57 protein-coding genes and 1 pseudogene (2 of these 58 only partly in view) are annotated in these 56,376 nt (G+C 58.5%); 24 read left to right on the forward strand and 34 right to left on the reverse strand.

Annotated elements, in window-relative coordinates:
• On the forward strand, positions 1-2,268 hold the 3' portion of the coding sequence (mutS, locus tag BN1137_RS05560) for a DNA mismatch repair protein MutS (protein WP_050717633.1). 309 nt of this gene lie to the left of the window's left edge; only the last 2,268 of its 2,577 coding nucleotides appear in the window; its start codon lies off the left edge, out of view; its stop codon occupies positions 2,266-2,268.
• A 75-nt stretch (positions 2,269-2,343) separates the two neighbouring features.
• On the opposite strand, the gene BN1137_RS05565 is transcribed toward mutS, so the two are convergent.
• On the reverse strand, positions 2,344-3,942 hold the full coding sequence (locus BN1137_RS05565) for a BCCT family transporter (protein ID WP_050717634.1): 1,599 nt from the start codon (positions 3,940-3,942) through the stop codon (positions 2,344-2,346).
• A 9-nt stretch (positions 3,943-3,951) separates the two neighbouring features.
• Entirely contained in the window at positions 3,952-4,479 is a 528-nt protein-coding gene (locus tag BN1137_RS05570) for a hypothetical protein (RefSeq protein WP_050717635.1), read from the reverse strand.
• Between the two features lie 163 nt (positions 4,480-4,642).
• On the opposite strand from BN1137_RS05570, the gene BN1137_RS05575 reads away from it, so the two are divergent.
• On the forward strand, positions 4,643-5,122 hold the full coding sequence (locus BN1137_RS05575; protein ID WP_050717636.1) for a MarR family winged helix-turn-helix transcriptional regulator: 480 nt from the start codon (positions 4,643-4,645) through the stop codon (positions 5,120-5,122).
• Between the two features lie 47 nt (positions 5,123-5,169).
• Here BN1137_RS05575 and BN1137_RS05580 read toward each other — a convergent pair whose 3' ends face one another.
• On the reverse strand, positions 5,170-5,751 hold the full coding sequence (locus BN1137_RS05580) for a YjaG family protein (RefSeq protein ID WP_050717637.1): 582 nt from the start codon (positions 5,749-5,751) through the stop codon (positions 5,170-5,172).
• Positions 5,752-5,912: 161 nt separating this feature from the next.
• Here BN1137_RS05580 and BN1137_RS05585 point away from each other — a divergent pair, with 161 nt between their 5' ends.
• Entirely contained in the window at positions 5,913-6,857 is a 945-nt protein-coding gene (locus BN1137_RS05585; protein WP_050717638.1) for a D-2-hydroxyacid dehydrogenase, read from the forward strand.
• A gap of 70 nt (positions 6,858-6,927) precedes the next feature.
• Here the strand turns inward: BN1137_RS05585 and mepM are convergent, their stop codons facing one another.
• The gene (gene mepM / locus BN1137_RS05590) at positions 6,928-8,265 is read right to left on the reverse strand and encodes a murein DD-endopeptidase MepM (RefSeq protein WP_050717639.1); all 1,338 of its coding nucleotides are present in this window, start codon (positions 8,263-8,265) and stop codon (positions 6,928-6,930) included.
• Positions 8,266-8,535: 270 nt separating this feature from the next.
• Here mepM and BN1137_RS05595 point away from each other — a divergent pair, with 270 nt between their 5' ends.
• Both BN1137_RS05595 and BN1137_RS05600 read left to right on the forward strand, forming a co-directional pair.
• Entirely contained in the window at positions 8,536-9,834 is a 1,299-nt protein-coding gene (locus BN1137_RS05595) for a LapD/MoxY N-terminal periplasmic domain-containing protein (RefSeq protein WP_050717640.1), read from the forward strand.
• Positions 9,831-10,772 carry a TAXI family TRAP transporter solute-binding subunit gene (locus tag BN1137_RS05600; protein ID WP_050717641.1) on the forward strand — a complete coding sequence of 314 codons (942 nt, stop codon included), beginning with the start codon at positions 9,831-9,833 and terminating at the stop codon, positions 10,770-10,772. Before BN1137_RS05595 ends, BN1137_RS05600 begins: the two co-directional genes overlap by 4 nt.
• On the opposite strand, the gene BN1137_RS05605 is transcribed toward BN1137_RS05600, so the two are convergent.
• Positions 10,767-11,438, reverse strand: a complete 672-nt coding sequence (locus BN1137_RS05605; protein ID WP_050717642.1) for a transglutaminase-like cysteine peptidase — start codon at positions 11,436-11,438, stop codon at positions 10,767-10,769. The two genes, BN1137_RS05600 and BN1137_RS05605, sit on opposite strands and share 6 nt — an antisense overlap.
• Before the next feature lie 74 nt (positions 11,439-11,512).
• Positions 11,513-12,427 carry a zinc ABC transporter substrate-binding protein ZnuA gene (znuA, locus tag BN1137_RS05610; protein WP_050717643.1) on the reverse strand — a complete coding sequence of 305 codons (915 nt, stop codon included), beginning with the start codon at positions 12,425-12,427 and terminating at the stop codon, positions 11,513-11,515.
• A gap of 94 nt (positions 12,428-12,521) precedes the next feature.
• Between znuA and znuC the strand changes: the two genes are divergently transcribed.
• Positions 12,522-13,286: a zinc ABC transporter ATP-binding protein ZnuC gene (gene znuC / locus BN1137_RS05615; protein WP_050717644.1), complete on the forward strand. Its 765-nt coding sequence runs from the start codon at positions 12,522-12,524 to the stop codon at positions 13,284-13,286.
• A 9-nt stretch (positions 13,287-13,295) separates the two neighbouring features.
• Positions 13,296-14,075: a zinc ABC transporter permease subunit ZnuB gene (znuB, locus tag BN1137_RS05620; protein WP_050717645.1), complete on the forward strand. Its 780-nt coding sequence runs from the start codon at positions 13,296-13,298 to the stop codon at positions 14,073-14,075.
• 133 nt (positions 14,076-14,208) lie between these two features.
• Here the strand turns inward: znuB and BN1137_RS05625 are convergent, their stop codons facing one another.
• On the reverse strand, positions 14,209-15,096 hold the full coding sequence (locus tag BN1137_RS05625; RefSeq protein ID WP_050717646.1) for a LysR substrate-binding domain-containing protein: 888 nt from the start codon (positions 15,094-15,096) through the stop codon (positions 14,209-14,211).
• 91 nt (positions 15,097-15,187) lie between these two features.
• Between BN1137_RS05625 and BN1137_RS05630 the strand changes: the two genes are divergently transcribed.
• Positions 15,188-16,045, forward strand: coding sequence for a DMT family transporter (locus tag BN1137_RS05630; RefSeq protein WP_050717647.1), 858 nt, complete (start codon positions 15,188-15,190; stop codon positions 16,043-16,045).
• Between the two features lie 10 nt (positions 16,046-16,055).
• Here BN1137_RS05630 and BN1137_RS05635 read toward each other — a convergent pair whose 3' ends face one another.
• Positions 16,056-16,643 (reverse strand): uracil-DNA glycosylase family protein, encoded by a 588-nt coding sequence (locus BN1137_RS05635; protein WP_050717648.1) that lies wholly within the window; start codon positions 16,641-16,643, stop codon positions 16,056-16,058.
• 101 nt (positions 16,644-16,744) lie between these two features.
• On the opposite strand from BN1137_RS05635, the gene rarD reads away from it, so the two are divergent.
• Positions 16,745-17,650, forward strand: coding sequence for an EamA family transporter RarD (gene rarD, locus BN1137_RS05640; RefSeq protein ID WP_050717649.1), 906 nt, complete (start codon positions 16,745-16,747; stop codon positions 17,648-17,650).
• A complete protein-coding gene (locus BN1137_RS05645) occupies positions 17,647-17,997 on the forward strand; it encodes a GIY-YIG nuclease family protein (protein WP_050717650.1) in 351 nt (116 codons plus the stop codon). Before rarD ends, BN1137_RS05645 begins: the two co-directional genes overlap by 4 nt.
• Before the next feature lie 42 nt (positions 17,998-18,039).
• Here BN1137_RS05645 and pspG read toward each other — a convergent pair whose 3' ends face one another.
• The 4 genes from pspG to BN1137_RS05665 all read right to left on the reverse strand — a co-directional run bounded on the left by pspG (position 18,040) and on the right by BN1137_RS05665 (position 20,113).
• Positions 18,040-18,258: an envelope stress response protein PspG gene (gene pspG / locus BN1137_RS05650; RefSeq protein WP_050717651.1), complete on the reverse strand. Its 219-nt coding sequence runs from the start codon at positions 18,256-18,258 to the stop codon at positions 18,040-18,042.
• Between the two features lie 45 nt (positions 18,259-18,303).
• Positions 18,304-18,510 (reverse strand): PspC domain-containing protein, encoded by a 207-nt coding sequence (locus tag BN1137_RS05655; RefSeq protein WP_050717652.1) that lies wholly within the window; start codon positions 18,508-18,510, stop codon positions 18,304-18,306.
• Between the two features lie 2 nt (positions 18,511-18,512).
• Entirely contained in the window at positions 18,513-19,175 is a 663-nt protein-coding gene (gene pspA, locus BN1137_RS05660; RefSeq protein WP_050717653.1) for a phage shock protein PspA, read from the reverse strand.
• Positions 19,176-19,384: 209 nt separating this feature from the next.
• Complete coding sequence (locus BN1137_RS05665; protein ID WP_050717654.1) at positions 19,385-20,113, reverse strand: 1-acylglycerol-3-phosphate O-acyltransferase; 729 nt, start codon at positions 20,111-20,113, stop codon at positions 19,385-19,387.
• Between the two features lie 176 nt (positions 20,114-20,289).
• Here BN1137_RS05665 and BN1137_RS05670 point away from each other — a divergent pair, with 176 nt between their 5' ends.
• From BN1137_RS05670 to BN1137_RS05690, 5 genes are read left to right on the forward strand one after another with little or no spacing between them, the layout of a single operon-like run.
• A complete protein-coding gene (locus BN1137_RS05670) occupies positions 20,290-20,667 on the forward strand; it encodes a hypothetical protein (RefSeq protein WP_050717865.1) in 378 nt (125 codons plus the stop codon).
• 53 nt (positions 20,668-20,720) lie between these two features.
• Positions 20,721-22,799 (forward strand): protein-disulfide reductase DsbD family protein, encoded by a 2,079-nt coding sequence (locus tag BN1137_RS05675; protein ID WP_050717655.1) that lies wholly within the window; start codon positions 20,721-20,723, stop codon positions 22,797-22,799.
• Positions 22,796-23,536: a DsbA family protein gene (locus BN1137_RS05680; protein WP_050717656.1), complete on the forward strand. Its 741-nt coding sequence runs from the start codon at positions 22,796-22,798 to the stop codon at positions 23,534-23,536. The genes BN1137_RS05675 and BN1137_RS05680 overlap by 4 nt, the downstream gene beginning before the upstream one ends.
• Before the next feature lie 14 nt (positions 23,537-23,550).
• Positions 23,551-23,703 (forward strand): thioredoxin domain-containing protein, encoded by a 153-nt coding sequence (locus tag BN1137_RS05685; protein ID WP_050717657.1) that lies wholly within the window; start codon positions 23,551-23,553, stop codon positions 23,701-23,703.
• Positions 23,704-23,706: 3 nt separating this feature from the next.
• Positions 23,707-24,237 carry a protein disulfide oxidoreductase gene (locus BN1137_RS05690; protein ID WP_050717658.1) on the forward strand — a complete coding sequence of 177 codons (531 nt, stop codon included), beginning with the start codon at positions 23,707-23,709 and terminating at the stop codon, positions 24,235-24,237.
• A gap of 79 nt (positions 24,238-24,316) precedes the next feature.
• Here BN1137_RS05690 and BN1137_RS05695 read toward each other — a convergent pair whose 3' ends face one another.
• Positions 24,317-24,727, reverse strand: coding sequence for an EF-hand domain-containing protein (locus tag BN1137_RS05695; RefSeq protein ID WP_050717659.1), 411 nt, complete (start codon positions 24,725-24,727; stop codon positions 24,317-24,319).
• A 325-nt stretch (positions 24,728-25,052) separates the two neighbouring features.
• Between BN1137_RS05695 and atcJ the strand changes: the two genes are divergently transcribed.
• From atcJ to BN1137_RS05720, 5 genes are all read left to right on the forward strand, one after another.
• Complete coding sequence (gene atcJ, locus BN1137_RS05700; protein ID WP_050717660.1) at positions 25,053-25,337, forward strand: cold adaptation protein ActJcold adaptation protein ActJ; 285 nt, start codon at positions 25,053-25,055, stop codon at positions 25,335-25,337.
• Between the two features lie 23 nt (positions 25,338-25,360).
• Positions 25,361-25,888 (forward strand): cold adaptation protein AtcA, encoded by a 528-nt coding sequence (atcA, locus tag BN1137_RS05705; RefSeq protein WP_050717661.1) that lies wholly within the window; start codon positions 25,361-25,363, stop codon positions 25,886-25,888.
• A 13-nt stretch (positions 25,889-25,901) separates the two neighbouring features.
• A complete protein-coding gene (atcB, locus tag BN1137_RS05710) occupies positions 25,902-26,663 on the forward strand; it encodes a cold adaptation protein AtcB (RefSeq protein ID WP_050717662.1) in 762 nt (253 codons plus the stop codon).
• Positions 26,664-26,673: 10 nt separating this feature from the next.
• Entirely contained in the window at positions 26,674-27,579 is a 906-nt protein-coding gene (atcC, locus tag BN1137_RS05715; RefSeq protein ID WP_050717663.1) for a cold adaptation protein AtcC, read from the forward strand.
• 515 nt (positions 27,580-28,094) lie between these two features.
• Positions 28,095-29,585, forward strand: coding sequence for a peptide MFS transporter (locus tag BN1137_RS05720; RefSeq protein ID WP_050717664.1), 1,491 nt, complete (start codon positions 28,095-28,097; stop codon positions 29,583-29,585).
• 235 nt (positions 29,586-29,820) lie between these two features.
• On the opposite strand, the gene BN1137_RS05725 is transcribed toward BN1137_RS05720, so the two are convergent.
• Positions 29,821-30,144, reverse strand: coding sequence for a hypothetical protein (locus BN1137_RS05725; protein ID WP_050717665.1), 324 nt, complete (start codon positions 30,142-30,144; stop codon positions 29,821-29,823).
• 321 nt (positions 30,145-30,465) lie between these two features.
• On the opposite strand from BN1137_RS05725, the gene BN1137_RS05730 reads away from it, so the two are divergent.
• Together BN1137_RS05730 and BN1137_RS05735 are read left to right on the forward strand one after the other, a co-directional pair.
• Complete coding sequence (locus BN1137_RS05730; protein ID WP_083443390.1) at positions 30,466-30,717, forward strand: hypothetical protein; 252 nt, start codon at positions 30,466-30,468, stop codon at positions 30,715-30,717.
• A 345-nt stretch (positions 30,718-31,062) separates the two neighbouring features.
• Positions 31,063-31,434: pseudogene (locus BN1137_RS05735) on the forward strand (hypothetical protein); the annotation flags it as partial.
• Between the two features lie 269 nt (positions 31,435-31,703).
• Here the strand turns inward: BN1137_RS05735 and BN1137_RS22330 are convergent.
• The 16 genes from BN1137_RS22330 to nudF form a co-directional block, all read right to left on the reverse strand.
• Complete coding sequence (locus tag BN1137_RS22330; protein ID WP_157433637.1) at positions 31,704-32,645, reverse strand: hypothetical protein; 942 nt, start codon at positions 32,643-32,645, stop codon at positions 31,704-31,706.
• Entirely contained in the window at positions 32,642-33,799 is a 1,158-nt protein-coding gene (locus tag BN1137_RS05740; protein ID WP_050717667.1) for a DUF3696 domain-containing protein, read from the reverse strand. The genes BN1137_RS22330 and BN1137_RS05740 overlap by 4 nt, the downstream gene beginning before the upstream one ends.
• Positions 33,796-35,745 (reverse strand): DUF262 domain-containing protein, encoded by a 1,950-nt coding sequence (locus BN1137_RS05745; protein ID WP_050717866.1) that lies wholly within the window; start codon positions 35,743-35,745, stop codon positions 33,796-33,798. The genes BN1137_RS05740 and BN1137_RS05745 overlap by 4 nt, the downstream gene beginning before the upstream one ends.
• Positions 35,746-35,813: 68 nt before the next feature.
• Positions 35,814-36,950, reverse strand: a complete 1,137-nt coding sequence (locus BN1137_RS05750; protein ID WP_050717668.1) for a DNA cytosine methyltransferase — start codon at positions 36,948-36,950, stop codon at positions 35,814-35,816.
• 3 nt (positions 36,951-36,953) lie between these two features.
• Positions 36,954-39,257 carry a DNA topoisomerase IV subunit A gene (gene parC, locus BN1137_RS05755; RefSeq protein WP_050717669.1) on the reverse strand — a complete coding sequence of 768 codons (2,304 nt, stop codon included), beginning with the start codon at positions 39,255-39,257 and terminating at the stop codon, positions 36,954-36,956.
• Positions 39,258-39,335: 78 nt separating this feature from the next.
• Complete coding sequence (gene parE, locus BN1137_RS05760) at positions 39,336-41,234, reverse strand: DNA topoisomerase IV subunit B (protein WP_050717670.1); 1,899 nt, start codon at positions 41,232-41,234, stop codon at positions 39,336-39,338.
• 116 nt (positions 41,235-41,350) lie between these two features.
• Positions 41,351-43,366: an FUSC family protein gene (locus BN1137_RS05765; RefSeq protein WP_050717671.1), complete on the reverse strand. Its 2,016-nt coding sequence runs from the start codon at positions 43,364-43,366 to the stop codon at positions 41,351-41,353.
• A gap of 1 nt (position 43,367) precedes the next feature.
• Complete coding sequence (locus BN1137_RS05770; protein ID WP_050717672.1) at positions 43,368-44,234, reverse strand: efflux RND transporter periplasmic adaptor subunit; 867 nt, start codon at positions 44,232-44,234, stop codon at positions 43,368-43,370.
• A complete protein-coding gene (locus tag BN1137_RS05775) occupies positions 44,227-44,448 on the reverse strand; it encodes a DUF1656 domain-containing protein (protein WP_083443377.1) in 222 nt (73 codons plus the stop codon). Before BN1137_RS05775 ends, BN1137_RS05770 begins: the two co-directional genes overlap by 8 nt.
• Positions 44,449-44,570: 122 nt before the next feature.
• On the reverse strand, positions 44,571-44,972 hold the full coding sequence (locus BN1137_RS05780; protein ID WP_050717673.1) for a GFA family protein: 402 nt from the start codon (positions 44,970-44,972) through the stop codon (positions 44,571-44,573).
• A gap of 32 nt (positions 44,973-45,004) precedes the next feature.
• Entirely contained in the window at positions 45,005-45,628 is a 624-nt protein-coding gene (locus BN1137_RS05785; protein WP_050717674.1) for an NUDIX hydrolase, read from the reverse strand.
• A 2-nt stretch (positions 45,629-45,630) separates the two neighbouring features.
• Positions 45,631-46,218 (reverse strand): YqiA/YcfP family alpha/beta fold hydrolase, encoded by a 588-nt coding sequence (locus tag BN1137_RS05790; protein ID WP_050717675.1) that lies wholly within the window; start codon positions 46,216-46,218, stop codon positions 45,631-45,633.
• Positions 46,215-46,385, reverse strand: coding sequence for a YqiA/YcfP family alpha/beta fold hydrolase (locus BN1137_RS23150; protein WP_408605527.1), 171 nt, complete (start codon positions 46,383-46,385; stop codon positions 46,215-46,217). The genes BN1137_RS05790 and BN1137_RS23150 overlap by 4 nt, the downstream gene beginning before the upstream one ends.
• A complete protein-coding gene (cpdA, locus tag BN1137_RS05795) occupies positions 46,309-47,127 on the reverse strand; it encodes a 3',5'-cyclic-AMP phosphodiesterase (RefSeq protein ID WP_050717676.1) in 819 nt (272 codons plus the stop codon). The genes BN1137_RS23150 and cpdA overlap by 77 nt, the downstream gene beginning before the upstream one ends.
• 26 nt (positions 47,128-47,153) lie before the next feature.
• Positions 47,154-47,600, reverse strand: coding sequence for a DUF1249 domain-containing protein (locus tag BN1137_RS05800; protein WP_050717677.1), 447 nt, complete (start codon positions 47,598-47,600; stop codon positions 47,154-47,156).
• 108 nt (positions 47,601-47,708) lie between these two features.
• Complete coding sequence (gene nudF, locus BN1137_RS05805) at positions 47,709-48,350, reverse strand: ADP-ribose diphosphatase (RefSeq protein WP_050717678.1); 642 nt, start codon at positions 48,348-48,350, stop codon at positions 47,709-47,711.
• A 308-nt stretch (positions 48,351-48,658) separates the two neighbouring features.
• Here nudF and tolC point away from each other — a divergent pair, with 308 nt between their 5' ends.
• Positions 48,659-49,984, forward strand: a complete 1,326-nt coding sequence (gene tolC / locus BN1137_RS05810) for an outer membrane channel protein TolC (RefSeq protein ID WP_050717679.1) — start codon at positions 48,659-48,661, stop codon at positions 49,982-49,984.
• Positions 49,985-50,114: 130 nt separating this feature from the next.
• On the opposite strand, the gene hldE is transcribed toward tolC, so the two are convergent.
• The gene (gene hldE, locus BN1137_RS05815) at positions 50,115-51,542 is read right to left on the reverse strand and encodes a bifunctional D-glycero-beta-D-manno-heptose-7-phosphate kinase/D-glycero-beta-D-manno-heptose 1-phosphate adenylyltransferase HldE (RefSeq protein WP_050717680.1); all 1,428 of its coding nucleotides are present in this window, start codon (positions 51,540-51,542) and stop codon (positions 50,115-50,117) included.
• Between the two features lie 275 nt (positions 51,543-51,817).
• Between hldE and lpxL the strand changes: the two genes are divergently transcribed.
• On the forward strand, positions 51,818-52,741 hold the full coding sequence (gene lpxL, locus BN1137_RS05820; protein WP_050717681.1) for an LpxL/LpxP family Kdo(2)-lipid IV(A) lauroyl/palmitoleoyl acyltransferase: 924 nt from the start codon (positions 51,818-51,820) through the stop codon (positions 52,739-52,741).
• Between the two features lie 67 nt (positions 52,742-52,808).
• Here the strand turns inward: lpxL and BN1137_RS05825 are convergent, their stop codons facing one another.
• From BN1137_RS05825 to BN1137_RS05835, 3 genes are all read right to left on the reverse strand, one after another.
• Positions 52,809-54,785 (reverse strand): bifunctional 2',3'-cyclic-nucleotide 2'-phosphodiesterase/3'-nucleotidase, encoded by a 1,977-nt coding sequence (locus BN1137_RS05825; protein ID WP_050717682.1) that lies wholly within the window; start codon positions 54,783-54,785, stop codon positions 52,809-52,811.
• A 127-nt stretch (positions 54,786-54,912) separates the two neighbouring features.
• Positions 54,913-55,533 carry an L-lysine exporter gene (gene lysE / locus BN1137_RS05830; protein ID WP_050717683.1) on the reverse strand — a complete coding sequence of 207 codons (621 nt, stop codon included), beginning with the start codon at positions 55,531-55,533 and terminating at the stop codon, positions 54,913-54,915.
• A 368-nt stretch (positions 55,534-55,901) separates the two neighbouring features.
• Positions 55,902-56,376, reverse strand: the 3' portion of a protein-coding gene (locus tag BN1137_RS05835; protein ID WP_050717684.1) for a LuxR family transcriptional regulator. Its footprint extends 308 nt past the window's final position; the window shows 475 of its 783 coding nt (coding positions 309-783); the start codon falls outside the window, past its right edge; it ends in the stop codon at positions 55,902-55,904.

Below are 56,376 nucleotides of genomic sequence, written 5' to 3' on the forward strand. Positions count from 1 at the left end.
CCCGCCACCAGCAAGGGGCCGGTAGAGCGCAAGGTTGTTCGCATCATCACCCCGGGCACCGTCTCCGACGAGGCGCTGCTCAGCGAGCGGCAGGACAACCTGATCGCCGCCGTCTACCACGATGGCCGCCGCTTTGGCTACGGCACCATGGACGTCAGCTCCGGCCGCTTCTTCATCAATCAGTTCGACAAGGAAGAGACGCTGCTGGCGGAGCTGCAACGCACCAACCCGGCCGAACTGCTCTATCCGGAATCCTTCGCGTTCCTGCACCACGTCGAGGGCCGCCGCGGCTTGCGCCGCCGCCCCGAGTGGGAGTTCGAACTCGGTACCGCCCGCAAGCTGTTGTGCCAGCAATTCGGCACTCAGGATCTGGTGGGTTTTGGCGTCGAGCAGAGCGAGACCGCCCTGTGCGCCGCCGGCTGCCTGATGCAGTACGTCAAAGACACCCAGCGCACCGCCCTGCCCCATATCCGTGGGGTACGCCTGGAGCAGCCGGATCATGCCGTGATCATGGATGCCGCCACCCGTCGCAACCTGGAGCTGACCCAGAATCTGGCGGGCGGCTATGACAACACGCTGGCCGAAGTGCTGGACAAGACCGCCACCCCCATGGGCAGCCGGTTGCTCAAGCGCTGGATCCATCAGCCGATCCGCGATCGGGTGATCCTCAAGGGGCGCCAGAGCACCATACAGAGCCTGATCGAACAAAACCTCTACGACGATCTCGGCGGCTTGCTGCGCCAGGTCGGTGACGTGGAGCGGGTGCTGGCTCGCCTCGCCCTGCGCAGTGCCCGCCCACGGGATCTCACCCGTCTACGCCAGGCCTTCCAGCAACTGCCCGAGCTGCAACAACTGCTGGCAGATAGCCAGCACGAGGCGGTGCAACAACTGCGCGATCGCGCCAGCACCTTCCCGGAACTGCTCGATCTGCTGGAAAGATCGGTGATGGAGGTGCCGCCGGTGCTGATCCGCGATGGCGGCGTCATTCGCGACGGCTTCAATCAGGAGCTGGATGAGCTGCGGGATCTGGCCAACGGTGCTACCGCCAGCCTCGCCCGCATCGAGGAGCGCGAGCGCCTGCTGACCGGCATCAATACCCTCAAGGTGGGTTACAACAGGGTACACGGCTTCTATATCGAGGTGAGCCGGGCCAACAGCCAACTGGTACCGGCCCACTACATTCGCCGCCAGACGCTCAAGAACAACGAGCGTTACATCATCGACGAGCTGAAGGTGTACGAGGACAAGGTGCTCACCGCCCAGGCCCAGGCGCTGGCACTGGAAAAGCGGCTCTATGAAGAGTTGCTCGATAGCCTCTTGCCTCACCTCGGCGATCTGCAAGAATCCGCTGCGGCGCTCGCCGAGCTGGACGTGCTGGCGAACCTCGCCGAGCGGGCCGAGACCCTGAACTACTGCTGCCCGCACCTCATCGACGAGGATCAGATCCTGATCGAAGGGGGCCGCCACCCGGTGGTGGAGCAGGTGATGAGCGATCCCTTCATCGCCAACCCGATCCGGCTGGCACGGGAACGGCGCATGCTGATCATCACGGGTCCCAACATGGGCGGTAAATCCACCTACATGCGCCAGACCGCCCTCATCGTACTGCTGGCTCACATCGGTGCTTATGTACCCGCCACCAGCGCCAGCATCGGCTCCATCGATCGCATCTTCACCCGCATCGGCGCATCGGACGATCTCGCCTCGGGCCGTTCCACCTTTATGGTGGAGATGACGGAGACCGCCAACATCCTCAACAACGCCACCGCCAAGAGCCTGGTGTTGATGGACGAAATAGGCCGCGGCACCAGCACTTACGACGGCCTGTCTCTGGCCTGGGCTTGCGCCGAGCAACTGGCGAGCAAGATCGGCGCCTACACCCTGTTTGCCACCCACTACTTCGAGCTGACCCGGCTGCCTGAGCTGATCGACGGCCTGGCCAACGTTCACCTGGACGCGGTGGAACACGGTGACACCATCGCCTTTATGCACGCGGTGCAGGAGGGGGCGGCCAGCCGCTCTTACGGCCTGCAGGTCGCGGCGCTGGCCGGGGTGCCCAAGACGGTGATCAATCAAGCACGCCACAAGCTGGCGGAGCTGGAAAGCGCGACCCCGGCCCATGTCGAGAACGTGCCGAGCGGCACGCGCCCCGCCCCCCAGATAACCCATCCCCATCCGGTGGTGGAAGAGCTGGCGGCCCTTCGCCCCGACGAGCTCAGCCCCCGCCAGGCGCTGGACTTGCTCTATCGCCTCAAGCAGCTGCTGTAACCGGCACCGCCCGGGATGCAAAAAGGGGAACCTCGCGGTTCCCCTTTTTCATGTCACTTCATGCCCGCATCGTTGTCAGGCCGGGCCAATCCGATCCGCCAGGCTCATGTGTGAGGAGCCATCGTGGCGCTTGAGATTTTGCCGGTATTCAATCTGGCGCTGACTCTCCTGTTTGAGCCCCAGCATCAGTGAATAGCACATGGCCAGCATGATCACCGAGAACGGCAGTGCGGCTATAATGCTGGCCGCCTGCAGCGCGGCCAACCCCCCCGACACCAGCAAGATGGCGGCCACCAGTCCCTGTCCCAGCCCCCAGATGGCGCGGTGCAGCACGGGAGGCTCCTTGTCACCGATGGAGAGCAAGGTGGTGATGACCAGGGTGCCCGAGTCACTGGAGGTGATGAAGTAGGTGCAGATCAACAGGGTCAGTACCCCCTTGGCAATCCAGCCGAAGGTTTCCCAGTGCAGCAGCTCCACGGTTTTGTAGAGGGCAAGGGTCACGTCCTGATTGACCGCGGCAACCACACCACCGCCGCCAAACAGCTCCAGGTTCATGGCGGTACCGCCAAACACGGTGAGCCAGAACATGCCGAGCAGGGAGGGCACCAGCAGCACGCCGAGCACGAACTCACGGATGGTGCGGCCCTTGGAGATACGGGCGATAAACATGCCGACGAAGGGAGCCCAGGCAATCCACCAGCCCCAGTAAAAGGCGGTCCAGCTCGATTGCCAGGCCGAGGTACCGTTGGCCTCGGTGTTGGTCCAGAAACTCAGCTTGATGATGTTCTGCAGGTAGTCACCGATGTTCTGCACATAAGCGTTGAGAATGTAAGTGGTCGGGCCCAGCACCAGGAACAGGGCGAGCACGAACACGCTCAGCCAGATATTGAGCTCGGAGAGCAGCTTGACCCCGCGCCCCACCCCCGAGACCGCCGACAGGGTCGCGATCAGGCTGATGCCGCCGATGAGCCAGAGCTGGTTGTTTTGCGACACCGCCATGCCAAACATCTGGTTGAGGCCGGTGTTCATCTGGGAGACGCCAAGGCCGAGGGAAGTCGCCACCCCGAACACGGTGCCAAACACCGCCAGCACATCGGCGGCATGACCCCAGAAGCCATAAATACGCTCACCGAGAATGGGATAGAGCACCGAGCGGATCGCCAGCGGCAACTTGCGACGATAGCTGAAGAAGGCCAGCGACAGGCCGACGATCACATAGATGGCCCAGGGGTGCAGGCCCCAGTGGAAGAAGGTGAGCCGCATGGCGACCTGGGCCGCTTCCGGTGTCATCCCCTCGGTGATGAAGGGATTGCCTTGCAGGTGGTTCATCGGCTCGGCGATGCTCCAGAACACCAGACCTATGCCCATGCCGGCGCTGAACAGCATGGAGAACCAGGCGAAGTAGCCAAACTCCGGTACCTGGTCGTCGTCGCCCAGCCGGATGCTGCCAAAACGGCTGAACATCAGATAGACGGCGAAGAACAGAAACAGGGCGACTACCAGGATGTAGTACCACTTGAAGCCAGCAATGATGGTGTCCTTGGCGCCGACGAACCAGGCCGCCGCCGTTTCGGGCACAAAGACGCCAAACAGCAGAAACAGGGTCACGACGGTGAGGGCTGTCATGGCCATGGTAGGATTGAGGCCTTTCAGTAGCCCTTTGGTTGCTCTCATCAGGCCTCCTTAGTCAATGTTGAAAAAATCTTCGCCCACGTGATCGCCCGCCCCACCGATGGCGCGATAGACCATCTGGCCTGCCATCTCGGTGCGATGATCCACCAGGGTGACCGACGGCTGGCCGTTCACCGCATGGCGCTTACCGAGGAAGATGGCCATGGGCACGCCCAGATTGGAGATGCCACTGGTGATCCACAGACGGTTGAAGTCGTAGGAACCCCCGATGAACTCGAGCTGGGCCAGGCCGGTATCGAGGCCGGTCAGATAGAAGTTCATGGCGCTCTCGTCGGGGAACAGGTGCACCAGCACATAGGCATAGCGCAATTCATTCACCAACTCCTTTAGGCTGAAAGCACCTGTCTCGCTACAAGAGAGCGGTAGCTCACCATCATAGTGGTGCACTTTCAGGTTGTTGGGGTCTTCATCGTACTTCGGCTGGTAACGCACGAATGCCGAGGTATCAGGCAATTCATAACGCACCCTGACCACGCGTAGATCGGCAACCAGAGACTTGATATCCAGATCGTTATTCATCATATCGCTCCTCAAATATCGGGGTAAAATTCGGTAATTGTCCGATAACCTAACATAAAAATCATTAGAGCTAAAATGATTACACCAAAAACCATATTGACCTTGTGACGAATTAGGCGGAGAATTTTGCGCCTCTCAACAGCTCCTCTATGACCCAGACCCCATGGAAAAACATGATGAAGTGCTGGTCGCACTGCGCCAGATCATCCGTGCCATCGACATGCACTCCAAGCGCTTGATCAAGGAAGCCGGGCTGACCTCGCCGCAGCTCCTGCTACTCAAGGGGATCGACGAGTTGGGGCAGATCTCCATGCGCCAGCTCGCCGACCACACCAACATGAGTCAAGCCACCGCCACCACCATCATGGATCGTCTGGAGAGCCGCCAGCTGGTGAAACGCATTCGCAGTGAAACCGACAAGCGCAAGGTCCACGCGACGCTGACTGACGCAGGGCGAGCCTTGCTGGCGCAGGCGCCCACCCCGCTGCAGGAGAGTTTCATCCTGCGCTTCCAGGCGCTGGAAGCCTGGGAGCAGAGTCTGCTGCTCTCCTCCCTGCAACGGATCTCATCGATGATGAACGCCAGTGAGATCGACGCCGCCCCCGTGCTGAGCGTCAGGCCGCTCACCGAAGAGCGGGCATAAAAAAAGCTCCCGAATGGGAGCTTTTTTCTATGGGGCCATCAGCGGAATCACTCTTCCAGGCTGATACCGATGTTGGAGACACCTTCCTGGGCCGCAAACTCGCGGATGGCCAGGATGCGATCGCTGTCGCGCTCGTGCGCCACGCGCTTGAGCAGCTCGACCTGGAATTCCAGCTCGGCCTCGATGTACTCATGCTCGTAGAGCTCTTCGTCGGTCAGCTCGCGCCCTTCCAGCATCTCGATGAAACCGGCTACCGTGCCCACCGAGGCATGGCTGGCATCTTCGGCCTCTTCACCCACCCGGCAGATCACCGAGTTATAGGCGCAGCCCAGCGCTACACAGGCATCCAGGGCCGGATAAGCACCGTAAGACTCAAACTTGTGGGGCTCCGGAATGTAGACTTCAAACGCCTCCAGAATGGCTCCCAGATTGACGCGGGATCCCTTCACGGTGAGGTAGTTCCACATCTGATCCAGCGCGTTGCGAAACGCCTTTGCATCACCGAAACCGGTAGCCTGAGTAAACAGCACGTAGTTGGGGTACATGCGCTCTGCCAGCGCCAGGGTGTAGACGGTCTGTTGCCAAGGCTGTAGCTCGGCCAGTCGCTTATAAAACTTGTCACCAAACACTGGAGTCGGATCCTTTGCAAAATGTGGGGCAGATTGTAGCCCACGAGGGGCTTGGCGAAAACGAAAAAGCGGCATGGTCGACTATCTTGGTCGATCAACTCGAGTAAGATGAGGACAAGACCCGTCTCCGCCGTGCCGTAAACATGATAAGGAACAAGAGTATGAGCCAACGTACCCTGCTTCTGCTCAGCCAGGATAATAGCCATTATGAACGCCTGCTCAAGGCGGCCCACCTTCCCCATCTGCGCATTCTGCGGGCCGACAACCAGACCGACGCCGAACGACTGATTGGAGAGGCCCACATCCTGATGGCCGAACCGGCGCGGGCCAAGCCGCTGCTGGCCAAGGCCAGCAAGCTCAGCTGGTTGCAATCTACCTATGCCGGGGTCGATGTGTTGCTGGATGCCAGCTGCCGCCGTGACTATCTGCTGACCAATGTGCGCGGCATCTTCGGCCCGCTGATGAGTGAATATGTATTCGGTCATCTGCTCAGCCTGACCCGCCAGTTGCCGCTCTATCGCGAGCAACAGCAGCAACAGCTGTGGCAAAGCCACCCCTATCAAGGGCTCAAGGGACGCACCCTGCTGATCCTGGGCACCGGCAGCATAGGGCAGCACATTGCTCACACCGCCAGACACTTCGGCATGAAGGTGCTCGGCATCAGCCACAGTGGCCGCGAGCGAGCCGGTTTTGATCAGGTCTACCAGTTGCCGGCCCTCAACAAGATGCTGGCCCAGGCCGATGTCATCGTCAGCGTCCTGCCCTCGACCCGCGAGACGCGTCACCTGTTCACCGCGGCCCGTTTCGCGCACTGCAAGCCGAACGCCATCCTGTTCAACGTCGGCCGGGGCAGTGCCATCCATGAGGCTGACCTGCTTGAGGCACTGCGCACTGGCAAACTCGCCATGGCGGTATTGGATGTGTTCGAACAAGAACCCCTGCCCGCCGATAGCCCGCTCTGGCATCAACCCAATCTCATCATCACCCCGCACAACAGCGCCTACAGCTTCCCCGAAGACGTGGCCCAGATCTTCGTGCGCAACTACGTCCGCTTCATCGACGGCCAGCAGCTCGATGGTCGCATCGACTTTGACAAGGGCTACTGAGCCCTCTGCGCCAACAAAAAGGCCCCGCCAAACTGGCGGGGCCTTTTCATGTCCGGGAGGCTGAACGGGATCAACCCGCCTCCATCTCCTTGCGATAGTCCTTCACCTTGGCGAGGAACTGACGTTTCTCCTTGCCGCTGAGCGGTTCGGCCATCGGCAGTTTGACCTTCATGGGATCGACCGGGCGGTTATTGATCCGCACCTCATAGTGCAGGTGGGCACCGGTGGAGCGGCCGGTGTTACCTGACAGGGCTATCTTGTCACCCATCTTCACCCGCTGGCCGGGTTTCACCAGCAGCTTGCTCAGGTGCAGATAGCGGGTCATCAGGGTACGGCCATGCTTGATCACCACATAGGTACCGGCCAGCGGGTGACGGGTTGCCTTCAGCACCACGCCATCCCCGGTCGCCATCACGGCGGTGCCCACGGGCAGCGCGAAGTCGGTGCCCTCATGGGGGCGAACCTGACCGGTGATCGGGTGACGACGGCTCGGGTTGAAGTTGGAGCTGACCCGGTAGCGACTGTGGGTCGGATAGCGGCGGAAACCCCGTTCCAGACTGCTCGCCTGCCCGTCATAGTAGTTGCCATCTTCCGACAACCAGGCCGACATCGCCTTGCCCTGGCTAAAGACCTCGACACCCAACAGCTGGGTGTTGCCAGTACTCTTGCCCTCGACCGTCTCTTGGCGTACCAACACCTTGAATTTATCGCCTTTTTGCAGATCCTTTGCGAAATTCAGCCGCCACTGGAACAGGTTGGCAATCTTCTGGATGTGGGCCGATGGAATCCCTGCGTTGCGGGCACTGACATAGAAGCTGCCATTGATGACACCGTCATAACTCTTCTTCTGCCACTGCACCTCTTCATTGAGCATGTTGGCGCTGTAGCTGTCGTCGGTACGCTCCAGCACTAGCGTCTGCTTGATGTTCAGCCGGATCTTAAGCTGCTGCAGTATGTTGTCCTGATCGATCAGCAACTCTATGGTCTGACCGGGCTTGAGCCGGGCCAGATTGTTCTTGGTATCCGCATCCAGCACCTTGTAGAGGGTGGTGGTAGAGAGACCCAGGTTGTTGAAGATGGTGGTCAGGTTTTCGCCGTTACGCACCCGGTAATCCTGCCACTGGGGCGCCACATCCGCCGGGATGTCATCTTCCGGGGCCGCAGCCTCGACCAGCTCGTGATCCGGGATATCGTTAAAGTCGGTGTTGTCTTCATTGGTTGCCGTACCAGTGGTGGCAATGGGCAACTCCAGACGCAGTGGCCGCTCAAGGATGTCACCTGGAGCTGGCAATACCGCTACCGCTGACAGCGTCATGGCCGTGAGCAATAGCATGGCGTAAAAATGCTTGCGGGGAACCGGGGGTTCCCAGTTGGCAGCCTGTGCTACCAAGGGACGGAGACGTTTCATCCGCTTTCCTGTCATTAGATCTAAGGGTGGTGTTAGTCGGTCTGTCTTTATGATTTTTTATTATTAAAACCAAATGTCTGGGTTTTAGACCTAAATACTCACAAAAAGTTCATAGCAATCTGCATGAACCTCACATTTTATGCATAACCTTCCTTCATGGGCAGAAATGATCGCCGCTTTTAACCATTTTTTTCTATTTTTAAGAACCGGGTCCGGTTGTTTCCGGCCCAAAACGACCTGATGTTGCAGAAACATTTCCATGGAGTGGGTATGTCATTAGCAAGATTGTTAAATGTGATCATCCTGATCCTGTTCACCATAGGTGCCATCCTGCTGCTCATGCTGGAAATCACCACGGTGCGACAATCCATCCTCGATCAGATGTCGGCCAACCTGGAGACGGCCATCACCGCCCTCGGGCTGGTACTGCAAGGTACGCTGCTCAACGATGACAAGGTGCTGGCGGAAACTATCGTCAACGCCATGTTCGATGGTGGCTTCGTCAGCTCAGTCACCCTGCTGGATCCCGATGGTCAGTTACTGTTCCAGAAGGTGTTCCAGACGGCCCAGCAAAATATTCCCGGCTGGCTGCCGAGCGTCATCCACATGCCGCCAGTCAAGGTTGAGCAAGAGCTTACCGATGGCTGGCGCATTCTTGGCACCCTCACCCTCGAGGGTCACAAGGGCTACGCCTACCAGCATCTGTGGAATGCCATCAGCCGGACCGGGCTCGCCCTGTTGTCCGGCATGCTGATCCTGACCCTTATCATCCAATGGGTCTGCAACCGTCTGTTGCGGCCACTCGAACAGGTCAGCCTGCAGTTGGTGCAGGTTCGCCAACGCCGATTCAGCGGCAACCTGCCCACCCCCTGGTTACGGGAGCTGCAGGAGGTCGTGGTGTCGATCAATCAGCTGGTCACCGAACGCAAACGGGATCTGCTGCAACAGCGGCTCAAGATCACCCAACTTGGCAAGCAGCACGACCTTCAGACCGACCAGGCACTGATGGGATTGGCCAACACCGCGAGTGGCATGTACCTGCAGCACTTTGTCTCCACTCAGGGCGACATCAGGCTATACAGTCGACTGCTCCCCCAGATACCGCCGACTGTCGACAGCTCACCGGACGAGATCCGGGCCCTGCTCAATCAGTGGCTGGCGCAGAAAGTGGAAGGGCTCCAGCTCCCCCTCAGCCTACTCGGTCATCCCGATTGGGCGCAGTTCTCCGCAGCCTTGGCCAGTGGCAAGGGCAAGACGCTGGATTGGCGCTGGGATCAAACCAACTTCCCGCCTCTGGCCGAAGAACGGCTAACGGCCCTGCAGTCCCAGGGCATCGAGATGGCATTCAGCAATGTGCCCATGAACAACGACAGCCTGGCAAAACTAGACCCCATCAATCCGGTGTTTATCAGCTGCCAGCTGACCGAGGCCCCACTCTACTGGAATCTGCTCTCCCAATGCCTCCATGCATCCGGCTATACCTTGCTGGCAGAAGCCAGTGAAATCAATGATATAGACACACTTCGTCACTGGGGCATTGATGGCTATGCCAGCCAGGAGGCATCATGAGAATCACTCTGCCGTTACTCAGCTTGCTGTGGCTGCCTGCATTGCAGGCCACTACCGTCACCATAGGAACCGGAGGCGAACAGGGCATCTACTACCAGGTCATCAAAGAATTCTGCCACCTGGCCAGCAAGAGCGACCCGGATCTCAAATGCAAACTGCAGGCCAGCTCGGGCTCCATCGAGAATCTTCGCTCGTTGCAGGCGGGAGAGATCCCCTACGCCCTCGTGCAGTCGGACTGGCTCTATCAGGCCAGCCACGGCACAGGGCCTTTTACCCAGCAGCCCCAACCCGAGTTGAGAGCACTGTTTGCCACCCATGCCGAACCCTTCACCCTGGTGGTGCGGGCTGACGGTGACATCACCAAGCTGGAGCAACTCAAACTGGCCCCCATCGATATGGGGCTGAAGAGCTCGGGTACCCGCCAGACCGCACTGGCGCTATTTTCCGCGTTAGGTGCAAAAGAACAGGATCTGGATCTGAAGAGCATGGCCAATCTGGCCGAAGCACTGTGCAGCAAGCAGATTGATGCCTATGGGCTGGTGATGGGGCACCCTAACCGGATCGTGCTGGACACAGCCAAGCGCTGCGCCATCAGCTTCCTGCCCATCGACGGGCCGGTCCGGGATCAACTGCTGAAGGGGGTGAAGTACTATCAACGCAGCCAGGTACCCGCTCGCATCTATCCCGGCAACCTGAAAGCCACGCCGACCTTTGCCATTGCCGCCACTCTGGTCACTAATGCCAGCACCCCGGATGCCGATGTCTATCGCCTGACCAAAGCCATGTTGAGCCAACAGACCAGCTTCAACGAGCAGACCTACGGCTACGCCAACCTGTTCCACAAGGCGCGCAACAAGATAGGCCCGGTGCTGAGCGTGGAGCTGCATCCGGGCGCGGCAAAGTATTTCGAGGAGCTGAAAGCGGCTGGCAAGCTATAGCTGACGACGGGGAGCGCGCAGGTGCTCGCTGGAGAAGCGGCTCTGCATCGAGGTCCATTGGGTCAGACGATCGGCGCTCCCCGCCAAGGTCCCCTCGCGGCGTGACTTCATGACCCAGATGCTTTTGGCATCGAAGCTGTAAACGGGTTGCAGATCATTGCGCTGGCTGCCGGGCAGGATGCGGCCATTGATATTGTCGAGCACCAGAGGATCGGACTTGGTGGTCGAGAAGTAGAGCGTCACCATATGAAACTGGTTGTATTTGATCGCCTTGACGTAGGCCAAGCGCAATTTCTTCTCGTCGACTCCCAGCTCCATCAGGGTGTAGTACTTGGAGATGCTGTAGTCCTCACAGTCCCCTCCTCGCGCACCGATGAACTCCAGTGGATTAGCCCAGTAATCCTCCAGCCCCCATAACTTGGGATCGTCGCTGAAGGTCAGGTTGTTGAAGTAATTGTTCACCAGCTCGAGCTTCTGCTGATCCGTAGTGCCCGCCCTGGGAGTGAGCAGGCGGGAGTAGGCCTCCGCCCGCTGCAGCACCCGGCCGCCATAGACCTCCTGCAGCTTGGTTTTGAGATCGGGGCTGGCGATGTATTTGGATAGTTGGGAAGCCTGCACGGTGGCACATATCATTGCCAGCGTGCAGGCGGGGACGAGCCATTTCATACGGGACGCTCCATGTCATGCGCTGGAGGTCAGTATAGTCAGCCCTGACTGTCACATCGACGCAGCCACCGCCTTTAACGACATTGGGCGAAGGCATCGGCCAATTGCTGCATGAATTGCTGGTAGCCGTCAGGTCCAAGCGGAACCCGCTCTCCCACTTCATCCAGCAACAGCACCTTGGCGCCGGTGTTACGGGCCACCGACTCGATCACCGCCGGTGAGAACTGCGGTTCGGCATAGATGCAGCTCGCCTGTTTCTCTTCCAGCGCCTTGCGGATCTCCACCAGCGTCTTGGCGCCCGGGCGGCGCTCCGGGCTCACGGTAAAGTGTCCCTTGGAGCTCATACCATAGTGGCGCTCCCAGTAACCATAAGCCTCGTGGAAGACGAAGTACCCCTTCTGGTTCACCGCCTTCATCTGTCCGGCGATCACCTTGTCCTTGGCATCGACTTTGGCCCTGAAGGCCAGCAGGTTGGCACGATATTGCTCCGCGTTGGCCGGATCCTGAGCACTCAGGGTCTCACTCAGCGCCTGAGCGATCACCAGAGCCTGGCTCGGGCCCAGCCAGATATGAGGATCCACCCCTTCGTGATGGTGCCCTTCATGGTCGCCATGGTCATGACCCTCATGGGCCTCATCACCATGGTCCTTGTCTCCCCCTTGCTTGCTGTAGTCAAACAGCGGCATCCCCTTGACCTGAGTCAGGGTCAGCACATGAGGATGCTGGGCCAGCGGCTTGGCCATGAAGCCTTCCAGCTCGGGGCCGACCCAGACCACCAGATCGGCATCGTTGATGCTGCGAATATCGGAGGGGCGCAGGGCGAAGTCATGGGGAGAGGCACCGGTCGGCAGCAACACCTTGGGCTCACTCACCCCCTCGGTGATCGCGGCGGCAATGAAACCAAGGGGCTTGATGGTGGTCAGCACCTCAAAGGCACGGACAGGCAGACTCACCACCAGCAGGGCAGTGATCAGGGTAAGAATTCGCATAGAGATCTCGTCAGGGAGTGAGTGTGTGATAATATAACAAACCAACGTTATTGTTATATTATAACTCTCACTGGCTGTAAACCCCGGAGCTGTCATGACCCAACTGGTGGAGCTGAAAGAGGTCTGTCTCTCATTCGATGGACGATCCGTGCTCGACAAGGTCTCCTTTACCCTGAATAGAGGCAAAATTACTACCCTGGTTGGCCCCAATGGGGCGGGCAAGAGTACCCTGAGCAAGCTGGTACTGGGCCTGCTCAACCCGGATTCCGGCAAGATCACCCGGCGCCGCGATCTGCGGGTGGGCTACGTGCCTCAGCGCCTCTTTCTGGATCCCACCCTGCCGCTGACGGTGCGCCGCTTTCTGCAGCTGGGCAAGAACGGTCGCCTCTCCATCGACGAGGCGCTGAACCGCGTCGGTGCCCAGGAGCTGCTGGACAACCGAATGCAGAAACTCTCCGGTGGCGAGATGCAGCGGGTGCTACTGGCCCGCGCCCTGCTGGTCAAACCCGAGCTGCTGGTGCTGGACGAACCCGTGCAGGGGGTCGACATCACTGGCCAGATCGAGCTCTACGCCCTCATCAGCCAGCTCGCCGCCGAACTCAACTGCGCCGTGCTGATGGTCTCTCACGATCTGCACCTGGTGATGGCCAGCACCCATGAGGTGATCTGCCTCAACCGCCACGTCTGCTGTCACGGCGAGCCGGAGAGTGTGGCCCGTCATCCCGAATTTGCCCGTCTGTTCGGGCGCCCTGAGCAGGAAGTGCTGGCGGTCTACACCCACCATCACCACTGCGACGGCGAACACCATCATCATGAACCGCAGGCCCCCGTCATCCGCCTGCCTTCTCGCAAGCAATAGGACATTTCAGTGGACAGCTTTCTGTTATATGCCCTCGCGGCCGGCCTCGGCATCGCCCTGCTGGCCGGCCCCCTCGGCAGCTTCGTGGTGTGGCGCAAGATGGCCTATTTTGGCGACACCCTCTCCCACGCCTGCCTGTTCGGCATAGCGCTGGGTATCCTGCTGCAGGTAGATTTGACCCTGGCGGTGGTGGTCTGCTGCCTTGCCATGGCCATGCTGCTGGTGGTCATGAGCCGCAACCAACAGGTGGCGACCGACACCCTGCTCGGCATCCTGGCTCACAGCGCCCTGTCGCTTGGCCTGGTCACCCTGAGTTTTATGGATAACGTGCGGGTGGATCTGATGGCCTACCTGTTCGGTGACCTGCTCTCGGTACAACCCATGGATCTGCTCTGGATCTACGGTGGTGGCGCCCTGGTGCTGCTCACCCTGTGGCGGCTGTGGGATCCCCTGCTCTCCATGACCATCTCCGAGGAGCTGGCGCGGGTGGAAGGAGTGCGGGTCGATGTGCTGCGCTGTGTGCTGATGCTGCTGATTGGCTTGGTGATCGCGGTGGCCATGAAGTTCGTCGGCGCGCTGATCATCACCTCCCTGCTGATCATCCCCGCCGCCACCGCCCGGCGCTTCAGCCAGACGCCGGAGCAGATGGCCGGCCTGGCGGCACTGATCGGCTGCCTGGCCGTACTAGGCGGGCTCTCCCTCTCCTGGTATCAGGACACGCCGGCCGGCCCCTCGGTCGTGGTCTGTGCCACCAGCCTGTTTGTGCTGAGCCAGTTCAAACGGGCATAGATAGCAAAAGGGTCGGATAGCAATAACCACCATCGCCATCCGACCCCATAGCAAAACCACTCAATACAGCCTCAACAAACCCTCATTTCACAGTGTTTTATTTCAAATTCCCAGAATAAAACACTGATGAATGCTAGCTAATACTCTGCCTCGTCTCCATCATCAGCCATTGTCGCAAGCGGCTGATGGCGGGCTCGTGTGCCCGTGCACGCTTGCAGGTAAAATAGAAGGCATCTCCCGTCACCAGCTGATGCACCGGCAGCGCCACCAGCTGGGGATCGTCCGGCCGCAGCATGTAATCGTTCACGAACGCCACCCCCTGATCCCAGGCCGCCGCCTCCATGGCGAGCAGCACGTGGCTGAAGTGGTGCATGCGTGCCTCCTCCGGGATGACCAGGCCGCCGGCTTTGGCCCAGCGCTGCCAATCCTCTCCCCGCGCCTTGTAGATGGATTGCACCGATAACAGCGGCAACTGCCAGATGGCCGCCGGCCACTCCCCTTCCACCTGTTGCAGCAGACGGCGGCTGCAGACCGGGAACAGTCGCTCCAGATAGATGAGATCGTGGCAGTAACCACGGCCATGGGGGGAGACGGTGATGAAGCAGTCCGCCACCCGATCCGAGAGCTCGGGGTCTTCCGCCACCATCTCCAGGCTCAAGTCCAGCTCGGGGTAGAGTTGGCGCAGCCCCGCTAGGCGGGGGATCAGCCACTTCACCGCGAACGAGCTGTAGACCGCGAGCCGCAGCCGCATCTCGCCGCCCCCGCGCAGCTGCTCGCTGCTCTGGGCAATCTGGCCGAGCCCGGCCGCGATGCCCTCGAAGTAGAGCTCTCCCTGCGCGGTCAGCGACAACAGCCGCCCCTGGCGCAGCAGTAATCGCTCACCCAGAAAGTCCTCAAGCAGCCGGATCTGGTGGCTGACCGCGCTCTGGCTGACGTTCAACTCGAGCGCCGCGCGGGAGAAACTGAGCAGGCGGGCGACTGCCTCGAAGTATTGGACGGCGCGCAAGGGGGGCAGCTTCATTATCCAAAATTCTCATAGATGATGATTTTTTATCATTTTACTGGATAACTGGCCCCAGGCTACCCTCCCCTCATCTGACATGGGAGGTGGTATGAATGCAGTCGGGATCGGCATCCTTTATCTGGTGCTGGGCAACATGGTGGCGGTCTTTTCCGATGCGCTGGTCAAGGTACTGGATCCGAGCCAGCCGGTGTTCCAGTTCGTGTTCTTTCGCCAGCTCTCCGCCGCCCTGCTGCTGACCCCCTGGCTGCTCTGGTCCTGGCGCCGCAATCCACCGGTCGCCCTCAAGTGGCATCTGCTGCGCGCCCATATCTGGGCCATCGGCGTCTGCCTGATGGTGGTCGCCCTCACCCGGCTGCCGCTCGCCACCGCCAACGCCCTGTTTTACGCGGCGCCGCTGCTGATGGTGCCACTCGCGGTCTGGCTGGCGGGGGAAGCGCTGTCGCGCCAGAAGGTGGTGACGGCGCTGATCGGTTTTCTCGGGGTATTGATCGTGCTGCGACCGACCGAGGTGAACTGGGCTGCCCTTGCGGCGCTCGGGGTGGCCCTCTCCATGGCGGTCAACAACCTGCTGATCAAGCGGATCCCGCTCAAGCAACCCATCGCCCAGACCCTGTTTTTCACCAACGTACTGAGCATGCCCATCATATTGGCGCTGGCCTGGTGGGAAGGGGGGGATTGGCAGTGGCAGATGTGGTGGCCTGCGCTCGGCTCATCGGCGCTGATCATGGTCTACGCAGGGCTCTGTGTGGTGGCCTACCGCAAGGCGGAGGCGAGCAAGATCGCCTCGGCAGAGTACACCGGCCTGTTGATGGCGGTCGCCATCGGGGTCTGGTTCTTCGACGAGCAGCCGGGGTTGCCGCTGCTGCTGGGGTGTCTGTGCATCATACTGCCGCTCATCGCCATGGCCCGTGGCAAGTCAAAGCCCGTCCCCGAGCCGGTAGGCTAACCCAACGGCGCTAGGATAGAGCCAGCAAAGGGGCGACCCGCTGCTGCAAGTGAGGAACCACTTCCCGTTCAAACCAGGGATTCTTGCTGAGCCAGAGGGTGTTGCGCGGCGAGGGATGCGGCAACGGTAACCAGGCGGGGCCGTAGTCTGCCCAGTGTCTGACCGTCTCGGTGAGCGTGCCTTTGGCTGCCCGGCCCAGGTAATGGTGCTGGGCATATTGGCCAATGAGCAGGGTCAGCTCGATATGGGGTAGCAACATCAATACCTTGTCGTGCCAGGTCGGCGCGCATTCCGGGCGCGGCGGCAGATCCCCCGACTTGCCCCGGCCCGGGTAGCAGAGCCCCATCGGCATGATGGCGATGCGTGACTCGTCGTAGAAGGTTTCCTTGTCCACCCCGAGCCAGCGCCGCAATCGATCGCCGGAAGGATCGTCCCAGGGAATGCCGCTGGCATGCACCCGGGTGCCCGGCGCCTGGCCGATGATCAGCAAACGGGCACTCTCGGCGCCACAGATCACCGGGCGGGGCCCGAGCGGCAAATGGGCCTCGCACAACCGGCAGGCCCGGATCTGTTCAAACAGGATATCGAGTCGATTCATCGCCCGATGGTAACAGACTTTCCTGCTCCATCCTGCTTGTGAAACCGCCAGCGGATACTTATCATGCGCGCACATTTGTTTAATTTAATAAACGGAATCCGATGAAGAACTGGATGGGCCCCGGCAGTGCGGCTCTCTCCTTCGTGCTCTGGGGCATGCTGCCGCTCTATTACCAGTTCATGCCCAAGGTCAACATGTGGGAGCTGCTCTCCCACCGGGTACTCTGGTCGGTCGTCCTGCTCGGCGGGATCTTCCTGCTGCTCGGGGTGCGCGTGCCCTGGGCACGCCTGCGCAGCGAGCCGCGCCAGCTCGGCCTCATCCTGCTGGCGGGCCCCGTCATGTCCATCAGCTGGTGCATGTTCACCTGGTGCCTGACCACGGGCCAGGTGCTGGCCACCAGCCTCGCCTTCTTCATGACCCCGCTGTTCAACATCGTGTTTGCCGTGCTCTTCCTGAAAGAAAAACTCAGCCCGCAGAAGCATCTGGCGGTCGCGCTGGCGCTGGCGGGCCTCGCCTACATGCTGTTCTCCTACGGCCAGCTGCCCTGGTTCTCCCTCATCATGGGGGCCAACTTCGCCTTCTACGGCCTCATCAAGAAGAAGGTGCGCTACGACGCCGGGGTCAGCCTCTATCTCGAATCCCTGGCGCAGCTCCCCATCGCCCTGCTGGTTATCGGCTATCTGGCCCTGCAGGGCAGCAGCCAGTTTATGGCCGGGGACTGGAGCGAGCGCCTGCTGATGATGGGCAGCGCCCCTGCGACCCTGTTGCCGGTTGGGCTGTTCTGCTACGCCGTGGCGCGCACCCGCATGAGCACGGTCGGCCTGCTGCAATATATCGAGCCGAGCCTCGCCTTCCTGCTCGCCATCTTCTGGTTCGGGGAGATCCCGGATCCGGTGAAATCCGTGGGCTTCGCCTTCGTCTGGGCCGGCCTGCTGATCAGCCTGCTGATCAGCCTGCTGCCCCTGCATCGGTTAAAACGGAGTCGAGTTCAGTGGAAAGCGTCATGAAGGCGGACGTTTGCACTAATAAACCAACAACTAACTGGTTTATCTATCTGGTGCGCACCAATGCGGGCGCACTTTACGCTGGTATCAGCACGGATCCGGACAGGCGTCTGCGCCAGCATCAGAGCGGCAAGGGGGCCCGTGCCCTGCGCGGCAAAGGGCCATTGACCTTGGTGTGGCGCCAAGAGGTCGAAGACAAGGGGCAGGCCCTGCGCCTCGAATATCGCCTCAAGCAGCAGAGCAAGGCCTTCAAAGAGCAACTGGTGCAAACCCCGACCCTGTGGGATGAGTGGAGTCAGCCCTGGCTGACCAGCTTCTCCAAACCCGAGTCAGTCAGCCCGGCGCCATAAAAAAGACCACCGCAAGCGGTGGCCGCAAAGTGCCAGGGAGGCCTAACGATAGGGATTGGAGTGCTTGCGCCTGTTGCTGAGCAACCAGCACACCACCAGCAATAACAGCAGCCAGGGCGCCAGCTTGATGATGAGGGCAAACATGCCAGCCAGGATGCCGAACAGCACGAAGACCCCGCTCACCAGCAGCATGGCCAGCACGGTAAAACCGGTCAGCGCCATGGTCACCAGCACCAGCATCAAAACAATAAATTCCAGCATGTGTTGCTCCTCACGCATCTCACTTGCCAGCGGGAAGACTCGGGGTCAATCCAGCCAGCGTTTCAACTCACGACGGGGCGGCATCACCAGCACCGCCAGCAGGTAAGCGGCCAGGGCCAACGGCGGCATCAGGATCAGGGTGAGCAGCGCCACCACCCGCACCGTCACCCTCGAGATCCCCAGCCCGTTGGCCAGACCGGCGCACACGCCTGTCAGCTTGCGATGGGCCAGATCTTTGGGCCAGGGTGTCATGATTACACCTCGACCTTCTGGCCCTTCAGACGGGCCAGTTCACGTTCGATCTCGTCATTGAGTTCCAGCTCGCGGAACTGGGCCTCGAGGGACGGATTTTGCCCCAGGGTCGCCGCCTCCAGCTGGGCTTCCAGCTGATCCACCCGGCCCTGAAAGCCGTCGAAACGGGCCATCAGCTCGTGCATGCGCTGGTTGTCGACCTGGGCACGGGCCCGGATCCGGCTGTGGGCAGTCTGCTCGCGCAGGGTCAGCATCTTCTGCTTCTCCCGCGCCTCGGTCAGCTTGGCGGCCAGCCGCTCGCTGTCGGCACTGAGCTGGGCCAGCACCTCGGCCACCCTGGCCTTGTCCTGCTCCAGTTGCTCACATTTTTTGACCTCTGCCAGCTTCTCGGTGAGGGCGGCGCGGGCCAGGTCTTCACGACCCTTCTGGATGGCGAGCTCGGCCTTGGCCGACCACTCCTGGATCTGGTGGCGTAGCGCCTGCTGGTGGCGCTCCAACTGCTTCTGCTCGGCGATGATGCGGGCGGCCTGGGTTCTCATCTCGACCTGCACCTGTTCCATCTCTTCGATCATCAGTCGCAGCATCTTCTCCGGCTCTTCGCTCTTGTCGAGCAGGCTGTGCAGGTTGGCATTGATCACATCGGTCAGGCGGCTAAATACGCTCATGGTCTGGCTCCTTGTTCATAGGGATGACGTCTCTTCTCATACCGTTACAAGAGCCGTGCCAAGATGATTTATCCTTTCTTTACAACTAGATGGGGGTTGGTAGTGAGAATTCAACAAGCAGAATGTGGTGAAAAAAACCAATAGAATGGTGATTTTCACCAATAAAAAAGGGAGCCGGCGGCTCCCTCAATCACTTAGAGAATTCTGACTCAAGCAGCCGGTCTATGACCCAGCTTGCTGTCCAGCTCGGCCAGCTTGGCCTCCATCCGGGCGCGGCAGTTGTCAGACAACTCGCGAATGCCGGCTGCGCCATGCTCCTTGCTGCACAGGGGCGGCAGCATCTCCAGCAAGACTTCACCATTGTCCCAGCGGTTCAGGTCAACCTGACCGAAGTAGCTGGAGCAAACGATGGGCACCACTGGTACCTCGGCCTGCACGGCGGTGTGGAAGGCGCCGGCCTTGAACGGCAACAGGCCGCGGCCCTGGGAGCGGGTCCCTTCCGGGAACATCCAGATGGAGGTGCCGCGGTTCTTGATGCGATCCACCACCTGACCTATGGTGCCGATGGCACGGGAGCGGTTGGATCTGTCGATCAGCACGTTGCCGGAGAGCCAGAAGATCAGGCCGAAGAACGGCAGCCACAGCAGGCTCTTCTTGCCCACCGCCACCACGCCGGGGCGCACGGCGCCGGTGACGGTGAAGATGTCGAAGTTGCTCTGGTGGTTGCAGACATAGACCGCCGGGCCGACGTTCTTCACCTCGTCCGGGATGATGACCCTGACCTTGAGCCCGATCAGCGGGCAGACCGCATGGTACATGCGAGCGAAAACATAGACGTTGTTGGGGTGGCGCGGGCGCACCAGACAGAGCAACAGACCAAACACGAACCAGAAGACGAGCAGCAGCGTTAGCAGCAGCACACGGGCAAGTTTGAGCATCGAACACCTCGAAATTTAACTCAGCGCAGTATACTGGTCCCCCTTTTAGCGAACAAGCGTTCGCCAAACAGAACCGACCACAACGGATCCGCCTGGAGAGGCGCAAGCCACCCTCCCGACTTGCCCCACCCGCCATTGGCCGTTAGGATGTGCCCATCTTGATGGACGGGGCGAGCATGATGTTGCAACAACGCGCGGCGAAACGACTCCTGCTGCTGGTCTGCCTGCTGGTGCTCAACTGTGCGGCCCAGCCGCTGGCCCGGCTAGCCATGCTCGATCACGCCCTCAGCTGCCAGACACTGCCGCAACAGAACAGTGCCGAGGATCAGGATGGCGCCCACCCCCTCAGCCCGCAGCCAAACAGCTGCCAGCTCAATGGCAAGTGGCTGAGTGCTGCCACCCTGCTCTGCGTCGAGCAACTGTTCTTCGCCATCGCGCTGGTGATAGCCCTGCTGGCACCGCTCTGGCGCCATACCCCCCCCTTACCGCCCCCCAGGGTCATCTCGCCGCCCGAGCGGCGTCTGCATCTTCGTTTTTGCGTCTGGCGGGAATGAGTTCGGCTGCGTTCTTTTATTAGCCGTCATTCATTTTTTGCGAGACAAAACCGATGTCAAATTTCTTCAAGGCAACCCTGTTACTGGGCTGCTTGCTGTGGCAATCCTCAGGATTGGCCAGTGACACGGGCTGGCTCACCAGCCCCCAGAACGATCACGCCAAGGTGCGACTGCAAGCCGACCGCAGCCACCCCGAGCAGACCCGTATCTTGCTCGAAGTCACCCTCGAGTCAGGCTGGAAAACCTATTGGCACAGCCCGGGTGAAGGGGGCATAGCGCCCCAGATACTGTGGGATAAACCCGTCAACGATCTGCAGTGGCACTGGCCGGTGCCCCAACACTTCGAGGTGGCCGGGCTCAGCACCCAGGGCTACCAGCAGCATGTCAGCTTCCCCATCAGCCTGCACTACCCGGCCGATGAGGCGCTCAGGGGCACCCTGCGCCTCTCTACCTGCAGCAACGTCTGCATCCTGACCGATTATCCCTTCACCCTGGAGGCGGGTGGCGCGGCGCCAGCCGGTTTCGACTTTGCCTACGCCAAGGGCATGAGCACCCTGCCCCAGTCGCTGCCAACCGGGATCAGCCTGCAGCTCGGCTATCAGCACAACCAGCTGCAACTGCTGGCGGAGCTGCCTGAAGGGTCGCAATCCGAGAGCTGGCAGATGCCTGCGCTCTTTATCGATGCACTGGAGGGGGCCGAATTTGGCAAGCCGCAGCTGGAGGTGCAGGGCCGATTGCTGGTTGCCCGGGTGCCGGTCAGCGATGGCTGGCAGGGGGATGCGCCGGACATTCGCGGCAAGTCGCTCGGCCTGCTGCTCACCAACGGGGAGCAAGCCTGGCAGACCGAGGCCCGCATCGGTGAGCCGCTGACCCTGCCCGGCAAGAGCCAGTCGATATTCTGGTTGCTGGGGGCGGCGCTGCTCGGCGGTCTCATCCTCAATCTGATGCCCTGCGTGCTGCCGGTACTGGCACTCAAGCTAGGCTCCGTGCTGCAACAGCAAGACAGGCGACAGGCCGAGGTGCGCAAGCAGTTCCTCGCCGCCAGTGCCGGCATACTCGTCTCCTTCTGGTTGCTAGCGGCCATGAGTACGCTGCTGCGTGCCACCCAGGGCGCGGTCGGCTGGGGCATCCAGTTCCAGAGCGCCGGTTTCATCGGCTTCATGGTGCTGGTGACGGCGCTGTTTTGCGCCAACTTGCTGGGGCTGTTCGAGATCCGCCTGCCGAGCAATCTCAGCACCCGGCTCGCCACCAGCGGTGGCAATGGCCTCGGTGGTCACTTCCTGCAGGGCAGCTTCGCCACCCTGTTGGCGACTCCCTGCTCTGCCCCCTTCCTCGGCACCGCGGTCGCCTTCGCACTGGCGGCCCCCCTGACCGAGCTGTGGCTTATCTTCACCGCCCTGGGGCTTGGCATGAGCCTGCCCTGGCTTCTGGTGGCGGCCCTGCCACGCCTCGCGCTCTGGTTGCCGAAACCGGGCTGTTGGATGGGGCGACTGCGCATCCTGCTCGGCCTGATGATGCTGGGCTCCAGCCTCTGGCTGGTCAGCCTGCTCGGCAACCATCTGGGCAGCACAGCGACCTGGTGGCTGATGGCGGGTCTGTTGCTGGCGCTGCTGATTGGCACCGTCTGGCGCTATGGCATCCGTGGCTTCACCCTGGCATTGTCACTCTCAGCCCTGGTGGGCGCGGCCCTGCTGCTGGGGGGCGCCTTCACCGCGCAAGGCTCGGCCAGCGTCGATCGGGTGGTCTGGCAGCCCTTGTCGGAACAGGCTATCACTCAGGCATTGGCGCAGAACAAGCGGGTCTTCGTGGATGTCACCGCCGACTGGTGCGTAACCTGCAAGGCCAACAAATACAATGTGTTGCTGCGCGATGAGGTGCAAGACGCCCTCTCGGCCCCCGATGTGGTGGCCCTGCGCGGTGACTGGAGCAAACCCAGCGACGCCATCGCCGCCTTCCTGCGCAAACGCAGTGCGGCCGCCGTCCCCTTCAACCAGATCTACGGCCCCGGTCTGCCGGCGGGAGAGACGCTCTCCCCGCTGCTCGACAAGGCTGATCTGCTGACTATCTTGCGCCGCGCCGCCTCAGCCGAAGGCGACGGGCAGACCACCCCATTCCTAGGAGAAAAGAAATGAAACCGACCCTGCGCAGCTTGACCCTGATCGCCTCCCTCTCCGCCAGCCTGCTGGCCCCGGCCCTGCACGCGGCCCCCTTCACCCCGGAGCAGGAGACCCGCATCAAGGAGCTGATCCGCGAGACCCTGGTCGCCAACCCGAAGATCCTCGACGAGGCGGCCGAATCCTGGGAGAAGCAGAACGCCGCCGCCCAGGAGGCCCAGCTCGGTGACTTCATCAAGGGCAACAAGGACGTGCTGTTCAACAGCGCCACCAGCCCGCGGCTCGGCGCCAAGAACCCCAAGCTGACCCTGGTGCTGTTCACCGACTACAACTGCCCCTACTGCAAGCAGTTCGATCCCCAGGTGACCAAGCTGCTCAAGGCCTACCCGAACGATCTGGGACTGGTTATCAAGTTGCTGCCGTTCAAGGGACAAACCTCCGCCAAGGCGGCCCAGTACAGCCTGACCCTGTGGCAACAGGATCCGGCCCGTTTCCTCCCGCTGCATGACAAGCTGATGAGCAAGCAGGGCATGCTGACCGAGGCGGACATCAACAAGGCGCTGGCCGCCACCGGCAACGTGGCGCTCAAACCCGATGCCAAGGCCACCGAGGAGCTACGTAACAGCCTGCGCATCGGCACCTTGCTCGGGGTGCAAGGCACTCCGGCGACCCTGATCGGCAACCAGCTGGTACCCGGCGCCCTCTCCTACGAGCAGCTGGATCAGCTGGTAAAGACAGAATTGGCGAAGCTGTAATGAGGACACTATCCATGGAACTGCGTTCATACAGTCAGCGCATCGGCACCTTGCTGGGGGTGCAAGGCACTCCGGCGATCCTGATCGGCAACCAGCTGGTACCAAGCGCCCTCTCCTACGAGCAGCCGGATCCGTTGGTGAAAACCGAACTGGCCAGGTTGGGATAACCCATGACAGAGAAAGTTGTAGCTAAAGCGCCCCGCTGGCGACGCTGGGGCAAGGAGGCCATTTGGCTGCTGCTGGCCGCGCTGGTCATCTCCAGCCTGCTGGATCTGTGGCGCGGCCCGACCCTGCCGAGTGGGGCCATGGAGGCGCCGCTCACCCTGCAAGATGGCACCCGCACCAGTTTGGCGGCGCTGAGCCAGGACAAACCGCTGCTGGTCTACTACTGGGCCAGCTGGTGCGGTGTGTGCCGCTTCACTACCCCGACTGTGGAGCAGCTGTGGCAGGAGGGTGAGAACGTGCTGACGGTGGTGCTGCGCTCCGGCAGCGACGCCCAGTTGCAGCAGGGCATGAGCAAGAAGGGGCTCGGCTTTCCCACCCACAACGATGAGCAGGGCAACCTCGCCGCCCAATGGCAGGTGGGGGTCACCCCGACCTTTCTCATCGTCCGGGATGGGGAGGTGGTGAGCAGTACCACCGGCTGGAGCAGCCGCTGGGGCCTGCAACTGCGGCTGCTGTGGGCCAGCTGGACGCGCTAGCTAGCCTGCCACACGCCATCATGACAAGAGCCCGGTGTCGCTACCGGGCTCTTTTTTCATCTTCGTTGGGCCTGCCAGCTTAGGGGGCTGACTGCTGTGCTCGCTGCTCGAGATTGGCCTTGATCTCGGCCCGCTCACTCTCGCCAATCACGCCGTCCCCGTTCTTGTCCAGGCGCTCGAAGATCTTCTCCTGGCGCGCCATGAACTGCGCCTTGGTGGTATCCCCTCTCGGCTTGAGGTGACTCATCCGCTCGGGTACCGGCTTGCCCGCCTGCTTGATCACCTCTTCCACCTTGGCCAGGGCGGCCTCCTTCTCGGCGACCGAGAGCACCCCGTCCCCGTTCTTGTCCTGCATGGCAAAGCGCTGCTCGGCCCGCTCCATGAACTGCCCCTTGGTGATGTCGCCTATCATGGGGACGACCGGCAGCGAATCGACGGCAAAGGCGACACTGCTCACGAGTGCGAGGGAGAGAAGACAAGGTTTGAACATGCTGATGATTCCTTATGCTGACCCGTTCTGACGGTGCCTGATGGATGCCGACCGAGCCGTGACGCCGGCCGATCCCTGCGGTTGGGCAACGTGGAGGCGAAAGAGTTCCTGCCCATCGTCCCTTCTGCCAGTGTAGCTCCGCTGGCGCGCACGGCGCCGGATCCCGCGCCAACTCCCGTTTGGCTTCTTTTCGCGCAAGGTGGCGGCACTTTCATGGCAGTGGCGGTCTGTTTCCGTTAAAATGACGGGTTTTTGCCGTGCCTGGTTTGCCAAGCCCCAGCCGCCCACGGTGTGACCCGATGATGCCAGTGATGCAGGATCTGCCATGAACAACTACTTTCGGGTGCTGGGCGTCAAGTCCAACGCCAGCGAAAACGACATCAAGAAAGCCTATCGACGGCTCTCTAACCAGTACCACCCCGATAAACTGCTCGGGGCGACGGATGAAGAGAAAGAGCAGGCAGCCATCAAGCTGCATCAGGTGAAGCAGGCCTACGAGGTGCTCTCCGACCCCAAGGCGCGGGCCGCCTTCATCAAGGATTTCAACAACGTCATCGTGACCGATCCCGCTTCTGCCATGCAGGAGATGTGGGACCAGTTCTACCCCTGATGCGCTAAGCAAGAAGAGCCACTATGCAAATGAAATGGGACCAGGCGCGGATCAAGGCGCTGATGCAGGACGCCAGCGAGAACATCGAATCCTATCGGGATCTCGACCAGCCCAAGGCGCTGGAGCAGTTCACCGGCAAGATGAAGGCCCTGCTGCTGGCCGATACCAGCATGCTGGAGTTCATGCCCGAATACCTGCCGCTCGCCCTCTATGGCCGGGTACAGTTCCCGCCGCAGGCCAAGCAGGCCTGGCGCAACTGGCTTGGGCAGAGCACCCAACCCTCCTGGGACGAGTTCAAGGTGTCGGTAGCGTTCAACAACGCCGATCTGCCGCTGGTCAAGGCGGTCCGTGCCCTGAGTGAAGCGCAGCTCATCGAAGCCTGCGCCGTGCTCTATCTGCTGGACAACCCGCTGCCGCGCGGTGGCCGTCATGATGACGACCATGAGCTGCGCGATGACGACGAGGATGACGGTGAAGATGCCGACGCCGATTACCATGGCGGTGATGGCGAAGACGACGACCAGGACATGTACGACGAAGTACGCTTCTAACTTGGGGTAACGCATGAATAGTCTGATTGAAATTACCGCCATCGAGATCAAAGAGCTGGCGGTGATCGAGCCGAAGCAGGCGAGCGAGAAGTTCGAGCTGATCGCCAAGACCATGTCCGACGAACAGCTGGTCGAAGTCATTGAAAATATTGATATCGTCACCCTGACCCAGATCAACGGTCAGCACGACATATCCTTCCCGTCGATCATCTCCGAGCTGATGACCCCGGAGCGGATCCGCGACATCGTCTGCCAGCAGCCGCTCTACTGGGAAGAGGCCATCAAGAACAATGCCGATGAGCTGCAACATCATACCTTCGACTTCCTCAACTACCTGATCCGCACCCAGGACAGCGAGACCAAGCAGCGCGAGATCCTGGAGTGCATCGCCGAGGATCCGGCCGGCCTGTTCTACCTCGCCATCCCCTTCATCGAGTTCTATCGCGGTGAGCGCTATGACGATGACGAGGGTTTTCAGGACATGCTGCACGCCGAGGAGGAAGACCTCGAGGAGGCACTCTCTTACAGCGATCGCCAGCAGAGCGAGGATGCCCACGACTACTCCCTTGACGATCCGCGCAGCCTGCTGATGCTGATCCGCGAGCTTGCCCCGTCAGTGGAGCAGGCCATCAAGGCCCTGCTGCGCAGCGAGAACAGCACCTGGGATGGCATCATCAACAAGTTTGCCGCCGAGCTGGTGATGCAGGCCAAAGAGAAGAATCAAGTCGAGGACGAATACAAAGACGTCGACGACATGTTCAGCTTCCTGGATTGAGGCCAGCACCATGCAACTAGTGATACGCGAGAGCAACCAGGGCCCCTTCCTCAGTCAGGTGCTGCGCTTTGGTCGCGAGAGCGAAAAGCTGAGCGAGCAGCAGCTGGCCGCCATCAAGGGCAAGGCGGTGCTGATGAGCCTCAAATTCGCCGACAAGTACTACAACAAGTACAAGATGCACCTGCTGGAGCAGGCCGCCCACGACGTGATCGGGGTAGTCAGCCTGGGGTTGCAGGAGCTGTCACAGCAAGACCGTGCCAAGGCACTGGCGCTGCTGCAAGCACCGGAAGGCCCGGTCAAACCCTTCCAGAAGGGTTGGTCCATGCTGATCTCGGTCAGTCCCCGCCAACCGGGTGGCAAGAGCCTCTATGGCGAGGTGGACGCGCGGCTCCTGGACAAGATCTCCAGCCCGCCGGATGTGGAAGAGTGGCAAGGCTGGCAGGAGTACGAGAAGGCGCTGGTGGAGCATAGCAAGATCCGCCTGATGACCCTGCTGGAGCAGCACTTCTTCGCCTATGAGAGCGATCACCCCACCATGGAGGACAAGCTGGCCGAGGCCCTGCTCTACCGCATTCTCTGTGGTCAGGGCAATGGCGCCGCCCAGCTCAAGGTCAAACAGGACCTCAAGCGTCGTCTCGGGCGGGACCTGGTGCTGCAAGAGGAGTGGTTCGATACCGACTATCTGGCCGCCCAGCTGGAGCTGATGTTGGCCGAACTGCCGGGCGAGCTGATCGCAGGGCTGCGCCAGGAGCTGAGCAAGGGCTTCGTGCCCAACCTGCTGCACACCCTGGGTTTCGTGCGCCAGTATCAGCAGTTGCAGCAGACCAACGCCTCGCCGGAGAAGCTCGACAACATGGAGATGCGCGCCGGGCTCAAGCACCCACTGCTCGGCTGGCCGCTCTACCACGACTTCTAAGGACAAGGCAGGTGCTTCACCGCCCCTTCATACAGTCGTTATCCAACGCCCGGCTCGCCGGGCGTTGTGCTGTTTGCCGTGAGGGCCATGACAACAGCGGCCCCATTATTCAGATAGTTATGCATTCCTACAGCACTCCACCCTGAATAGCACTTTCCCCCTCCTGCGCGCTTATGGCAGGAACTCATGGCGGGAATAAGGTGACAAAGGTGGTAGGGATCTCGCCTTATTGAGCTAACGAGTGCCAAATCGTCAGCAACAGTGCCGACGATGCTCTCGCTTCGCAAACCAGCGCGTTACCAAGTCGCAACAACAGAAGGAATAAATAGTCAGATTAAGTTAATAAAAAACAATTAATCGCTCTGGATTAAATTTAGGGTCTGGCTATTTGCCCGAGCTGGTCGCTAAATGGCCGACCAGCCTTGTAACCCGTATGGACGCGCGACAGGCTGGCCGGCAGCAGACCGGTACGCTCTCAGGATGAGTTGTGATTTCCCTCTCACAGGAGACAAGCCGTGAGCGCTTCGACCCCAGCTTCTCATCACGCCAGCGTCCCCCCGGGCTCGGGTGCCCTGTTCTTTATCCAGACCTTCGCCACCTTGGGCTTTGCCGTCCTCTACTCCACCCTGGTGCTCTACGCCACCAAGCGGCTCGGCTTCAGCGAATCCCAGGCCAACGCCATGATGGGGATCTTCGGCGCCTTCAACTACGGCCTGCACCTGTTCGGCGGCTACCTCGGCGGGCGCTACCTCAGCAACCGCAACCTGTTCGTCATGGGCATGGTGCTGCAGGTCATCGGCTGCTACCTCATCGCCGAGATGGGGGTCGATGGCCTCTACTGGGGGCTCGCCATGTTCCTCACCGGCAGCGGCCTCAACGTCACCTGCCTCAACATGATGCTGACCCAGCGCTTCGCCCCGGACGATCATCGCCGCGAGAGCGCCTTCCTGTGGAACTACGCCGGCATGAACCTGGGCTTCTTCATCGGCTTCTCGGTGGCGGGCTACTTCCAGCTGACCGAGGACTACCGCACCCTGTTTTTGTTCGCCACCCTGGGCAACGTGCTGGCCATCATCGCCACCCTCTGCTTCTGGCCCATTCTGGCGGACATCAACACGCCCCTGCGCCACATCAAGGGGCGCGGCTTCTACCTGCGCATGCTCGGCGGCCTCGCCATCCTGGCCCTACTGGTGCCGGCCCTGCGCCTGCTGCTGACCCACGCCAGCTTCAGCGGCAGCTTCGTGCTGCTGCTAGGTGCCCTGGTGCTGGTGCTGCTCTGCGTGATGACGGCGCGCCACCGGGATCCGGCCGAGCGCAGCCGCATGGTGGCCTACCTCATCCTGGCCCTCGGCTCCCTCATCTTCTGGTCCCTCTATCAGCTGGCACCCATGGGGCTGATGCTCTTCTCCGAACACAACATCAACCTCAATGTGTTCGGCTGGCAAGTGGCCCCCCAGTGGATCCAGAACATCAACACCCTGGTCATCGTCATCGGCGGCCCGCTGATGGCCCTGCTGTTCAAGCACCTGCGCGAGCAAGGCTGGCGCATCGACATCCCCTCCCAGTTTGCCGCCTCCCTGTTCTGCATGGGGCTGGGGATGCTGGTGCTGCCGGTGGGCATCCACCTGGCGGGGGCGGACGGTCTGGTCGCCTTCAAGTGGATCGCCATCAGCTATGTGCTGCAGAGCCTGGGTGAGCTGCTTATCTCCCCCATCGGCTACGCCATGATAGGCAAGCTGGCCCCCGCCAGATTGCAGGGGCTGATGATGGGCTGCTGGATGATGGTGACCGGCGTCGCCTCCGTGCTGGCGGGCTATGTCTCCGCCGCCATGCCGCAAAACAGCGGCAGCACCCCGGTCGCCACCAACCCGGGCTACGGCGCCGTGTTCAATATGCTGGGTTGGGGATCCTTGGCGGGCGGTGTTGTCCTGCTGCTGCTGGTGCCGCGCCTGCGGCTGCTGATCGCCGCCAGGCTCAGCCCGTCGGCGGTGCCCGTCACAGCCTGACAAGGGCTGGCGTCGTCATCGACGACCCTGCGTGGCCACTGCGTTACGCAGAAGCTATGCCGCTGTCATGCAGAAGCCCCCGCAACCTTGGGTTACGGGGGCTTCTCGTTTATCGCTCTCTCACTGTGGGATGGCGCCCTACTATTCTCCCTACCATTCTCCCTACACCACGCTAGGTCAGCCTGGGCGCGGCCCGCGCATTACTCGCAAGGCAGTGGCGGCCAGCCACTGGCACTCAGCGGGTAATGGTCCACATGGCACTTTCCAGCCCGGTCTCGCGAAAATCGATGACCACGGGATACTCGGCGCCGCAGCCAATCACGGTCCAACGCTCCTGCCAGTAACGGCTGCCAGGTTCACCTTGTGGCAACTGCAACACGGCGGGCACGAAGCGCTCCGGCGCCTGACAGCCCTTGGCGGCGACCCAGGCCGCCACGCCCACCATGGCATCCCGGATCAGCTTCTGGTTCGCCAGGGTGCCTTCCTGTACCGGCTCTGGCGTCGCGGCCTGTGCGCACCAGATCCAGCCGCACAGCAAGAGCAGGGCATATCTTCTCATCGCATCTCCCGAGGTTGAGATCATTATTCATGGTTCGATTGGAGCTTTTATCATGCCCAAAAACCGTGCCAGAGAGAAGCCGCCGCCATGCTTTCGTTATCCAATCTGGCCAGGATCTGTGCCCTCTCCCCTCTTTGCATAAAAAGTTGAGCAGAGCAGGTAGCAGGGGAAAGAGAAAGGGGGAGGGGGAGGTCACAGGCGCCGTAGGTACGCCACTACCCCCTAAGCGTCATAGGCCTGCAGTTTGTCAGGGTTATAATGGCGCCTTTCCACCGGCAGCAGGGGCCAGCCATGAGCAGAAAACCCGACCGTATCACCGCCATGCAGCAGATCATCGACGCCGTGAAACAAGAATTCCCGCTCTATCAGCCGGACACCTTCAAATGCGGGCCGAACAACACCTGCATCGGCTGCCCCAAGAAGCTGATGGAGCTGGTGGATACGGATCTCAGCTACTGGCAATATCAGATAGATCGCGGCATACCGCCGACCTTCGATGAGCTCTACAGCTTCGGCAAGCTGTGCAGAAACATCCGCCGGGCCCTGGTGCGCAATGGCCGCATCTCCGCCTGATTTTTATAAACATCTGCCTCGTGGTGATTTTACAGATCGTTTCATCTATCAGGGCGAGGAATGCCCTGATGGAGTAAGGCAGAGCCGATAATGTGCAATAAAATAGGCGGGTCTCTCCGGTCCAAGATCAAAGGGTCCCTCAAACGGATCAGGCCATTCTTAGAACCTGTTCACGATCTGTCACGAGAGGCTGTCAGCAAGGTGAAGAGCAGCGTAGGAACCGGAGTTTATAGACATAAATGAGCTTTCTTGATGACAAACAAGCGAGCAGCACATGAGCCTTGATCACGGTCTCGCAGTAAGATCGTGAACAGGTTCTTACATCTCAATTCAGGAGGAAACGTCATGACTCAGGAAAGAATCCAGACCCGCTACCCCCTCGGCGGCCCCTTCTCCACCCAGGCCGAGCTGGAGCAGGCCATCACTCAGGTCATAACGGCCCACAGACAAGACTTCTTCCCCCTGCTGGAGCGACTGGTGGATGAGGGCAATCCCGCGGTCAACCTCAGTCAGGAGCACCCGCCGCAGGTGCTGCGCATCGAACTCGCTCAAGACGGCGGCCATGGCCTGGCCCACCTCAGCTACGAATCCAACTTCTTCGAGTGCTGCCTGATCGTCAACGAATATGAGCAGCACCAGACCAGCCTGCTCTTTAGCCTCGCAGGGAATGCGCTTGTCTTCGACGTCGAGCTGCCCATCAAGTGGAATTTCAATAATGAATTATCATTAGTTACTACGAACTGCAACATACACCTCGCCTATCACCCTAGTAATAGAAATTATTACATCTTCATTCGCTCATGAATGGAATAAACATTATGGAAGATGAAACAATTACTACTACCTTTTAGACGACGCAAAATATATCCAACTCAATATTAAAAAAGTAAAAAACATCCAATTAGATATCAGTGTAATGAGCTTAACAAAATATTGCCATTTAAAAAACTGCAGCTCACTTTCAATAACATACACAACTATCAATATTAATAATGCTTTCCTATATGAGCCACTTTAATCCGTTTCCTACATAATAACTCATCATATTTAATAGCGAAGTAAATGCGGACATTTCTTTTACTTTCTAATCTATGACCACTATCATCCCAATTTATCTTTAGATGATACTCGCAGTTAACTCTCTCTTCCTCTTTCCTGCCATTAATAGGAAAATAAAAAAAAGGTTTATTAGCTCCTTGCCTACTACAGGATAATCTCCGACCTGTTCTGGATGTGTACTCTGCTATAATATTTAAATCATCTTGGTTATTGTTTGGATTTAAAGATAGAAAATTTATACTTTGATTCAACGCATCAAGAGCCTCGGATATAATTTTCCTGTAATCTGAATAATCTCCCTGGATGATTGTATCTAACGTCCCACATATGTCTTTATGAAATTCAAGATTACCATGAATTATTTTAGTCCATTCTATAAACTCTTCCTTATCTTTATTTTTCGATGCAACAAAATAAGCATTTTTTCTCAGTGTGTTAGTCCAACCATCAGTAAGTACACTAAGTAAGTCATTTTCATCACTACCACCAACAGTTAAAGAATAATGCCTAGGCAGGGTGCTTTTTGTCAATGGTGTCGACAATATATTATTGTAATGCTCACTGTAAACATCTGTCTTTACATGTGATATTGCTTTTTCAATGGTATCATAGTAATACTGAAAAAAAGAAAGGTCCTCTTGCGCAATATCGAGTATTTTTTCTTCAAGTGATTTATCTTCTTGATTATTTTTATACTCTAAAAAATCTTTTGCACACTCGATCACTATATTCTTTGAATTGCTATATTCATCTATCTTTCTTTTTACTTGCTCGCTCAGAGCGATAATATCATCATATTTACTTTGCTCAGACAGAGAATAAAAAGTTTCTTTTGTGATATACACATGTGCAGCCATAGGTCGCTTCATCTCTTCACCTCAATACTTAATGGCTCCTCACCTTTAATTATTGTTTTTATATCATACGCCTGCTGATCAAAGAACCCTGCTGGCCATTTAGATAACTCCCCTTTTATTCCTATATCAATTTCATCAACATTACTCTGCTTACCCCACATTGATGATATATAATATATTTTGAAAATTCCTTTTTTGTACTCAGGAAGTAACCTGGCTATAACTCTAATACCATTCAACAAATGGTCGCTATGGGTTTCGACAATAACTTGTACGCCGGAAAGTGCTGTCAAAGCAATAAGGCGCCCTAAATAGCTTTGCCCCCTTGGGTGAAGATGAGCCTCTGGATTTTCTATTACAACTAATCCACCTGGCTTCGTGACTAAAAGTGAAATAACAATACTCAGAGCATAGCTTAGCCCAAACCCCATATTTAATGGCATTGTTTTGCTAGATCCAAATGCTTGAAATTGAGCATAACTGACACCAGCACCCTTTACTATTTCAGGCTCCGCAGAAAAACCTGGTGATATTTCAGACATCCAATAGTTAATGTTCCTTCTAATAGATGAATTGTTCTTTGCATCTTGATGGGTTCTAAAATCACCTTCTGGTAACCTCTCACCTGACTCATCAAGTCTTGAATAAACTTCATAAGAAAACTGACCTTTAGAACCAAGCCAGTTTATTATAGACTCTTGTCGATTCATTGAAAAAAATTCACGGGGGCCATATCTTTCAGCTTCAATAAATTGAAATCCATATTTTTTAAAATAGCCATCAGCAACACGACTTAATGTAGATGCATTATCTGATTTCAATATCAGATGATTACTCAGATCTTTTTGTTCACTAAAGCTATCAAATCCCCATGATAACTCATGACTCTTTTTACTTTTAGCACTTTGAATGCGAAGAGTAACATTAATATGTTCATCACCATTACTAGCATGGCGAGAAAAAATATCAGCGGATGTACCTAATGTGACTAAATCACCATTTAGTGTAATTTCTTTTGAAAATTTACTTTGAAACGGCATTGCTAATGCCTGAATCGCAGTGCTTTTTCCAACAGAATTATTACCACAGAATACTGTCAAACCTCCAAATGTAAATGTTTGAGATCGGTAGCATTTGAAGTTAGAAAGACTTAATTCAGTAATCATTTATTTATCTCCGCAATACTTTTTATTTCTAGCTGGCATCCTGTTGTATTAAATATTAATTTAATGATCGCATCAAACCTATAACATATAGTTACTCTTTTTCCTGTCGAGTTAGAAAGTGCATAATTTAGGCCTCTATTAGCATCAATGTACGTTTGACTCTCCCATACAGAGTAATCAACAGAGTCACTAGATATTGCGTTATAGAGGGTCCTTATGAAGATTTCTTTATTCGCTCTTATCTTCTCTTTCTGTTCATCTGATGCATTAGCAAAAATAGAGACAAATACTTCAAAAAGTGGCTTACTTATAGGATCTTTTTTACCTGAGTTTCGTATTTTTTTAAATGCATCATTTCCAAAAATTTCTTGGCAAAAAATTAAGCCCGACTTAAACCGTTCTGTTAATAAGCACAACTGAGGTGACTCACTAATTATTTTGGTTAAGTCTTCCTTGTTAACTTTTTTTACAGACTTTTCATTAATCCACTTCATTGCTGCAGAGAGGAAGTCATCATATTTAGTACTTTTATAGGTCTTATAACCATAAATAATGAATGCCAAAGCACATAAACATAACTCAAGATCTTTCTGCCGCTGATCATTGACTGTATTTGTTGTAGCTGATATAAAAAAGTCACTTGTAGCAACATATTTCAAATAATAAACACTTAGACCAAAATTAATCGCAGAGCGAATCTCTTGGTCACTTAACTTCACCCCATAAGTATTAATCCTATGAAATAACTCTGTTATAAATTTATTGGAATTTGACTCGTCGATATCTATCACATATGCTGTTATTTCAAACTCTCTAATGGCACGAGTATAAAGTCGACTAAAATCTTTAAACATAAGTCCATTGGCATCAAATACCGAAGAGCTAGCATCAAGTTTTAATGCAAATTTATTTTGCATAAAATCTTGTATAGTTGTAAGGCGCTGCAAACCATCAATCACAACCCAATCATCATTTTTTCTCTCACCAAAATAAAATATTGGCAATGGAAGCCCCATGAGTACAGACTCAATTAACTTAGATTTTTTATCTTCACTCCAGATACGGTCTTTTCGTTGATAGTCCGGCTGGATTTCTATCTCGTTATAAACTAATCTATCATACAACAAAGCAAAACTAGGTGTTTGTCTTCTTATATTAGGTACAGATATCGTATTAGCTACGCTATGAACATTTTCATTATCATTTTTATCCCCATTGTCACCATCATCAATGCCAGTAATAGATGGCAAATCAACCAGATCGGTTAAATCTGCCACATCAATATAATCTTCTTCTGACAAATTTTCTATCAGTTCATTATTTTTTGGTTCAGCAAAGTCAATATCAAATTGCATTGTTGCAGATTTGACAGTTCTTGATATATCCTCAAACTCCGAAAGGAGTTCTCGAATATGAGTATCAGCGAGCAAGCCAGGTGATAGCTCATGTACTTTATTAATTTCATCATTTAGTAGTGAGATGCTATATGATATTTTTTTCAAAAAATCTGGATGCTGAATTTTTTTCAAATTAGCAATGACTCTTCTTATATCCCTCTGCTCTCTACTTGATAGTTCTTCTATCGCTGCATATGGATGACTGCCATTACTTTTAAACACAATATAGATAGCGTTATCATATTTAAAATAATTGATGAATGGTAAATTCGCAAAAATAATTTCCGTCTGAATTTGAATTGTTCTGGACGATGACTTAAGCATTTTCTCTACACAACAATACCCTATTCTACTCAGCTCATTAAAAACGGCTTCGAGTTCTTTAAACGTTCTTGCCGATTTATTTTTTCTACCTTCAACCTTTACAAAATATTTTTTATTCGGATAATCAACTTCAGTGATAGTTAAAGCTCCAACCTCATATGAAAGAGGTTGTAAAGGTCGCTCGATCAATTGGCCGACTTCATTAAGGAAAAAATCTAATCTCATGAACTTAATTCCAAGCAGCTCAAAAATCCACCTTACCATAAGAGAATTTAAGTTTCTACACTAAGATTTTACTTATTATTCACATTAGACAAATAGTCAAATATAGATTTTGCTATAGCCGTAGAAAGTAAAAATGGCACTCCATTACCAATTGTCTTGAACATATCCGTAAGAGACATTGTAGATGGTAGCTCAAACTCTTTTGGTAAAGACTGTATTGACAATGCTTCAGATACACTCAATCTACGATCTTGATAAGGGTGTAGATGTACTTCATTATTTCCATATGCTGTCGTTGGAGAGTAACGCCACCGATGCAATCTTTTAAATGACTTACGACTATCGTCACCTTCCAGTATGGTTTGGAATTTAACAAGGCCATTTCTTGGTTTAAAATAATGTATGGCATTAGGATGATTTAATACATCATTTTTTTCAAACCAATGTTCTACTGTTAACTCTATATATGGAACTATATTTTTAGGGGGCAGTTTTTTTGACCCAGGAAAATACATTTCCTTTTGTGGCCAAAGTTTTTTTTCCGGTATTAAGTCTTTACTAAAAAGAGCATGGCGACGCCATGGAAAGTCCACGTCAATCCTATTTGAAATATTGGCATCCAATAAGCTGTCATTTATTCCAAATAGCATAATCCTATCCCGATCTTGTGGTGTACCAAACTCAAGACTATTAGCCATGAAATCCGTCAGTGCGTATCCAGACTTTCCAAGTAAAGATTTCATCTCATTATAAAAAACACGATGCTTTTCCGTTTTCCACAAACCTTTCACATTTTCGAACAAGAAAAAATCTGGCTTATGATTGATTATCAGATCAATATATTCTTTAGTAAGACGACCATGATCCCCCTTATGGCCTAAGTTTTTTCCACCATTAGAAAAGTCAGGGCAAGGAGGTCCGCCGATAAATCCAACAAGGCCTTCATTTTTAGCATTCTGGATCAAATCCATCAATTTTGTCGTTTTGCTCCCAAAAACATACTCTTCTATACTTTCCAAATGATGCCCATAAACTGGCTCAGGAATTTTCATTACTTTTCGTGCATGTACATATGCATCGTAAAATGGTTTATGCAACTCATTCACAAAACGAATATCAAAGCCTGACATTTCAAACCCAAGGTCTAAAAAACCAGCTCCGGAGAAAAAAGAGAATATTATCGGCTTGCGCTCTTTATTTAACATTCGTTACTCTGCCTTACCGTATGCATTTTTGCTCGTTTCTTTCTCAAGGTTTACGTCCATCTCTATTTCAATCCTGTCCACTCGCTGCAGACCACGGGGGAGCTTGGCGCCACGGCGGCCGCGCTCGCCGCGGTAGTAGTCAAGGTCAGATGGTTTGAGGGTCAGCTTGCGCTTGCCGGCGAACAGGGTCACGCACTGGCCCTGAGGAATGATGGCGGCCATCACCATAAACTCCTCCCGCGCCTTCACGCGCGCTGAGGGGATGCTGATGAGCTTGTTGCCCTTGCCCTTGCCGAGCACCGGCAGGGTGCTGAGCGGGAACAGCAGCATGCGGCCTTCGTTGGAGATGGCCATGCAGAGATCGCTCTCCGGCGAGCCAATCTTCTGGGGCGCCATCACCAGACCCCCTTCCGGCACGGTCAGCAGTGCCTTGCCGTTCTTGTTCTTGCCGATGAGGTCGTCGTAGTTGCACACAAACCCATAACCGGCATCGGAGCAAATCAGGTAAGGCTCACCCTCGTTGCCCATCACCAGATGGCGTACCTCCTCGCCGGCGCCCAGCGCAAAGCGGCCGGTTAGCGGCTCGCCCTGACTGCGGGCAGAAGGCAGGGTATGGGCCTCCAGCGCATAGGTGCGCCCCAGGGTAGAGAGGAACACCGCCTGCTGGTTGCTGCGACCACAGGCGTGGGCGAGATAAGCATCGCCTGCCTTGTAGGAGAGCCCCTCCACGTCCACGTCGTGGCCCTTGGCGGCGCGCACCCAGCCCTTGTCAGACAGAATGACGGTGACCGGTTCGCTCGGGGTGAGCTCTTTTTCGGTCAGCGCCACCGCGGTGGCACGCTCCACCAGCGGGGTGCGGCGATCGTCGCCGTACTTTTCGGCATCCGCCAGCAGCTCTTTCTTGAGCAGGGTATTGAGGCGACGCTCGGAACCCAGAATGAGTTCCAGCTTGTCGCGCTCTTCGGCCAGCTCGCTTTGCTCGGCGCGCAGCTTGAACTCTTCGAGCTTCGCCAAATGGCGCAGTTTGAGCTCGAGGATCGCTTCGGCCTGGGTCTCGCTGATGTTGAAGCGCTCCACCATCACCTTGCCCGGCTCATCCTCGGTGCGGATGATCTCGATCACCTCGTCGATGTTGAGATAGGCGACCAGCAAGCCTTCGAGGATGTGCAGGCGCGCCAGCACCTTGTCGAGGCGGAATTGCAGGCGACGACGCACAGTCTCGCGGCGGAAGGTGATCCACTCGGAGAGGATCATCTTGAGGGTCTTCACCTGGGGTCGATTGTCCAGCCCCAGGATGTTGAGGTTGACCCGGTAGTTTTTCTCCAGATCCGTGGTGGCGAACAGGTGGGCCATCAATCCTTCCACGTCCACCCGGTTGGAGCGGGGGATGATCACCAGCCGAGTCGGGTTTTCGTGATCAGATTCGTCTCGCAGATCGGTGACCATGGGCAACTTCTTGGCCACCATCTGGGCGGCGATCTGCTCCATGATCTTGGCGCCGGAGGCCTGATGAGGCAGCGCGGTGATGACGATGTCGCCATCCTCCTCGCTCCACACCGCCCGCTGCTTGATGGAGCCCTTGCCGGTCTCGTAGATCTTGCGGATGTCATCCCGAGACGTGATGATCTCGGCATCGGTCGGATAGTCCGGCCCTTGAATATGCTGCATTAGCACATCCAGACCCACGTTCGGGTTGTCTAGCAGCTCGGCGCAAGCATAAGCCACTTCCCGCGCGTTGTGAGGCGGGATATCCGTCGCCATCCCGACCGCGATACCGGTGATGCCGTTGAGCAGGATATGGGGCAGCCGAGCCGGCAGCACCACGGGTTCTTTCATGGTGCCGTCGAAGTTCGGCGTCCACTCCACCGTGCCCTGGCCGAGCTCGGAGAGCAGCAGCTCGGAGAAGCGCGACAGCCGCGCCTCGGTGTAACGCATGGCGGCGAAGGATTTGGGATCGTCCGGCGCCCCCCAGTTGCCCTGACCGTCCACCAGCGGGTAGCGATAGGAGAACGGCTGGGCCATCAGCACCATGGCTTCATAGCAGGCGCTGTCGCCGTGGGGATGGTACTTACCCAGCACGTCACCCACGGTACGGGCGGACTTCTTGTGCTTGGAGAGCGCGGACAGCCCCAGCTCGCTCATGGCGTAGATGATGCGCCGCTGCACGGGTTTGAGGCCATCGCCGATATGGGGCAAAGCCCGGTCCATGATGACGTACATGGAGTAGTTCAAGTAAGCCTGTTCGGTGAAGGCGCGCATCGGCTGGCGCTCCACCCCGTCCAGACTGAGCTCGATAGCATCACTCATAAGGTTGTTCTCTTGCTAAGGTGTGCCGCTTGGCGGCGCACCTGAAATTCGGGTCGGCGGGCGACAGAGGCCATTGGCTTAGATGATCGCAAGGTTGCCCTTCTCTTCCAGCCACTCACGGCGATCCCCTGAACGCTTCTTGGCCAACAGCATGTCCATCAGTTGCAGAGTTGCCTCCCCCTCCTCCACTTCCTCGCCCATGGTGAGCTGCACCAGACGACGGGTATTGGGATCCATGGTGGTTTCCCGCAGCTGTTTCGGGTTCATCTCACCCAGCCCCTTGAATCGGGTCACCATCACCTTGCCTTTCTTCTTCTCGGCCTCGACCCGTTGCAGCACGCCGTTCTTCTCGTCCTCGTCGAGGGCATAGAAGACCTCTTTGCCGATGTCGATCCGGTAGAGCGGCGGCATGGCCACATAGACGTGGCCCTTGTTGACCAGGGTGCGGAAATGCTTAACAAAGAGGGCGCACAGCAGGGTGGCGATGTGCAGACCGTCCGAGTCCGCATCCGCGAGGATGCACACCTTGCCGTAGCGCAGGCCGCTGAGATCCTCGGAGTCCGGATCCAGCCCGATGGCGACCGAGATGTCGTGCACCTCTTGCGAGGCGAGCACCTGACCGGCCTCCACCTCCCAGGTGTTCAGGATCTTGCCGCGCAGGGGCATGATGGCCTGGAACTCGCGATCCCGCGCCTGCTTGGCGCTGCCGCCCGCGGAGTCACCCTCCACCAGGAACAGCTCCCCCTGCATGGGGTCGGCGCAGTTGCAGTCGGTGAGCTTGCCGGGCAAGGCCGGGCCTTGCGTTATCTTCTTGCGCACCACCGTCTTGGCGGCGCGCAGTCGGCGCTGGGCGCTGCTGATGCAGATCTCGGCGATCTGCTCCGCCAGCTCGGTGTTGCTGTTGAGGTAGAGGCTGAAGGCATCCTTCACCACCCCGGACACGAACGCCGAGCTCTGGCGCGACGACAGCCGCTCCTTGGTCTGACCGGCAAACTGCGGATCCTGCATCTTGACCGAGAGGATGTAGGCGCAGCGCTCCCAGATATCTTCCGGCGTGAGTTTCACCCCGCGTGGCAGCAAGTTTCTGAATTCGCAGAACTCGCGCATGGCGTCAAGCAAGCCCTGGCGCAGGCCGTTGACGTGGGTGCCGCCCTGGGCGGTGGGAATGAGGTTCACATAGGATTCGGCGAGGCACTCGCCCCCTTCCGGCAGCCAGCACAGCGCCCAGTCCACCGCGGACTGCTCGGTGCTGAAGGCGCCGATGAAGGGCTGCTCCGGCAGGCAGGTGAACTGCTTGACTGCATCAACGAGGTAATCCTTGAGACCATCCTCGTAGCACCACTCCAGCTTGATGCCGGTGTTCTTGTCGAGAAACTTGATGGTGAGGCCGGGGCAGAGCACGGCCTTGGCTTTGAGCAGGTGCTCGAGTTTGGAGACCGAGAAGCGCGGCGAGTCGAAGTAGCTCGCCTGGGGCCAGAAGCGCACCCGGGTACCGGTGTTGCGACGGCCACAGGTCCCGCTGATGGTCAGCTCCTGCACCTTGTCGCCGCGCTCGAAGGCGATGTCATAGACCTGACCGTCCCGGCGCACCGTCACCTCGACTCTGTCGGACAGCGCGTTCACCACCGAGATGCCTACCCCGTGCAAGCCGCCGGAGAACTGGTAGTTCTTGTTGGAGAACTTGCCGCCCGCGTGCAGCTTGCAGAGGATAAGCTCAACCCCCGAGACCCCCTCTTCCGGGTGGATGTCGACCGGCATGCCACGGCCGTCATCGACAACCTCGAGGGACTGATCTTCATACAGGGTCACCTCCAGGGTACGGGCATGACCCGCCAGCGCCTCATCGACACTGTTATCGATAACCTCCTGGCCGAGGTGATTGGGCCGGGTGGTGTCGGTGTACATGCCGGGGCGGCGACGCACCGGTTCGAGGCCATTGAGGACCTCAATGGCATCGGCATTGTATTGAGTGGACATGGAGGGCCTTGCGAATTGACGTTTGGGGAGGATCTTACTCGTTGGGACGGCGTTGGACAAACCCGGCTGTTACAAAGGGTGATCCAGACAGGCGGTGGCGGCCACTCAGACCGGGATCAACGGGTGTCTGTCGCCACCGGCAGTGCCTGCAACAACTGGGACAGGGAGCAATGCAGTCGCCACACCAGCCCTGCCAGCTCCAGCGCTGCCGGCTCTCTGTGGTGAGCCAGCCCCTGGCTGATGCGGCGTAGCTCGGCCAGGGTCTGGCTGAGGGAGTCATGCTGCACGCCGCCCTCGGTGAGGATCCCTCGCAGGCAGCGCACACAGCCATCTCGCACCAGATAGAGCGCCGGATCCTTGCCCCGCCACTGGCGCAGTTGCCAGACGATATGACTGCAGTTGAGCAGTACCACGCCCCAGCGCAGCACCCAGAGTCGGGCACTCTGATCCTGGCCCTGACTGAGCTGGCCGATGGCATGATAGACCCTGGACTCGAACTGGGGCTCGCCCTGTCGCGGGGAGGGCGCCAGCTGATCCATGAAATCCCGGCGCAGTAGCCGGATCAGACGGCGGCTCTTGCGCCGATCCGAGCTCGGTCTGAGGATCTGGAACGCCAGCCCGGCCACCATCACCCCCAGCACCTTGCCGATGCTGTCATTGACGAAGCTCTGATAGTCGTAGCTCGGCGGATTGGTGATGGCGAGGAAGGAGCCGAGCAGCACGATGAGCTGGCCCCAGAGCGCCGCCGACGACGGCCGCTGTAACTTGAGCAACTGCATGGTGATCAGCACCGGAAACAGCAGGGCGCAGAATACCCAAAAGTCGTCGATCTGGATCATCAGACCGAACTTGATGGCGAAGCAGGCGAGGCTCAGCAGCAGAATGGCGTTGAGCATGTTACTCACCCCCTTCAGGGGTGCGGCTCCTGCCGAATAGAGCACGCAGCAGATGGAAAGCATGGTCAGCGCCGAGGCCCCCGACTCCCACTGGGTGTTGATCCAGAACGCGCAGCCCAACAGCACGCAGAGGAAGGTGCGACCACCGTTGTAGGCCGCCTCAAGGGTGTCGGTGTGGCTGGCGAGCGAGGTGTGGCGCGGCGGTGCTGGCCACTCCTGGGCGTCGTAATGCACCAGCCGGTTCAACCAGCGCTGGCACTCCAGATAACTCCAGCAGAAGTTACGCAACCGCAGCCAGAAGGTGCGGCGACGATAATCCCCACTCGCTTCGGTTGCGAGCGGAGCCAGCAGCCGTGCGATGCGAAGCTTGTCACAAGCGGGATCGCTCAGGGCGCCCAGCACCTCGGTCAGCAGCGGCTGCAGGTCGGCGCCTTGCTCTGGCAGGTTGTGCAACATGCGGCGCTGGCCCGAGAGCAGGCTGACCATGCGCAGTTGGCGGTGCAGCAGGAAGTTGAGCAATTTGTTGTGGCGCCTGAGCCTGTGGTGGCTCCAGACCGCCTGGATGCGCAGCACGTTCATGGTGAGGATCTGGCCGATCATCCCCTCATGGGCGCTGCGCACGTCGGAGCCCGCCGCTCCCAGCCACAGTAGCTGGGCATGTTCCAGCAGCCGGCTCTGGCTCTTGCGAAGCGATCCCAGCAGGGTCTCGCCATCGGAGAGGCTCGGCAGGATCATCATCATCAGGCCGCCACAGAGGATGCCGACGATCACCTCGCTGACCCGGGCCTGGGCGATGTCGAAGATATGTTGGGGATCGTCCACATTGACGCAGGCGAAGGCGATGATGGCGGCCGTGTAGCCCGCCAGCGCGAAGGCGTAGGAGACGTTGTTCTGATAGTGGTTGGAGACGTAGGTGCAGAGCCCAAGCCAGGTCGCGATGAGGAAGGTGAAGAGCCAGGGATCGGCCAGTCCCAGCCCTGAGAGCACCACCGCAGCCATGGCGCCAAGCAGGCTGCCCACCACCCGCCCCAGGCTCTTGCTGATGACGCCGCCGACGGTGGGAAAGCTCACCACGGCGGCCGAGGTCATGGCCCAGTAGGGGGAATCGAGCTGCAACACGAAGGCCAGCCAGAGCGACAGACACATGGCCAGGCTGTTGCGCAGGGCATAGCGCCACTGGCTCTCATTGGCCTGAGCCCAGGGAGTGCGTTGCCACAGCGAAGCCGTTGCTGCCACCCTAGTCGCCTATGGTGATGGTACAGGTGGTACCAGCGATCAGTGCCAGCTCGGGAGGCACCTCCAGCAGGCGGATCCGCACCGGCACCCGCTGCGCCAGCCGCACCCAGGGCACGTTCGGTTTGACGTCAAGCAACAAGCTGTCACTGCCCTCCACGCTCTGGTCGTGAATGGCGCGCCCTACGCTCTCCACTTCGCCTCGCAGCGCCTGCTCCCCGCTGTAGAGCACCATCTGCGCCGGCTTGCCCGGCTGGATGTGCCTGAGCTTGGTCTCCTCGAAATAACCCTGCACATAGAAGGAGTGAATATCCACCAGCGCCACCAGCGGCACCCCGGCACTGGCATAGTTGCCGACCCGGGTCTGCAGGTTGGTGATGTAACCGTCGCTGGAGGCATGCACCTCGGTCTTGGCGAGCGACCATTTGGCCTGTTCCAGATTGGCCTGTGTCACCTGATAGGCGGCTTTCATGGCCTGAGCGTTGAGCCTGGACTCATCGACCGCCTCGGCGGAGATGACGGTGCGAGACAAACTCTGCCGGCGGCTGGCCTCGTGCTCGGCCTTGTCCAGATCCGACCTGGCCTTGGCCAGCGCCGCATTGGCGTTGTCCAGTGCGATCCGGTAGGGCTCGGGATCCAGGCTGAACAGGGTGTCCCCCGTCTTCACCAGCTGGTTGTCCCGCACCCAGATCTTGATGATCTTGCCCGACACCTCGGGGGTGATGCTGACCAGCTCGGCCCGCACCTTGCCATCCCGGGTCCAGGGGCCCTGCATGTAGTAGTTCCACAACCACCAGAGCGCCACCAGCGCCAGGGCGCAGACCAGCAGGGTGGAGAAATATTTGAGGGTCGCGAGGGGTGATTTAGCCATGTACCAGAATCCATAAGGCGCCACTGACGGCGAGGACAAACAGGGAGAGATCCATCAACAGAGGATGCCAGACATCCCCGCTGTAGAGCCAGTCACGCAGTAGATGATGCACCGGCAACCAGCCCAGCAGACCGAGCAGCACGGCCTTGAACAGAGGAGGAAAATAGAGCGAAGCACCCAGGATCAGGTCGGGCAGCGCTGCAGCTGTGGTCAAAAGCGTGCTCCCTATTGGTAAGAGGAGGGCTGAGAAAATCGGTGATGACCTGCGCCTTGGCAGGTCTGGCAAGGTTAACACAGCCATCGGGCGCGCCACAGCAGCGGATGGAACCCGCTTGCTCAGGCCTCCCGATCCGCCGGGTGATTCACTCCGTCTCGCAGCGACACTTCACCGAGCTCGAACGGATTGACGCCATCGAGGCAGGCGAGATTGTAGCCATATTCGGCCGGATTGGAGCGACGCTGATGATGGGTATAGATGCCGCAGACAGAGCAGAAATAGTGTCTGGCGGTCAAGGTGTTGAATTGATAACAGCGCAGCACCGCCTCCCCCTGCAGGATGCGGATACCTGCGAGCGGCACCGAGGCGACGATGGCGCCACGGCGACGGCACAGCGAACAGTCACAACGGCGGGGATCCACCACCCCATCCGGCAGGCTGAGCTCCAGCGCCACGGCCCCGCAATGACAGCTGGCCCTGTGCTTCGGCTGGATGAGGGTATTGCCGATACGTTTGATCATTTGGCTTCCTTGCCACGGGACAAGGCCCGGGATCAGTCGAACAGGGTATCGCGCCGACCTTGCTGCACATGGGCATGCAGGGTGCGCAGCTGCGACGCCACCACCCGATGCAAAGAGAGGGCGGGCAGTTCATCGAGAGGGAAGTAGGCAGCCCCTTGGGTCTCGTCGGTCTGGGTCAGCAGCTCGCCCCCCGTCACCTCGCACAGGAAGAACGCCTTGTGGGCGTGGGGCAACTGAGGGGGATGGGGGTGTTTGTGCTTGTCAAACAGCGCCAGCAGTTGAACCGCGCGGCACTCGAGCCCCGTCTCCTCGCGCACTTCACGCACCACGGTGGCGGCCGGCGAGTCGCCGATGTCGCACCAGCCACCCGGCAGGGTCCAGAGCCCATCGCTGCGCTCCTGCACCAGCAACAGTCGCCCCGCGTCATTGAGGATCAACGCCCGCACGTCCAGCTTGGGAGTGGGATAGCCGCTATCGAGCGCTATCCAGCCTGCAATGGCCTCGGGATCCAGCTCGCTCTGGCTGGCGATAAGGGCGACCGTGGCCTCCCGCAGCGCCTGAAAGCGGCCGATATCAAAGGGGTCTTTGGAATAGGTGAGCCCGGCCTGGGCCGTGGCCAGCACCTGTTCCAGAAAGGCGGCCAAGGGCGGTTGCATGGCTAGAGCCCGAGGAAGTGAACTATCTGGGCGGAATAACGCTCGAATCCCACGAAGGCGTGATTGCCACCGCACTCCAGCGACAGACGGGCGAAGCGGTATTCGTCCAGCGCCTTGCGATAGTCGAGCACCTCGTCTTCCTGTTGCTGCAGGATCCAGAGCCGCTCGGGCGCCGTCACCGGCTGCGCCAGCGCTCGCAGTTCATCCATGTGTGCCGGCAATAGCTCGTAGCACTCACCGGTATAGGGGTTGGTCTGCGATCCCAGATAATCCTGCAACAGCTCGTATGGGCGCACCGCGGGATTGATCAGCGCGGCCCGGCAGCCATAGCGCTCACTCACCTGCGTCGCCATGAAACCACCGAGAGAGCTGCCCACGGCGCCGAGCCGCAGCGCCGTGCCGTAACGGGCCATGGAGTCTTCGATGCATCGCTCGATGGCCGCCCAGGCCGCCGCCGGGGTATTGGGCTGGGCCGGGATCATGACCTCGATATCGGGTCTGTGCTGTGCGACCCAAGCCGCCATCTGTTGCGCCTTGGCGGATCCCGGTGACGAATTGAAGCCGTGCAGATAAAGCAGAACGGATGTCATGCAGGCCTCCCCATTGGCTGCGCCTTGGCAGAGCGCGGCGAGGAGTTGAAGCCGTGTAGATAAAGTAGAACTGAGCTCATGGTGACCCTCTCAATAGCCGGTGGCATTGGGGTCGGGCACGAACTGCCCCATCGGCAGGCGCCACACCTGGCTGTCGATCCGGCCATCCGGATGTAGGCTGAGATAGCGCCAGCCCGGGCCGGACTCGTCCAGTGCGAAACCATCGCACAGTGGCTTGAACTGAATGCAGGTAGAGGGGCTGGCGATGAGCCGCACTCCTTGGTGCACCTCGTCAAACTCCTGATGCACATGGCCGAACAGGATGGTCTTCTGCTGCGGATGGCGAGCCAGCACCGCAAACAGATCGTCGGCATTCTTGAGGTTGTGCTGATCCAGCCAAGCGCAGCCCACCGGCACCGCCTGATGATGCAGGGCGATGAGGGCATGCCGCTCGGGGTGCTGGCGCAGAGCCAGATCCAGTGCCGCCAGCTGGTGATCACCGAGCACGCCGTGAGGTTTGCCACGCACCTGGGTATCGAGCAGGATCACCTGCCAGTGTTCACCCACCAGCTGCTTGGCTTCACTGATCCCGGCCGCATGCAGGTATTCGGTCATCAGGGGACCATCGTCATGATTGCCGGGCAGCCAGTAGATGGGGCGTGCCAGGGGTGCCATCAGGCTGGCGAAACGCAGATAGGATTCCGGGCTGTGATCCTGAGAGAGATCGCCCGTGGCCAGGATCAGATCGAACGGATGCGCATTGGCCTGCACCCGTTCCAGCACGGCAGCCAGGCTCTCGGCGGTACGCACGGCCAGCAGTCGTCCCTCGGCGCTGGCGAAGAGATGGGTATCGGTAATCTGTAACAGACGCACGCTTCCGTCCGGCGCCTGGGGTAGCTCTGTTTCCAAAATCACGCTTCTTTTTATGAGTTCAACTAGAGGATGTTTATTGGGCTGGTGCCATGCTTGAGACAAAATTTTAGCCAATCGGCCAGGAACAGATTTACCTGCTCTTTTTCATCTCTGTGGTGCATTTTTTGATTGGGATAATCATAACGTGGTTGCAACATCGAAATCTGTTGCGCGGCACACACTTCCGCCATCCGCACATCGTGATACAAACGAATCTCTATGCGAGCCTGCAAGTAGCTCGGCAACTCGGGGTTGTGCTGGGCCAGTATCACCTGACTGGTGAAGCGGCTCTCTCCACTGACGGTGAGCTGGAACTGCAAACCGTTGCCGACCTGATAACGGCGCTCGGCCCCCACGCTGCCGCCAGGAGGCAGCAGTTTCATCAAGGCCATATAGTTGACCTCGCAAGTGCGCTGCAGGGACATCAGATCCGGCACATAGCGTTTCATCGAGCCCTGGACTAACGGCATCTCGCAGCTCCATCAATCAAAACCCGTGAGTAGTTGACCTCGCAGGTGCGCTGCAGGGACATCAGATCCGGCACATAGCGCTTGAACTGCTGCTGGGTGAACGCCACCTCAGCGCCCCGCCAGCCAGCGTGCTTGCAGCTCACCGTGATTGAGCGCCAGCCACTGCAAGGCGATGATGGAAGCCGCGTTGTCGATACGCCCCTCTTTCAGCCAAGCATAGGCCTGCTCGCGGCTCACCACATGCACCCGGATGTCCTCACCCTCTTCCGCCAGACCGTGGATCCCGGCGGCCTTGCTGGCATCGACTTCACCAACATAGACCTCGATCCGCTCGGTGCTGCCACCCGGGCTCACCAGATAACTGATGGCGTGTTCGCAGCGACCTACCTCGAGACCGGCCTCTTCCACCGCCTCGCGGCGCACTACCACTTCGGCGGTCTCCCCTTCATCTATGATGCCGGCCACCAGCTCCAGCAACCAGGGCGTCGCGCTGGTTTCCATGGCACCGATCCGGAATTGCTCCACCAGCACTATCTCGTCTCGCACCGGATCATAGGGCAGCAATGCGGCGGCATGGCCTCGCTCGAACAGCTCGCGTACTATGGGCTCATTCCAGCCACCTGCAAATAACCTGTGCTGCAGACGGTAGACATTAATTTTGAAAAAACCATTGTATCCAGATGATTTTTCTATGATTTTTACATCGCTACCGGAGTAGTGACTGGTTTGTGGCAAGGCTTGCTGAGACATACGACACTCCTGCCAGCTTGACTTGGCTAGGTTTGACCATAATATTCGGGAACATGAATGAACGTTCATTCACTCGTTCTCGCTGGCGATGAGGGATGGATTTTAGCAGCCACAGGGCATTTGGCTAGGCGCACAGCCGAGAAAACCCTCTCCTATCCTTGACCTTCCTGTCGCTGGAAAAGAGACAGTTCGCATTCAAATTTGCTTATAGTAGAGTGGTTAAGCTGAAATCAAGCTTGCTCGGTGACAATCCCCCCTCCTCATCCAGCGGACAGCTTTGGGTTGATACATAAGGTTAAAACTATCATATGAAAAGAACACTCTTGTCAGTCATGGTGATGCTGGGCGTGAGCACTGCTGCCCATGCCGAAAACCTGATCGAGATCTACCAACAGGCCCAGGTCAAGGATACCCAGCTGCTGGAGTCCAAGGCGAGACGGGATCAAGCCTTCGAGAAGATCAATGAATCACGCGCGGCCCTGCTGCCGCAGATCAACCTGGGCGCCGGTCTGAACTATCTGCAGAACAAAGACGACACCATGACCAACAGCAACGCCTCCGGTTCTGTGACTCTGGATCAATCCGTCTACCGCCGCAGCAACTGGGTCAACCTGGACCTGACCGAGAAGAGCGCCACTCAATCTGATGTCGGCTACAACCTCGAAATACAGAACCTGATGCTGCGCACCTCCCAAGCCTACTTCGACGTGCTCAAGGCGATGGACACCCTGGAATTCGTACGAGCCAACAAGGTTGCCGTCGAACGCCAACTTGAACAGACCCAGCAACGGTTCGAAGTGGGCCTGACTGCCATCACCGACGTGCACGAAGCCGAGGCCGAGCGCGATCAGGCGCTGGCAGACGAGATCAATGCCGAGAATACCCTGGACAACAGCTACGAGAGCCTGCGCGAGCTGACCGGTATCGATCACCGCCAGTTGGACGTGCTCAACACCGCCCGTTTCGCCCCGCAGAAGACCGCATTCAACTCCGACAAGTGGCTGGAGCTGGCTCTGGACAAGAACCTGGAGCTGCATAACGCCCGCATCGGCAAAGACATCGCCAAGGAACAGATCGACTTGGCCAAGACCGGTCACGAGCCGACCCTGGATCTCGGCGCCGGCCTCACCGCCGGTTACAACGATTACAAGGATGAGATCCGCAATCCCGAGAGCAGCAGCAACGAAGGCAACGTCGGTCTGACCTTCAAACTGCCGCTCTACACCGGTGGTGCCACTACCTCCCAGGTCAAGCAGGCGCAATTCAACTATGTGGCCGCCAGCGAGCAGCTGGAGCGCAGCTTCCGCTCGGTGCAGAGCACGGTGCGTTCGTCCTACAACAACGTGAATGCCAGCATTGGCTCGGTGCGTGCCTACAGCCAGTCCGTCATCTCCGCCGATAGCGCTCTGAAGGCGACCGAGGCCGGTTATGAAGTGGGTACCCGTACCATAGTCGACGTGCTGGACTCGACCCGCAAGCTGTACCAGGCCAAGCAGAAACTGTCCGAGGCCCGTTACAACTACATCCTCAGCATCCTCTCTCTCAAGCAGGCCGCCGGTATACTGGAGCAGAAGGATCTGGAAGACGTGAACCAGGGGCTGATGCCCGCCGCTCAGGTCACCAAGAAGTCCTGAGTCACGCAGGCTCCATGAAAAAGGCGACCCCATGGTCGCCTTTTTGTTGCCTGCTGCCGCCTTATGACGGCGGGCAATGACCATCAAAAAACCCGGCCTTGGCCGGGTTTTTCATCACTTATATATCCGCTTAACCGCGCTCGCGGATGGTCTTGATGATATCACTGGTAGAGCAGCCATCCTCGAAGTTCAGCACCTTGACCTCACCGCCGTTGGCGGTCACCTCGACGTAGCCCGCGATCTCTTCGGGCTTGTAGTCACCGCCCTTGACCAAGAGGTCTGGCAGGATCTCGGCGATCAACCGCTGTGGCGTGTCCTCGGCAAAGGGCACCACCCAATCCACGGCGCCCAGTGCCGCCAGCACCGTCATGCGGCGCTCGGTCGGATTAACTGGACGACCCGGTCCCTTCAGGCGACGCACCGAGTCATCGGTATTGACCGCGACGATCAGCCGATCCCCCAGCTTGCCCGCATTGGCGAGGTAGGAGACATGGCCGGCATGCAGGATGTCGAAGCAGCCGTTGGTCATCACCACCTTCTCGCCACGCAGACGGGCAGCCCGTACGGCGACCTTGAGCTGGGCCTCGGACATGACGCCAAAGCCGGTCTCCTGCTCGGTGTAGAGCGCGTTGGCGAGCTCTACCGGGCTGACGGTGGAAGTGCCCAGCTTGCCGACCACAATGCCGGCGGCCGTGTTAGCCAGGGCGCAGGCCTCGTCCAGGCTCATGCCGGCGGCCAGGGAGGTGGCCAGGGTGGAGATGACGGTGTCACCGGCGCCGGTCACGTCATAGACCTCGTGGGCCTGAGCCGGCAGGTGCAGCTCGGGCTGGCCTTCGCGGATCAGGGTCATGCCATTCTCGGAGCGGGTTACCAGCAGGGCATCCAGCTCGAAGCGCTTGACCAGTCCCAGCCCTTTGGCGACCAGCTCGTCCTCGCTCTTCACCTTGCCCACCACCGCCTCGAATTCGGACATGTTGGGGGTCAACAGGGTGGCGCCACGATACTTCTCGAATTCGGTACCCTTGGGATCCACCAGTACCGGGATGCCAGCGGCGCGGGCGCGGGCAATCATGCCCGGCACGTCGTTCAGGGCACCCTTGCCGTAGTCAGACAGGATCATCACATCGGCCTTGGGCAGAGCCTGCTCGACCTTGCTCATCAGCAGGCTGGCATCGACATCGTGGAAGGCTTCTTCGAAGTCCAGACGCAGCAACTGCTGGTTGCGCGACAGTACCCGCAGCTTGGTGATGGTCGGGTAATCGGCAAGGCGCACGAAATCACAGGCGACCTTGACCCCTGCCATCTGGCCCGCCAGGGCATCGGCGGCTTCATCCTGCCCGGTCAGTCCCAGCAGCACGGCATGGGCACCGAGCGCCGCCGAGTTGAGGGCCACGTTGGCGGCGCCACCCGGGCGCTCCTCGATGTGCTCGACCTTGACCACGGGCACCGGGGCCTCGGGGGAGATCCGGCCGGTGGGGCCATGCCAGTAGCGATCCAACATGACATCGCCAACGACCAGAACGCGGGCTTTTTCAAATTCGGGCAGGGTGATCTTCATCTGTATCGGCTCTCAAAACCTGAAAAATTTAGCCCAAGATTTTATCACACTCTTTTAATCGACGTGAAAAAACACGGATCCACCGGCAATCACTCCCTTGCGGATCAGCCTTTCCCCTCCGACCAGACGATGGCCATTCGCACCCTCCCCCCCTTTTCGGATAGAATCCTCAGATTGCGAGTCAGGTTATCGGCTGGGATCCATGGGTGCATTCACCGCTCCCCCGTTCGACTGAACTCCCCGAATTATCTGCGATTGAGAACAAGAGACGCTTCATGGCCCAAGCACATGCTCCGCACCTAGAACCCCATATGTTCCATCCCCGCTACTGGGGTAGCTGGCTTGGTCTCAGCCTGCTCTGGCTGCTGGTGCTGCTGCCCTGGCGCAGCCAGATGTGGCTCGGCCGCCAGCTCGGCACCCTCGCTCGCAAGCTGTTGAAATCTCGTGTCAAGATAGCGCGCCGCAACCTGGAGCTGGCAATGCCCGAGCTCAGCCGGGATCAGCGCGAAGCCCTGCTGGTGCAAAACTTCGAGAGCGTGGGCTGCGCCATCTTCGAAGTCGGCATGGCCTGGTTCTGGCCGGACTGGCGGATGCGCCGCCTGATGAAGGTGGAAGGGGAAGAGCATGTCATTGCGGCCGTCGAAAACGGTCAGGGTATGCTGCTGCTCTCCTGCCACTTCCTCACCCTTGAACTCAATGCCCGCTGCTTCGGCCTGGTGCAGCCCGGGGTCGGCGTCTATCGCCCCAACACCAACCCCGTGCTGGAATACGCCCAGTACCACGGCCGCTGCGCCTCCAATAAGTACCTGGTGGATCGCATGGACGTGAAGGGGATGATCAAGGCACTGCGCAACGGCGATGCGCTCTGGTACGCGCCGGATCACGACTATGGCTCCCACGCCAGCGTGTTCGTGCCCTACTTTGCGGTGGAGCAGGCCGCCACCATCACCGGCACCGCCACCCTGGCCCGGGTCAAGAACACCGTCACCCTGCCCTGCTACAACATCCGCACCCAGGATGGCTACACCCTGCATATCGGCGCGCCGCTGGCAGACTATCCGAGCGGTGATGACCTGGTCGATGCCAGCCGTGCCAACCGGGAAATCGAGGCCGCCGTGCGCCGTGCCCCCGAGCAGTACATGTGGCTGCACCGCCGCTTCAAGACCCGCCCCAATCCGGAAGATGCGGGTTTCTACTAAGCCCTCTTTCCCACGAAAAAGCCCTCGCAATGCGAGGGCTTTTTGTTATCTGCCTTGAGCGCCGCTATCAGCGCACCAGGCGGTAGATGGCGTAGCCAGGGTGCTTGGCATCGCTCATCGGCAGGGTGGACTGGTACGTCAGATCCGTCCCCGCCAGGGCTTTCGCCTGGTCGGTCGGCGAGGAGTAGAGCCGCACATCCACGCCAGTGGGCAGTGCCTTCATGTGCCAGTTGTTGTTGGCCGCCGGGCTGAAACCGGACGGATTGGCGGCAGACTGGGACTTCAGGTACTGGGCGATGATCTCCCGCGTCTCGAAGGGATCTTCGTGAACGATGTTGCTGCCATCAACGCCCGGGAAGTGGCCGCCGCCACTGGCGCGGTAGTTGTTGGTCACCACGTAGAACTTCTGGGCCGGGTCGATGGGCTGGCCGTTGAAGGTCAGGCCGCTGATGCGCTGGCCATCACTCACCTTGGTGCCCTCCTTGCTGTAGCGAGCTGGCTGGGTGATGTCCACCTCGTAACTCACCCCGTCAATGACGTCGAAGTTATAGGTCGGGAAGTTCTCGTTCACCAGCCACTGCACCCCGGTCTGACTCGCGTCGATCTTGTTGAACTGACCGGCACTCATCTCCAGCCACTCCTTGACGGTGGCCCCGTTCACCTCGACCACCTGCAGGGTGTTCGGGTAGATGTAGAGATCCGAGACGTTGCGCAGGGAGATGTCGCCCTGAGCCACATAGGTGAAGTCATTGATGCCGTTGCGACCACCGCGGAAAGGGGCGGCGACCGACAGGATCGGATAAGGCTCCTTGAGCAGACCATCTTTTTGCAGCTGCTCGGCGTGCTGACGCTGGGCGTCGCTCACCAGTTGTACCGAGGGATCGTCCTGCACCAGGGCGAAGAAGCTGTGGATGGGGGAGGTTATCTTGCCGAGCGGCTCGTCCAGCCATTGGTTGGTGGCGTCGTGATCCGCCTGCACCAGATCGACCACCTGCTGATCCACGGCGCTGCCTTCGCTTGAGTCAATCTTGCGCAGGCTGGCCTGGCTCTGCTTCACCTGCCACTTGCCATCCACCTGCTCCAGCTTGAGATCGATGATGCCGAGGTGATTGCCCCAGTAGCCTGGCATCACGGTCGGGATGCCGCTCAGGGTGCCGGCCTGGTTATCTACCTCGGGCAAGTCCGGGAAGTCGCCGGGGAAGTTCTTGTGGGCGTGGCCCAGCATCAGGGCATCGACCCCCTTCACCTTGGCCAGATGCCAAGCGGAGTTCTCCATCATGGCTTCGTAGCTGTTGGCGTTGATACCGGTGTGAGCCACCACCACCACCAGATCGGCGCCCTTGGCGCGCAGCTCGGGCACATAATGGTTGGCGGTTTCCACCATGTCGGCCACCACCACCTTGCCTTCCAGGTGGCGCTTGTCCCACTGCAACACCTGCGGCGGGGTCAAGCCGAGGATGCCGACCTTGACGGTCTGCGTCTGGCCCTTGTCATCCGTCACCTGGCGCTCCAGCAGCAGGTAGGGGGTGAACTTGTTGCCGCTCCAGTCGATTTGCCCCTTGGCATCGCGCTTGAAGGCGCCCGCCTCGAACACGTTGGCATTCACATAGGGGAACTTGGCCCCCGTCAGCACCTTGCCGAGGTAATCCAGCCCGTAGTTGAACTCGTGGTTGCCGAGGTTGCCGGCGTCATAGCCGAGTTCGTTCATGGCCTTGAACACGGGGTGAGCCTGCTTGTCGAGGTAGCCCGCGCCGGACTGCTCGAAGATGTAGTCCGCCAGCGGCGTGCCCTGGATCAGATCGCCGTTGTCGAGCAGCAGGTTGTTGGGGTTTTCGGCGCGGGCCGCCCGGATCAGCAGGGCGGTGCGGGAGAGGCCAAACTTGCGGTCCTCCTTGTTCTGGTAGTAGTCATAGCCCAGCACGTTGGAGTGGATATCAGAGGTCTGGATCAGGCGCAGGGAGACGGTCCCCGGCTGCGCCTTGCTGTCGTTTTCGTTGCTACAGGCAGACAACAGCACAATGGCTGCAATAGCACCCAGTTTCATAGTTTTATTCACTGTCTTTTCCCTTTTATTATGAATAACGCTTTACCAGCGCCGGGAATTTAACAGACGAATATGTCAGCACATGAAGCCGGGACTCATTTTTATGAAGCCCTGCACAAAAATAGCCTTATGACGCCATCAGGGCGCCGCTCGCCAACTTGATTGCCAGCCCCAGCATGATGATACCGACAACAATATCAATGGCTTGCTGCACTCTGCCCCGAGCAAGCCAGGGCGAGAGCGCCGCCGCGCCGAACGCCAGGCTGTAGAACCACACCACGGAGGCCAGCATGGCCCCCGCCGCGAAGGCCGGCCGCAGCGACTCGGCAAACTGGCTGCCAAAGGAGCCGAGCAACATCAGGGTATCCAGATAGACATGGGGGTTGAGCAGGGTCACGCCGAGGGTCATCGCCAGCACGCTCTTGACCCCCATCAGCTGGGGGGAATCCGCCAGCGCGGCCCCCTGCCCCTGCCAGGCACTGCGCAGGGAGCGCAGGCCGAACCAGCCGAGGAACAACACCCCGCCCCAGGTCAGCAGCGCCAGTCCGATGGGGCTGGCCGCCAGCAGATTGGCCCCGCCGAATACCCCAATTCCAATCAGCACCAGATCGCACAGGCAGCAGAGCGTGGCCGCCAGCAGATGATGGTTGCGGTGAATGCCCCGACTCAGCACGAAGGCATTCTGGGCACCGATGGGAATGATCATGGCGAGGCCGAGGGTGAAGCCTTGCAGTGTGGTGGCGAACATGGAGGAGACGTCCCTGTATGGATGATGGCGGCACTATAAGGGAGGCGACGTAATCAGAGAAATTCATTCATTTTCTGATGCATTCAAAAATCTGATGATGGGAATCCCAACGCCCTTTGTGGCGGGCTGTCAATTGCAGGATCTGACAATTGTGAGCCCCTCTCCGTGACCCGAGAATCAGCAGGGTTATTACGTCAGCGCGGGAAACGCGGCGTGAACGGACCCCGATAACGAGCTGAGCGGCCACAAGCTGAACGACAAGGCGCCGCCACTCGACCTCAATGTCGCCTGGCAGGCAGATGGGAAGAGAGATGATGACCCCGGATGACGGACCAAGCGGCGCCGATGCGCCACTTAGCCTGCGACGATCACTGCAGCAGTCTGGGGAAGTTGGTGACCACCACCTGATCCAGGTTCGGCAGCAGGATCCCGCTGCTCACTCCCTTGGCGATGGCCTGATAGCGGTTCATGGAGCCGGTCTTGCGGGTCACCTGGTTGAGGTGGTAGTTCACGGTGCGTTCGGTGATGCCGAGGATGCAGGCGATTTCGCTCGAGGTTTTCCCTTCGCTGGCCCAGAACAGACACTCGGTCTCCCGCTCGGTCAGGGACTCCTGCACGCCCTCTTCCCGCATGCCGAGCCGTACGATCCGGATCGCCGCCTCGAAGATGTAATTGGACATCCAGGAGAGGATGGGCGAGGACTCCAGCAGCAGATCGCTGGAGGCACGCTCGGCGGTGATGAACGACAGTATGCCGTTCTCCCCCGCCCCCCCGTGCAGCGGAAACGAGACGCCGTTGCGCAGCCCGAACTCCGCCGCCAACCCCATCACATCCATGCTGCCC

This window comes from Aeromonas tecta (assembly GCF_000820185.1).
Classification (GTDB): Bacteria; Pseudomonadota; Gammaproteobacteria; order Enterobacterales; family Aeromonadaceae; genus Aeromonas; species Aeromonas tecta.

Bases quoted from the DNA above. Each gene is read 5' to 3' on its own strand.
- BN1137_RS05585 (WP_050717638.1), top strand. From the start codon at position 5,913: ATGAGCCAACGTACCCTGCTTCTGCTCAGCCAGGATAATAGCCATTAT.
- BN1137_RS05565 (WP_050717634.1), bottom strand. From the start codon at position 3,942: ATGAGAGCAACCAAAGGGCTACTGAAAGGCCTCAATCCTACCATGGCC.
- BN1137_RS05605 (WP_050717642.1), bottom strand. From the start codon at position 11,438: ATGAAATGGCTCGTCCCCGCCTGCACGCTGGCAATGATATGTGCCACC.
- BN1137_RS05790 (WP_050717675.1), bottom strand. From the start codon at position 46,218: ATGACATCCGTTCTGCTTTATCTGCACGGCTTCAATTCGTCACCGGGA.
- znuA (WP_050717643.1), bottom strand. From the start codon at position 12,427: ATGCGAATTCTTACCCTGATCACTGCCCTGCTGGTGGTGAGTCTGCCT.
- mepM (WP_050717639.1), bottom strand. From the start codon at position 8,265: ATGAAACGTCTCCGTCCCTTGGTAGCACAGGCTGCCAACTGGGAACCC.
- BN1137_RS05635 (WP_050717648.1), bottom strand. From the start codon at position 16,643: ATGAATCGACTCGATATCCTGTTTGAACAGATCCGGGCCTGCCGGTTG.
- BN1137_RS05770 (WP_050717672.1), bottom strand. From the start codon at position 44,234: ATGGCTAAATCACCCCTCGCGACCCTCAAATATTTCTCCACCCTGCTG.
- BN1137_RS05665 (WP_050717654.1), bottom strand. From the start codon at position 20,113: ATGCTCAAACTTGCCCGTGTGCTGCTGCTAACGCTGCTGCTCGTCTTC.
- nudF (WP_050717678.1), bottom strand. From the start codon at position 48,350: ATGTCTCAGCAAGCCTTGCCACAAACCAGTCACTACTCCGGTAGCGAT.
- lysE (WP_050717683.1), bottom strand. From the start codon at position 55,533: ATGTTCGCCACCACACTGCAAGGCTTCACCCTCGGCCTCGCCATGATC.
- tolC (WP_050717679.1), top strand. From the start codon at position 48,659: ATGAAAAGAACACTCTTGTCAGTCATGGTGATGCTGGGCGTGAGCACT.
- BN1137_RS22330 (WP_157433637.1), bottom strand. From the start codon at position 32,645: ATGAAGCGACCTATGGCTGCACATGTGTATATCACAAAAGAAACTTTT.
- BN1137_RS23150 (WP_408605527.1), bottom strand. From the start codon at position 46,385: ATGGCCGGATCGACAGCCAGGTGTGGCGCCTGCCGATGGGGCAGTTCG.
- BN1137_RS05670 (WP_050717865.1), top strand. From the start codon at position 20,290: ATGATGTTGCAACAACGCGCGGCGAAACGACTCCTGCTGCTGGTCTGC.
- BN1137_RS05725 (WP_050717665.1), bottom strand. From the start codon at position 30,144: ATGAGAAGATATGCCCTGCTCTTGCTGTGCGGCTGGATCTGGTGCGCA.
- BN1137_RS05750 (WP_050717668.1), bottom strand. From the start codon at position 36,950: ATGTTAAATAAAGAGCGCAAGCCGATAATATTCTCTTTTTTCTCCGGA.
- BN1137_RS05630 (WP_050717647.1), top strand. From the start codon at position 15,188: ATGAATGCAGTCGGGATCGGCATCCTTTATCTGGTGCTGGGCAACATG.
- BN1137_RS05655 (WP_050717652.1), bottom strand. From the start codon at position 18,510: ATGACACCCTGGCCCAAAGATCTGGCCCATCGCAAGCTGACAGGCGTG.
- BN1137_RS05675 (WP_050717655.1), top strand. From the start codon at position 20,721: ATGTCAAATTTCTTCAAGGCAACCCTGTTACTGGGCTGCTTGCTGTGG.
- BN1137_RS05695 (WP_050717659.1), bottom strand. From the start codon at position 24,727: ATGTTCAAACCTTGTCTTCTCTCCCTCGCACTCGTGAGCAGTGTCGCC.
- hldE (WP_050717680.1), bottom strand. From the start codon at position 51,542: ATGAAGATCACCCTGCCCGAATTTGAAAAAGCCCGCGTTCTGGTCGTT.
- BN1137_RS05740 (WP_050717667.1), bottom strand. From the start codon at position 33,799: ATGATTACTGAATTAAGTCTTTCTAACTTCAAATGCTACCGATCTCAA.
- pspA (WP_050717653.1), bottom strand. From the start codon at position 19,175: ATGAGCGTATTTAGCCGCCTGACCGATGTGATCAATGCCAACCTGCAC.
- BN1137_RS05685 (WP_050717657.1), top strand. From the start codon at position 23,551: ATGGAACTGCGTTCATACAGTCAGCGCATCGGCACCTTGCTGGGGGTG.
- BN1137_RS05595 (WP_050717640.1), top strand. From the start codon at position 8,536: ATGTCATTAGCAAGATTGTTAAATGTGATCATCCTGATCCTGTTCACC.
- BN1137_RS05745 (WP_050717866.1), bottom strand. From the start codon at position 35,745: ATGAGATTAGATTTTTTCCTTAATGAAGTCGGCCAATTGATCGAGCGA.
- rarD (WP_050717649.1), top strand. From the start codon at position 16,745: ATGAAGAACTGGATGGGCCCCGGCAGTGCGGCTCTCTCCTTCGTGCTC.
- BN1137_RS05680 (WP_050717656.1), top strand. From the start codon at position 22,796: ATGAAACCGACCCTGCGCAGCTTGACCCTGATCGCCTCCCTCTCCGCC.
- BN1137_RS05730 (WP_083443390.1), top strand. From the start codon at position 30,466: ATGCAGCAGATCATCGACGCCGTGAAACAAGAATTCCCGCTCTATCAG.
- parE (WP_050717670.1), bottom strand. From the start codon at position 41,234: ATGTCCACTCAATACAATGCCGATGCCATTGAGGTCCTCAATGGCCTC.
- BN1137_RS05785 (WP_050717674.1), bottom strand. From the start codon at position 45,628: ATGCAACCGCCCTTGGCCGCCTTTCTGGAACAGGTGCTGGCCACGGCC.
- parC (WP_050717669.1), bottom strand. From the start codon at position 39,257: ATGAGTGATGCTATCGAGCTCAGTCTGGACGGGGTGGAGCGCCAGCCG.
- atcB (WP_050717662.1), top strand. From the start codon at position 25,902: ATGAATAGTCTGATTGAAATTACCGCCATCGAGATCAAAGAGCTGGCG.
- BN1137_RS05825 (WP_050717682.1), bottom strand. From the start codon at position 54,785: ATGAAACTGGGTGCTATTGCAGCCATTGTGCTGTTGTCTGCCTGTAGC.
- lpxL (WP_050717681.1), top strand. From the start codon at position 51,818: ATGGCCCAAGCACATGCTCCGCACCTAGAACCCCATATGTTCCATCCC.
- atcA (WP_050717661.1), top strand. From the start codon at position 25,361: ATGCAAATGAAATGGGACCAGGCGCGGATCAAGGCGCTGATGCAGGAC.
- atcC (WP_050717663.1), top strand. From the start codon at position 26,674: ATGCAACTAGTGATACGCGAGAGCAACCAGGGCCCCTTCCTCAGTCAG.
- BN1137_RS05625 (WP_050717646.1), bottom strand. From the start codon at position 15,096: ATGAAGCTGCCCCCCTTGCGCGCCGTCCAATACTTCGAGGCAGTCGCC.
- pspG (WP_050717651.1), bottom strand. From the start codon at position 18,258: ATGCTGGAATTTATTGTTTTGATGCTGGTGCTGGTGACCATGGCGCTG.
- BN1137_RS05575 (WP_050717636.1), top strand. From the start codon at position 4,643: ATGGAAAAACATGATGAAGTGCTGGTCGCACTGCGCCAGATCATCCGT.
- BN1137_RS05690 (WP_050717658.1), top strand. From the start codon at position 23,707: ATGACAGAGAAAGTTGTAGCTAAAGCGCCCCGCTGGCGACGCTGGGGC.
- BN1137_RS05600 (WP_050717641.1), top strand. From the start codon at position 9,831: ATGAGAATCACTCTGCCGTTACTCAGCTTGCTGTGGCTGCCTGCATTG.
- BN1137_RS05570 (WP_050717635.1), bottom strand. From the start codon at position 4,479: ATGAATAACGATCTGGATATCAAGTCTCTGGTTGCCGATCTACGCGTG.
- BN1137_RS05645 (WP_050717650.1), top strand. From the start codon at position 17,647: ATGAAGGCGGACGTTTGCACTAATAAACCAACAACTAACTGGTTTATC.
- atcJ (WP_050717660.1), top strand. From the start codon at position 25,053: ATGAACAACTACTTTCGGGTGCTGGGCGTCAAGTCCAACGCCAGCGAA.
- BN1137_RS05800 (WP_050717677.1), bottom strand. From the start codon at position 47,600: ATGCCGTTAGTCCAGGGCTCGATGAAACGCTATGTGCCGGATCTGATG.
- BN1137_RS05780 (WP_050717673.1), bottom strand. From the start codon at position 44,972: ATGATCAAACGTATCGGCAATACCCTCATCCAGCCGAAGCACAGGGCC.
- znuC (WP_050717644.1), top strand. From the start codon at position 12,522: ATGACCCAACTGGTGGAGCTGAAAGAGGTCTGTCTCTCATTCGATGGA.